63 protein-coding genes, 1 tRNA gene and 1 other RNA gene (1 of these 65 running past the window's edge) are annotated in these 57671 nt (G+C 38.4%); 3 read left to right on the plus strand and 62 right to left on the minus strand.

The window, feature by feature from the left end:
• Window positions 1-509 precede the first annotated feature (509 nt).
• From lysS to KGF86_RS00085, 17 genes are all read right to left on the minus strand, one after another.
• On the minus strand, window positions 510-1991 hold the full coding sequence (gene lysS, locus KGF86_RS00005; protein WP_211740757.1) for a lysine--tRNA ligase: 1482 nt from the start codon (window positions 1989-1991) through the stop codon (window positions 510-512).
• Between the two features lie 202 nt (window positions 1992-2193).
• Window positions 2194-3183 carry a tRNA dihydrouridine synthase DusB gene (gene dusB, locus KGF86_RS00010; RefSeq protein ID WP_186871141.1) on the minus strand — a complete coding sequence of 330 codons (990 nt, stop codon included), beginning with the start codon at window positions 3181-3183 and terminating at the stop codon, window positions 2194-2196.
• Between the two features lie 3 nt (window positions 3184-3186).
• Window positions 3187-3399, minus strand: coding sequence for a helix-turn-helix domain-containing protein (locus tag KGF86_RS00015; protein WP_186871140.1), 213 nt, complete (start codon window positions 3397-3399; stop codon window positions 3187-3189).
• Window positions 3381-3881: a 2-amino-4-hydroxy-6-hydroxymethyldihydropteridine diphosphokinase gene (gene folK / locus KGF86_RS00020; RefSeq protein ID WP_211740758.1), complete on the minus strand. Its 501-nt coding sequence runs from the start codon at window positions 3879-3881 to the stop codon at window positions 3381-3383. The genes KGF86_RS00015 and folK overlap by 19 nt, the downstream gene beginning before the upstream one ends.
• A 1-nt stretch (window position 3882) precedes the next feature.
• Window positions 3883-4242, minus strand: a complete 360-nt coding sequence (gene folB / locus KGF86_RS00025) for a dihydroneopterin aldolase (protein ID WP_186871138.1) — start codon at window positions 4240-4242, stop codon at window positions 3883-3885.
• Window positions 4242-5063, minus strand: coding sequence for a dihydropteroate synthase (folP, locus tag KGF86_RS00030; protein ID WP_211740759.1), 822 nt, complete (start codon window positions 5061-5063; stop codon window positions 4242-4244). The genes folB and folP overlap by 1 nt, the downstream gene beginning before the upstream one ends.
• 228 nt (window positions 5064-5291) lie before the next feature.
• Entirely contained in the window at window positions 5292-6218 is a 927-nt protein-coding gene (cysK, locus tag KGF86_RS00035; protein ID WP_186871136.1) for a cysteine synthase A, read from the minus strand.
• 131 nt (window positions 6219-6349) lie between these two features.
• Window positions 6350-7249 carry a peptidylprolyl isomerase gene (locus KGF86_RS00040; protein WP_186871135.1) on the minus strand — a complete coding sequence of 300 codons (900 nt, stop codon included), beginning with the start codon at window positions 7247-7249 and terminating at the stop codon, window positions 6350-6352.
• 28 nt (window positions 7250-7277) lie between these two features.
• Window positions 7278-8153 carry an Hsp33 family molecular chaperone HslO gene (gene hslO / locus KGF86_RS00045; protein ID WP_211740760.1) on the minus strand — a complete coding sequence of 292 codons (876 nt, stop codon included), beginning with the start codon at window positions 8151-8153 and terminating at the stop codon, window positions 7278-7280.
• A gap of 25 nt (window positions 8154-8178) precedes the next feature.
• Window positions 8179-8946, minus strand: a complete 768-nt coding sequence (locus KGF86_RS00050) for a type III pantothenate kinase (RefSeq protein ID WP_211740761.1) — start codon at window positions 8944-8946, stop codon at window positions 8179-8181.
• Window positions 8947-9215: 269 nt separating this feature from the next.
• Window positions 9216-11186 carry an ATP-dependent zinc metalloprotease FtsH gene (ftsH, locus tag KGF86_RS00055; protein ID WP_211740762.1) on the minus strand — a complete coding sequence of 657 codons (1971 nt, stop codon included), beginning with the start codon at window positions 11184-11186 and terminating at the stop codon, window positions 9216-9218.
• Between the two features lie 111 nt (window positions 11187-11297).
• Window positions 11298-11846, minus strand: coding sequence for a hypoxanthine phosphoribosyltransferase (gene hpt, locus KGF86_RS00060; protein WP_211740763.1), 549 nt, complete (start codon window positions 11844-11846; stop codon window positions 11298-11300).
• A gap of 10 nt (window positions 11847-11856) precedes the next feature.
• Window positions 11857-13251: a tRNA lysidine(34) synthetase TilS gene (tilS, locus tag KGF86_RS19535; RefSeq protein ID WP_211740764.1), complete on the minus strand. Its 1395-nt coding sequence runs from the start codon at window positions 13249-13251 to the stop codon at window positions 11857-11859.
• Between the two features lie 48 nt (window positions 13252-13299).
• Entirely contained in the window at window positions 13300-14229 is a 930-nt protein-coding gene (locus KGF86_RS00070; RefSeq protein WP_211740765.1) for a protein kinase domain-containing protein, read from the minus strand.
• Window positions 14204-14938 (minus strand): vWA domain-containing protein, encoded by a 735-nt coding sequence (locus tag KGF86_RS00075; protein WP_186871128.1) that lies wholly within the window; start codon window positions 14936-14938, stop codon window positions 14204-14206. The genes KGF86_RS00070 and KGF86_RS00075 overlap by 26 nt, the downstream gene beginning before the upstream one ends.
• A gap of 89 nt (window positions 14939-15027) precedes the next feature.
• Window positions 15028-17475, minus strand: coding sequence for a stage II sporulation protein E (gene spoIIE, locus KGF86_RS00080; RefSeq protein WP_211740766.1), 2448 nt, complete (start codon window positions 17473-17475; stop codon window positions 15028-15030).
• A gap of 376 nt (window positions 17476-17851) precedes the next feature.
• Window positions 17852-18316, minus strand: coding sequence for a DinB family protein (locus KGF86_RS00085; protein WP_186871126.1), 465 nt, complete (start codon window positions 18314-18316; stop codon window positions 17852-17854).
• Between the two features lie 160 nt (window positions 18317-18476).
• On the opposite strand from KGF86_RS00085, the gene KGF86_RS00090 reads away from it, so the two are divergent.
• Window positions 18477-18550: transfer RNA gene (locus KGF86_RS00090), tRNA-Met, on the plus strand.
• 213 nt (window positions 18551-18763) lie between these two features.
• On the opposite strand, the gene KGF86_RS00095 is transcribed toward KGF86_RS00090, so the two are convergent.
• The 27 genes from KGF86_RS00095 to metG form a co-directional block, all read right to left on the minus strand.
• On the minus strand, window positions 18764-19147 hold the full coding sequence (locus KGF86_RS00095) for a S1 domain-containing RNA-binding protein (protein WP_186871125.1): 384 nt from the start codon (window positions 19145-19147) through the stop codon (window positions 18764-18766).
• 71 nt (window positions 19148-19218) lie between these two features.
• Entirely contained in the window at window positions 19219-19596 is a 378-nt protein-coding gene (locus tag KGF86_RS00100) for an FtsB family cell division protein (protein WP_186871124.1), read from the minus strand.
• Between the two features lie 4 nt (window positions 19597-19600).
• On the minus strand, window positions 19601-20200 hold the full coding sequence (gene yabQ / locus KGF86_RS00105; RefSeq protein WP_186871123.1) for a spore cortex biosynthesis protein YabQ: 600 nt from the start codon (window positions 20198-20200) through the stop codon (window positions 19601-19603).
• Window positions 20197-20499, minus strand: coding sequence for a sporulation protein YabP (gene yabP / locus KGF86_RS00110; RefSeq protein WP_186871122.1), 303 nt, complete (start codon window positions 20497-20499; stop codon window positions 20197-20199). Before yabP ends, yabQ begins: the two co-directional genes overlap by 4 nt.
• 53 nt (window positions 20500-20552) lie before the next feature.
• Window positions 20553-20816, minus strand: a complete 264-nt coding sequence (locus KGF86_RS00115; protein WP_186871121.1) for an RNA-binding S4 domain-containing protein — start codon at window positions 20814-20816, stop codon at window positions 20553-20555.
• A 5-nt stretch (window positions 20817-20821) separates the two neighbouring features.
• On the minus strand, window positions 20822-22270 hold the full coding sequence (gene yabN, locus KGF86_RS00120) for a bifunctional methyltransferase/pyrophosphohydrolase YabN (protein WP_211740767.1): 1449 nt from the start codon (window positions 22268-22270) through the stop codon (window positions 20822-20824).
• A gap of 13 nt (window positions 22271-22283) precedes the next feature.
• Window positions 22284-23819: a putative polysaccharide biosynthesis protein gene (locus KGF86_RS00125; protein ID WP_186871119.1), complete on the minus strand. Its 1536-nt coding sequence runs from the start codon at window positions 23817-23819 to the stop codon at window positions 22284-22286.
• Between the two features lie 152 nt (window positions 23820-23971).
• A complete protein-coding gene (spoVT, locus tag KGF86_RS00130; protein ID WP_186871118.1) occupies window positions 23972-24508 on the minus strand; it encodes a stage V sporulation protein T in 537 nt (178 codons plus the stop codon).
• Window positions 24508-24657 carry a hypothetical protein gene (locus KGF86_RS00135; protein WP_186871117.1) on the minus strand — a complete coding sequence of 50 codons (150 nt, stop codon included), beginning with the start codon at window positions 24655-24657 and terminating at the stop codon, window positions 24508-24510. The genes spoVT and KGF86_RS00135 overlap by 1 nt, the downstream gene beginning before the upstream one ends.
• 75 nt (window positions 24658-24732) lie before the next feature.
• Complete coding sequence (gene mfd, locus KGF86_RS00140) at window positions 24733-28251, minus strand: transcription-repair coupling factor (RefSeq protein WP_211740768.1); 3519 nt, start codon at window positions 28249-28251, stop codon at window positions 24733-24735.
• A gap of 126 nt (window positions 28252-28377) precedes the next feature.
• Window positions 28378-28608: an anti-sigma-F factor Fin gene (gene fin / locus KGF86_RS00145; RefSeq protein WP_211740769.1), complete on the minus strand. Its 231-nt coding sequence runs from the start codon at window positions 28606-28608 to the stop codon at window positions 28378-28380.
• Window positions 28609-28758: 150 nt separating this feature from the next.
• Complete coding sequence (gene pth, locus KGF86_RS00150) at window positions 28759-29322, minus strand: aminoacyl-tRNA hydrolase (RefSeq protein WP_211740770.1); 564 nt, start codon at window positions 29320-29322, stop codon at window positions 28759-28761.
• Between the two features lie 423 nt (window positions 29323-29745).
• Window positions 29746-30369 carry a 50S ribosomal protein L25/general stress protein Ctc gene (locus KGF86_RS00155; RefSeq protein WP_186871113.1) on the minus strand — a complete coding sequence of 208 codons (624 nt, stop codon included), beginning with the start codon at window positions 30367-30369 and terminating at the stop codon, window positions 29746-29748.
• A gap of 129 nt (window positions 30370-30498) precedes the next feature.
• Window positions 30499-31449: a ribose-phosphate diphosphokinase gene (locus KGF86_RS00160; RefSeq protein WP_281413729.1), complete on the minus strand. Its 951-nt coding sequence runs from the start codon at window positions 31447-31449 to the stop codon at window positions 30499-30501.
• A 15-nt stretch (window positions 31450-31464) separates the two neighbouring features.
• Window positions 31465-32850 (minus strand): bifunctional UDP-N-acetylglucosamine diphosphorylase/glucosamine-1-phosphate N-acetyltransferase GlmU, encoded by a 1386-nt coding sequence (glmU, locus tag KGF86_RS00165; RefSeq protein ID WP_211740771.1) that lies wholly within the window; start codon window positions 32848-32850, stop codon window positions 31465-31467.
• Between the two features lie 281 nt (window positions 32851-33131).
• Window positions 33132-33419, minus strand: a complete 288-nt coding sequence (gene spoVG, locus KGF86_RS00170; RefSeq protein ID WP_047986264.1) for a septation regulator SpoVG — start codon at window positions 33417-33419, stop codon at window positions 33132-33134.
• Between the two features lie 221 nt (window positions 33420-33640).
• A complete protein-coding gene (purR, locus tag KGF86_RS00175) occupies window positions 33641-34450 on the minus strand; it encodes a pur operon repressor (RefSeq protein WP_211740772.1) in 810 nt (269 codons plus the stop codon).
• Window positions 34451-34517: 67 nt separating this feature from the next.
• Window positions 34518-35369, minus strand: coding sequence for a 4-(cytidine 5'-diphospho)-2-C-methyl-D-erythritol kinase (gene ispE / locus KGF86_RS00180; protein ID WP_211741187.1), 852 nt, complete (start codon window positions 35367-35369; stop codon window positions 34518-34520).
• Window positions 35370-35475: 106 nt separating this feature from the next.
• The gene (locus tag KGF86_RS00185; protein WP_281413730.1) at window positions 35476-35649 is read right to left on the minus strand and encodes a small, acid-soluble spore protein, alpha/beta type; all 174 of its coding nucleotides are present in this window, start codon (window positions 35647-35649) and stop codon (window positions 35476-35478) included.
• A 105-nt stretch (window positions 35650-35754) separates the two neighbouring features.
• Complete coding sequence (locus tag KGF86_RS00190) at window positions 35755-36105, minus strand: SCP2 sterol-binding domain-containing protein (protein WP_211740773.1); 351 nt, start codon at window positions 36103-36105, stop codon at window positions 35755-35757.
• Between the two features lie 74 nt (window positions 36106-36179).
• Window positions 36180-36446 (minus strand): biofilm formation stimulator Veg, encoded by a 267-nt coding sequence (gene veg / locus KGF86_RS00195; protein ID WP_211740774.1) that lies wholly within the window; start codon window positions 36444-36446, stop codon window positions 36180-36182.
• 421 nt (window positions 36447-36867) lie between these two features.
• Entirely contained in the window at window positions 36868-37758 is an 891-nt protein-coding gene (yabG, locus tag KGF86_RS00200; RefSeq protein WP_186871105.1) for a sporulation peptidase YabG, read from the minus strand.
• A 117-nt stretch (window positions 37759-37875) separates the two neighbouring features.
• Entirely contained in the window at window positions 37876-38760 is an 885-nt protein-coding gene (gene rsmA, locus KGF86_RS00205; protein WP_186871104.1) for a 16S rRNA (adenine(1518)-N(6)/adenine(1519)-N(6))-dimethyltransferase RsmA, read from the minus strand.
• Window positions 38753-39319, minus strand: a complete 567-nt coding sequence (rnmV, locus tag KGF86_RS00210) for a ribonuclease M5 (protein WP_186871103.1) — start codon at window positions 39317-39319, stop codon at window positions 38753-38755. The genes rsmA and rnmV overlap by 8 nt, the downstream gene beginning before the upstream one ends.
• Window positions 39320-39492: 173 nt before the next feature.
• Window positions 39493-40674: a resuscitation-promoting factor gene (locus KGF86_RS00215; protein WP_211740775.1), complete on the minus strand. Its 1182-nt coding sequence runs from the start codon at window positions 40672-40674 to the stop codon at window positions 39493-39495.
• 247 nt (window positions 40675-40921) lie between these two features.
• Window positions 40922-41692, minus strand: a complete 771-nt coding sequence (locus tag KGF86_RS00220; protein WP_211740776.1) for a TatD family hydrolase — start codon at window positions 41690-41692, stop codon at window positions 40922-40924.
• A gap of 157 nt (window positions 41693-41849) precedes the next feature.
• The gene (gene metG / locus KGF86_RS00225) at window positions 41850-43802 is read right to left on the minus strand and encodes a methionine--tRNA ligase (RefSeq protein ID WP_211740777.1); all 1953 of its coding nucleotides are present in this window, start codon (window positions 43800-43802) and stop codon (window positions 41850-41852) included.
• 364 nt (window positions 43803-44166) lie between these two features.
• Between metG and abrB the strand changes: the two genes are divergently transcribed.
• On the plus strand, window positions 44167-44442 hold the full coding sequence (abrB, locus tag KGF86_RS00230) for a transition state genes transcriptional regulator AbrB (RefSeq protein ID WP_186871099.1): 276 nt from the start codon (window positions 44167-44169) through the stop codon (window positions 44440-44442).
• 115 nt (window positions 44443-44557) lie between these two features.
• On the opposite strand, the gene rsmI is transcribed toward abrB, so the two are convergent.
• The 12 genes from rsmI to KGF86_RS00290 all read right to left on the minus strand — a co-directional run bounded on the left by rsmI (window position 44558) and on the right by KGF86_RS00290 (window position 52432).
• Window positions 44558-45427: a 16S rRNA (cytidine(1402)-2'-O)-methyltransferase gene (rsmI, locus tag KGF86_RS00235; protein ID WP_211740778.1), complete on the minus strand. Its 870-nt coding sequence runs from the start codon at window positions 45425-45427 to the stop codon at window positions 44558-44560.
• Window positions 45405-45698, minus strand: a complete 294-nt coding sequence (locus KGF86_RS00240; protein ID WP_186871097.1) for a GIY-YIG nuclease family protein — start codon at window positions 45696-45698, stop codon at window positions 45405-45407. Before KGF86_RS00240 ends, rsmI begins: the two co-directional genes overlap by 23 nt.
• The gene (locus KGF86_RS00245; protein WP_186871096.1) at window positions 45691-46431 is read right to left on the minus strand and encodes a tRNA1(Val) (adenine(37)-N6)-methyltransferase; all 741 of its coding nucleotides are present in this window, start codon (window positions 46429-46431) and stop codon (window positions 45691-45693) included. The genes KGF86_RS00240 and KGF86_RS00245 overlap by 8 nt, the downstream gene beginning before the upstream one ends.
• Before the next feature lie 187 nt (window positions 46432-46618).
• Window positions 46619-46957: a DNA replication initiation control protein YabA gene (gene yabA, locus KGF86_RS00250; protein ID WP_186871095.1), complete on the minus strand. Its 339-nt coding sequence runs from the start codon at window positions 46955-46957 to the stop codon at window positions 46619-46621.
• Between the two features lie 14 nt (window positions 46958-46971).
• Window positions 46972-47799 carry a PSP1 domain-containing protein gene (locus tag KGF86_RS00255; RefSeq protein ID WP_186871094.1) on the minus strand — a complete coding sequence of 276 codons (828 nt, stop codon included), beginning with the start codon at window positions 47797-47799 and terminating at the stop codon, window positions 46972-46974.
• A gap of 6 nt (window positions 47800-47805) precedes the next feature.
• Complete coding sequence (gene holB, locus KGF86_RS00260) at window positions 47806-48792, minus strand: DNA polymerase III subunit delta' (protein WP_211740779.1); 987 nt, start codon at window positions 48790-48792, stop codon at window positions 47806-47808.
• Between the two features lie 119 nt (window positions 48793-48911).
• Window positions 48912-49352 (minus strand): YaaR family protein, encoded by a 441-nt coding sequence (locus KGF86_RS00265; protein ID WP_211740780.1) that lies wholly within the window; start codon window positions 49350-49352, stop codon window positions 48912-48914.
• A gap of 27 nt (window positions 49353-49379) precedes the next feature.
• Window positions 49380-49709: a cyclic-di-AMP receptor gene (locus KGF86_RS00270; RefSeq protein WP_186871091.1), complete on the minus strand. Its 330-nt coding sequence runs from the start codon at window positions 49707-49709 to the stop codon at window positions 49380-49382.
• 17 nt (window positions 49710-49726) lie between these two features.
• Entirely contained in the window at window positions 49727-50362 is a 636-nt protein-coding gene (gene tmk / locus KGF86_RS00275) for a dTMP kinase (RefSeq protein ID WP_211740781.1), read from the minus strand.
• Window positions 50363-50384: 22 nt separating this feature from the next.
• Complete coding sequence (locus KGF86_RS00280; RefSeq protein WP_211740782.1) at window positions 50385-51797, minus strand: aminotransferase class I/II-fold pyridoxal phosphate-dependent enzyme; 1413 nt, start codon at window positions 51795-51797, stop codon at window positions 50385-50387.
• A gap of 88 nt (window positions 51798-51885) precedes the next feature.
• Window positions 51886-52080 carry a sigma factor G inhibitor Gin gene (locus KGF86_RS19445; protein ID WP_211740783.1) on the minus strand — a complete coding sequence of 65 codons (195 nt, stop codon included), beginning with the start codon at window positions 52078-52080 and terminating at the stop codon, window positions 51886-51888.
• Between the two features lie 85 nt (window positions 52081-52165).
• Window positions 52166-52432, minus strand: a complete 267-nt coding sequence (locus KGF86_RS00290; RefSeq protein ID WP_211740784.1) for a pro-sigmaK processing inhibitor BofA family protein — start codon at window positions 52430-52432, stop codon at window positions 52166-52168.
• A gap of 346 nt (window positions 52433-52778) precedes the next feature.
• Here KGF86_RS00290 and KGF86_RS00295 point away from each other — a divergent pair, with 346 nt between their 5' ends.
• Entirely contained in the window at window positions 52779-53630 is an 852-nt protein-coding gene (locus tag KGF86_RS00295) for an MBL fold metallo-hydrolase (protein WP_211740785.1), read from the plus strand.
• Window positions 53631-53761: 131 nt separating this feature from the next.
• Here KGF86_RS00295 and KGF86_RS00300 read toward each other — a convergent pair whose 3' ends face one another.
• The 6 genes from KGF86_RS00300 to tadA all read right to left on the minus strand — a co-directional run.
• Window positions 53762-53989: a YaaL family protein gene (locus KGF86_RS00300; RefSeq protein ID WP_211740786.1), complete on the minus strand. Its 228-nt coding sequence runs from the start codon at window positions 53987-53989 to the stop codon at window positions 53762-53764.
• Window positions 53990-54004: 15 nt separating this feature from the next.
• Window positions 54005-54601: a recombination mediator RecR gene (gene recR / locus KGF86_RS00305; RefSeq protein WP_186871085.1), complete on the minus strand. Its 597-nt coding sequence runs from the start codon at window positions 54599-54601 to the stop codon at window positions 54005-54007.
• A 17-nt stretch (window positions 54602-54618) separates the two neighbouring features.
• The gene (locus tag KGF86_RS00310; protein WP_186871084.1) at window positions 54619-54939 is read right to left on the minus strand and encodes a YbaB/EbfC family nucleoid-associated protein; all 321 of its coding nucleotides are present in this window, start codon (window positions 54937-54939) and stop codon (window positions 54619-54621) included.
• A 97-nt stretch (window positions 54940-55036) separates the two neighbouring features.
• The gene (gene dnaX, locus KGF86_RS00315; protein WP_211740787.1) at window positions 55037-56728 is read right to left on the minus strand and encodes a DNA polymerase III subunit gamma/tau; all 1692 of its coding nucleotides are present in this window, start codon (window positions 56726-56728) and stop codon (window positions 55037-55039) included.
• A 177-nt stretch (window positions 56729-56905) separates the two neighbouring features.
• An RNA gene (gene ffs, locus KGF86_RS00320) (signal recognition particle sRNA large type) lies at window positions 56906-57172 on the minus strand.
• Between the two features lie 65 nt (window positions 57173-57237).
• Window positions 57238-57671, minus strand: the 3' portion of a protein-coding gene (tadA, locus tag KGF86_RS00325) for a tRNA adenosine(34) deaminase TadA (protein WP_186871082.1). The gene runs 28 nt beyond the window's last position; only the last 434 of its 462 coding nucleotides appear in the window; its start codon lies off the right edge, out of view; its stop codon occupies window positions 57238-57240.

The raw sequence follows: 57671 nt of genomic DNA on the forward strand, positions 1-57671 counted from the left end.
TTAGGCACGCCGCCAGCGTTCGTCCTGAGCCAAGATCAAACTCTCCAAAAAAGTTTGTCTATGATTGACACCAATCAATCATAGGTAAATTCTTAGCAAAGAAGCTGCTAGCTTCTGTAATTCTTTACATAGAAAAAACAGGGTATGTTTCTTCTTGACATACTGGTTGTTTTGTTCAGTTTTCAAGGAGCAAAAAGTTTGTTTAGCTTTTCGCGTCAACTCTTATATTATACTATTTCTAAATTCCTTTGTCAACAGTTTTTTATAAAAGTTTATCGCTTTGTTTTATCGCTTTTCAAATTAGCGACTTTATTAATATATCACGCTGTTAATTTAAAGTCAACAACTTTTTTAAATTAATTTGAGTAGCTATATTCTGCAAAAGCAACGTTATTTACTTTACCATGATTGTGGCCATTAATCAAGACTTTATTACTGGAAAATAGTGGATTAAAAAAAGAGACAAGCCACTCTAAATTTAAGTGCTTGTCTCTTCACCTTCTTGCAAATTATCTATTACGCATTTGCGGGAATAATAATACATCACGAATAGATGGTGAGTTCGTTAATAACATAACTAATCTATCAATACCGATACCAAGTCCACCTGTTGGTGCCATACCATACTCCAATGCTTCTAGGAAATCTTCATCCATTAAATGTGCTTCATCATTTCCTTCTGCTCTTTCTTTAACCTGTGCTTCAAAACGTTCACGTTGATCAATTGGATCATTAAGCTCACTGAACGCATTAGCATGCTCACGAGCGACAATGAATAATTCAAAACGATCTGTGAAGCGCTCGTCTTCTTCATTTTTCTTCGCTAAAGGAGAAATCTCCACTGGATGCCCGTATACAAATGTCGGTTGAATTAGTTTTTCTTCTACCTTTTGCTCAAAGAACTCATTTACAACATGTCCAAATGTCATATTGTCTTTAATTTCTACTCCATGTTCTTTCGCTAGCTCTCTCGCCTTTTCGTCACTCATATGCTCCCAGAAATCTACACCAGTATGTTCTTTTACTGCGTCAACCATGTGCACTCGTTTCCACTCAGGCTTTAAGTCTATTTCGTAGTCTCCATAGGTTACAGTTGTCGTACCTAGTACTTCTTCTGCAATATGAGCAACCATATTTTCAGTAAGGCTCATAATATCATGATAATCAGCATATGCTTCATATAACTCTAACATAGTAAATTCCGGGTTATGTCTAGTAGATACCCCTTCATTTCGGAATACTCTTCCTATTTCATATACCTTCTCCAGACCACCAACAATTAGTCGCTTCAGATGCAGCTCAATTGCAATACGCATATATAGTGGAATGTCTAACGCATTATGATGTGTAATGAATGGTCTTGCAGATGCACCACCTGGAATGCTATGCATCATCGGTGTTTCTACTTCTAGGAACCCTTGGCCATCTAAATAGTTTCGCATTGCACGAATAATTTTACTGCGCATTACAAAGGTTTCACGACTTTCCATATTCGTGATTAAGTCTAAATAGCGTTGACGGTATCGTTGTTCCACGTCTTTAAGACCGTGATACTTTTCAGGAAGTGGTCTAAGTGACTTCGTAAGTAGTTGGAATTCAGTTACTTTAATAGATAATTCACCAACATTGGTTTTGAACATTAGTCCAGTAACCCCAACAATATCTCCAAGATCAATGGAGTTGAACACTTCATACGCTTTTTCTCCAATTGCATCTTTACGTACATACAATTGAATTTGTCCACTTAAATCTTGAACATGAGCAAAGCCGGCTTTCCCTTTGCCACGCTTTGTCATAATTCTACCTGCAATCGTAACTTGATATTTTGCTTCTTCTAATTCCTCTTTAGAGAATTGTTCATATTTTTCATGTAGTTCCTTCGCTAAATCTGTTCGGACAAATTTACCTCCAAAAGGATCAAGGCCTTGATTACGGTATGTATCGAGCTTTTCGCGCCGAACGCGCATATGATCATTTAATTCTTCTGACATTAGTATCAACTCCATTAATCAATTTTTTAAGATAAAGGTATAATTGATTCGACCTTATAAATTCATTAAACAGTATCTCAACATAACCTTCATTTTACACCCGAAATGGCTTTATAATCAACTTATCACACTATATCGTGAACTAAAAGAAAAAACTGCTGGTTTTACGCCAGCAGATTTCTTCCAATATACATTTATACATTTAGGAAACTTTCATTTCCGCTTCTACTTCTCTTACAAATTCAAGTAATATATTCACTAGCTCATCACGAGTCTCCGCTTTGTTAATTTGCTTACGCGCCTTACCATTGCCTTCAATATCTTTTAAATACCAAGCTGCATGTTTACGCATTTCCATAATCGCTACTTTTTCACCTTTTAACTTAATTAAACGATCCATATGAAGCAAACATATATCTACCTTTTCTTGTGGGGTTGGATTATCGATTAAGACACCGGTTTCTAGGTATTGAACAATTTGGTAGATAATCCATGGATTTCCTAGTGCTGCACGTCCTACCATCACAGCATCTACTCCTGTTTCCTCTAGTCGCTTCTTCGCAATTTCAGGACTATCAATATCACCATTTCCGATTACGGGAATATTAACAGCTGCTTTTACCTCTTTAATGATATCCCAGTTCGCATAACCTTCATACATTTGCTTTCTAGTACGTCCATGGAGACCGATGGCACTTCCGCCTGCTGCTTCGATAGCTTTTGCGTTATCAATAGCGTATATATGATCTTCATCCCATCCGGTACGCATTTTTACCGTTACTGGTTTATCAACATTCTCTACAACGGCCTTCACCATGTTATAAATTTTATCTGGGTCTAATAGCCAGCGAGATCCAGCATCTATCTTGGTGATCTTCGGTGCTGGGCATCCCATATTAATATCAATAATAGACGCATTTGTGTTTTGGTCAACATATTGTGCTGCTTGAACAAGGGAATCTTTATCTCCGCCAAAAATTTGGAGACTCATTGGCATCTCTTGTTCATCGATATATAGCATTTTCATTGTTTTTTGGTTTCGATTTAAGATTCCTTTATCACTAACCATTTCAGCTGTAATTAGTCCTGCACCGAATTCCTTCACGGTTAAACGAAATGCCCAGTTACTTACTCCAGCCATTGGGGCAAGTGTTACGCGGTTTGGGATCGTGATGTTCCCTATATTCCACATATCTTATTCCTCCTTCCTACCTGTTAATTCTTCTATATCTATGTTTAGCGTTTCCGCTATCTGTTGGATTAATTTTTCAGATACCTCACGTGTACCTCTTTCAATTTTACCAAGCGTATTAAGGGATATATTCAGTTCCTTAGCTAGACGGACCTGTGTATAACCTTTTAGCTTCCGGAATGCCTTTATTCTTCTTCCTATTCGGCCTTTTTCCATATACGAATCTCCTCTTTATCTTGTTCTGGAAGATTGCGTAATAACTCAGCTACTGTTTTGCTTAATACTGGTACATTCAGACCCGGTGCAATCTCGTGAAGTGGGATTAATACAAATCCTCGCTCTCCCATTCTCGGATGTGGAATGGTTAATCGATCTGTTTCCCTATTTTCGTTATTATAGACCAAAATGTCAAGGTCGATTGTTCTCGGTCCAAACCGAATCGTTCGCTCTCGTCCAAGTTCGGCTTCAATTCCTTGGCATACATCTAATAATTTTTCTGAAGGTAAATCGGTTTTTACTTCTACTACCATATTTAAAAAATCGGCTTGATCGGTATATCCAACTGGCGCAGTCTCATAAATAGATGAGGCTTTGAGTAGCTGGATATGTTCATTCTGCTCTAATAGATTAATCGCTTTATCTAAATACTCTGCTCTTGGTTCTATGTTTGTTCCTAATGCGATATATGCTTTATTCATTTCATTTCTCCCGATAGATTTCAACAGCTACAGATTGGTAATGCCCTGGTATTGGTGGATCTGGCTTTATTACTTTCACTCGACATGCTTCTAGTAGGGAGAATGAACCTAATAAATCAGACGCCACTTCCTCTGCAATTGCTTCTATTAAATTTTTTGAACTGCCTTCGACGATTTTTTTTACATGCGCATAGGCTTGGCTATAATCAATCGAATCGTACATGTCATCACTTTTACCTGCTTTTTTCGTATCTAAATAGAGCTCTGCATCTACTAAAAAACGTTGTCCTAACTTTTTTTCCTCTGGTAACAGCCCGTGGTACCCATAAAATTGCATATTGGTTAAAATAATTTTATCCATTACTTATCCTCCACCCTTATCATCGCATCCATCATTTTAGCTAGCTCCACATTAACTTTCACATTATGTACTCGTACCATATGTGCGCCTTTAGCAATTCCAAGACATGTCGTTGCTCCTGTACCTGTATCTCTTTCGGCAGGTGGTACATCTAATACACTACCTATAAATCGTTTGCGTGAAGTTGCTAGTAAAAGCGGGAATCCCATTGCGGTTAATTTTTCTAGATTCTTCATAACAACGAGATTGTCTTTAGGACTTTTCGCAAAGCCAATCCCCGGGTCAAGGATGATATTTTCCTTTGGGACACCTGCTCTAAGAGCAATATCAATACTTTCCTCTAAATCCTGTTTCATATCATCGATAAGAGAAGTATAATTCTCATTCGTACGATTATGCATTAAAATAATCGGAACGTTATAATTTGCAGCAACAGAAGCAATCTCCGGATCTCGCTTTGCTCCCCAAACATCATTAATGATTTCTGCACCGGCTTCTACAGCCTGTCTTGCGGTTTCTGCTTTATAGGTATCAATAGAAATTGGTATATGGATAGACTCCTTGACCGCGTTAATCATAGGTAGTACTCGGCTGAGCTCTTCTTTAATAGAGATTGGATCATGATCCGGTCGGGTTGACTCTCCGCCAATGTCGATAATATCTGCACCTTGTTGTTCCATCACAACTGCTTGTTCAACAGCCTTTTCAACAGTAGTATAATTTCCCCCATCAGAGAAGGAATCCGGTGTGACATTTAATATACCCATGATATGTGTTCTATCGAATAAGTTATATACTTTTGATTTTGTCTTTAATATCATACCAATCGTTTCCTTTCACCCCGAAATATCTAGTATCATTCTATCATATAACAAATTAAGGTATTAATTTAATGCCGTCTTAAGTTTCCAAAACGGTTAGAGAACTTATGGTAGTCGAATTGAGGGTGTGAGTTAATTCGGATAAATATAGTTCGATATTCTATAAGAGAGAAGTAAAAATGAATAAAGGCTAGCATCAAAGAATGATGCTAGCCTCCATCTCATTGTTTATTCTTCATCAAATTGATAAAGCGCAGTGGATAAATAACGCTCCCCATTATCTGGGAATACCGCAAGTACTTTTTTCCCTTTTCCTAGTTGTTTGGCAATCTTCTTCGCAGCAGCAACCGCAGCACCTGCAGAGATACCACCTAGGATACCATTTGTTTTCGCAACTTCACGGGATGTTGCGAATGCTTCTTCATTTTCGATTTGAATAACGTCATCATAAACCGCTGTATCTAGTACACCCGGAACAAAGCCCGCCCCAATTCCTTGGATTTTATGAGGTCCAGGAGTTCCACCGGATAATACTGGTGAATCAACAGGCTCAACTGCATAAATTTTGATATCTTGGAAATGTTCTTTTAGTACTTTACCAGCACCAGTTACCGTTCCACCTGTTCCGACACCAGAAACAAATGCATCAAGACCGTCCTTCATTTGTTCCACAATTTCGTTACCTGTTGTACGAGCGTGAATTTCTGGATTAGCTTGGTTCTCAAATTGCTGTGGCATGAAGTAACCCTCTTCTTTCACAAGCTCTTCCGCCTTTTTAATCGCACCTTTCATCCCTTCTGCACCAGGAGTAAGTACTAAGTTTGCTCCATATGCACGTAATAAATTTCGGCGCTCCTGACTCATTGTATCAGGCATAACGAGTACTGCCTTATATCCTTTCGCTGCAGCCACCATCGCTAAACCAATACCTGTGTTTCCGCTAGTTGGTTCGACAATAGTGTCTCCTTCTTTTAGCTTTCCTTCTTTTTCTGCAGCTTCAATCATTGCAAGTGCAATACGATCCTTTACCGAGCTACCCGGGTTGAAGAACTCTAATTTCACATAAATGTCCGCACTGTCTCCGTCTGTTATTCTGTTTAATTTAACAATAGGTGTATCGCCGATTAAGCCAGTAATATTATCTGCAACTCTCATTCCAAATTACCTCCTCATAATTCCCACTAAACAGATAGGATTTATATATAATGTAATTCTTAAGCCAAATAATGTCAATCCAAACGCCTAGAAATGGGCTATGGAGAATACAAATAAGTTCCTACTCTAGTTTATTCGTCGTATACCCATTCTATATCAAATTTTTCCCATAACGGGTCTGCAACCAAGTTCTGATTGATTGATTGTAATGCAAGCTCATTTCGAATATATGGTTTCAACTCTTCATAACTAAATGTGATGTCCGGTAATTTTTTATGAAGGAATAAAATCGCTACACCATTGGATGTAACAAATGGTTCACTATAAGTGTATTCTTCCAGTCCCTTTGCAATATCAAAGTAATTACTAGGGATAAATTCTGTGCTCGATGAATTAAATCCTAAATAGCCACCATTTTCTCTCGTATCCTCATCGATGGAATATTCCTTAGCAAGTAAGGAAAATGAAGCCCCTGCTTCTAATTCTTCATATACTTTATTAGCTGTTTCTCTGTTGGCAACTAGAATATGAGATAGCTGAAAGGATTCGGAAAACTGATATTGATTATCATATTTGGTGAAATATGCTTGGACATCTTCTTCAGGCACTTGAACGTCCTGGGCTAGCATTGCTTCTAATTGATAGCGATAGATGATGTCCTCTCTCCAGTTTTCTTCTAACTCTTTTAACTCTTCTTCTGTTGTCAATCCTTGCATCGTCGTTAATAAGGCAATATCACGCTCGATTACTTTTTCACTCACGGTTATATTTTGCTCTTGTGCTAGCTTTTTTACAACCTCTTGATCAATTAAAGTTTTTAGCTCTTTCTTACCATAACTTTCTCGTAACGATTTCATCCAATCTTGAAAAGAAATTTCCGTGCCACCAATAGATGCAACTGGTTTTTGAGTATCAACTTCTTCATCTTCAACTATCGATTCGTCTGACCTGTCGTTCTTCCAAAGCAACATGGTTGCGACATTTGTTATGAGAAGAACAACAATAACACTTAGTAGTAGTTTATTTGACATAGTTTACTCCTTCCAATTACCTGGTAGCTCATAGCTGTTCCATTAACTCATTTAGCTCTTCTTCTGAGAAGTGATAGTTCTCATTACAAAAATGACAAGACGCTTCCGCCCCGTGATCTTCATCAATCATGGCTTGTATTTCTTCTTTCCCTAGTCCCATAATGGCATTTGCTAGCCTTTCCTTTGAACATTTACACTTAAATTGAACGGGCATCTTTTCATGTATTTTCACTTCTTCGCCTTCAAATAATTGGGTTAAAATTTCCTCTGGTGTTTTACCTGCTCGCACGAGAGAAGAAATAGGAGGAAATGATGTAATACGGCTCTCTAATTTATCGACAATTTCATCATCTGCACCAGGCATTACTTGTACAATAAATCCGCCACTTGCAAGAATGGTATGGTCAGGATTTACCAGCACCCCAGCACCTACTGCTGAAGGAACCTGTTCTGATGTAGCAAAATAGTACGTAAAATCTTCACTAATTTCTCCAGATACAATAGGGACTTGGCCGGTGAAGAATTCACGAAGTCCAAGATCCTTCACAACACTTAAGCTTCCTGTCGTACCTACTGCTCTTGCGACATCTAGCTTACCCTTACTATTTAAATCAAAATCCACATGCGGATTCGTTACATAGGCCCTAACCTCACCCAATGCATTAGCATCTGCAATAATAGCACCGATAGGGCCACCACCTTCAACCTTTATCGTTAAAGAATCATCTCCCTTTAGCATGGCACCCATCATAGCAGAGATTGTCATCGTACGCCCCATTGCTGCCGAAGCTGTAGCCCACGTGTCTTGTCGTCTTCTTGCTTCCTCTACCATATTGGTGGAACGAATGGCATAAGCACGAACCATTCCGTTAAATGTTGTTGCTTTTATTAAGTAATCTGACATGTTGTGTTTTGCTCCTTTTCATTTGTTATTGATTAATTTTATAAATTTCATATAAGCCCTTTAATGTTAAATATGGATCAACATAATCTATCGTCTCTGAAGCTTCCCCAATTAATGAGGCTAACCCACCAGTAGCAATTACTTTTGCTTCTTGACCAGCAGTTTGTTTGATTCTGTTCACAATACCATCCACTTGACCAATATATCCATAAAACACGCCAGATTGCATCGCTTCGACGGTTGATTTACCAACGACATTATCTGGTGCTTCTATTTCTATTTTCGGGAGCTTAGAGGCTCGTTGATACAATGCTTCCATGGAAATATTTATTCCTGGAGAAATGATGCCGCCACAATATTCCTTCGATTCATTGATATAGCAATAGGTCGTTGCCGTTCCAAAATCGATAATAATAAGCGGTGTATCGTGCTCCTGGATTGCTCCGACTGCATTTACTATCCGGTCGGCACCAATTTCCTTAGGGTTAGGATATCGCATTTTTAAATTAGTCTTTACGGTATCTTTACCGACGATAATCGGGTTAATCTGAAAGTACGTGTTACACATTCTTTCTAAAGCAAACATGATGGGAGGTACTACAGAGGAGATAACCACGCCATCGATATCGGCAAATTTGATTCCACTAAAATCAAATAATGATTTGATAAGCATGCCAAATTCATCTTCTGTTTTATAGCGGTCGGTTTTGATTCGCCAGTGATATGCTAGTTCTTTATCATTAAAAACGCCTAATACTGTGTTTGTGTTTCCCACATCTAGAACAAAAAGCATGTTATAAGTCCTTCCTACCAATAATATGGTCCTTTAAAAATTAGAACCAGCTGACTTAAGGTAATGTGATATTTTCCGAATAGGTCTACACTCGTACGTAAATATGAGCGAAGTGTGCTTAACCCTGAGAGTAGCAATATTATTACCAGCCAGCGCTAGTGTAAAAAATTTAAGTCCTTAATAATATACCAAAATCAATTACGTAAGTGAAATTTCCTAACCCAAAACAAAAGGTAGCCTCATTAGAAGGCTACCTTGTTTCGATATTGTTAGTCGTTTTTGTTCTTATCTTCTTCTATTTCTTCGCGAAGCTTATCGTCTACTTTTTCTTTTGCCTCTTCAAAAGAGTCAACCGTTTCGTCGTCTTTCTTCGCAGTAATATTTACTTTCACATCATCCACTTCTTCGTATTCTTCTGGATCTGGAAGAACACCTTTATCAAATAGAGATTTAATTTGTCTTGCATCCAATGTCTCTACCTCTAGAAGTGTTTGTGCTATTAATTCTAGCTTATCGCGATTTTCTGTAAGAATTGTTTTCGCACGATCATAGCAATAGTTGATGAAGTTTTGCATTTCTGTATCGATATCATGAGCAACTGCATCACTATAGTTCTGCTCATTATTAATATCTCTACCTAGGAACACTTCTCCACCACCACTACTGTATTGAAGCGGTCCTAGTTTGTCGCTCATACCATATTCCGTAATCATTTTGCGTGCAATGTTGGTTGCACGTTGGAAGTCATTGGATGCCCCAGTACTTACTTCGCCAAAGACGATTTCCTCGGCAACCCGACCACCTAATAATCCGGTAATCTTATCGAATAGCTCTGGCTTCGTCATGAAGTAACGGTCTTCTTTCGGAAGCATTACTGCATATCCACCAGCTTGCCCACGAGGGACAATCGTTACTTTATGAACAACATCAGCCTCATCGAGCACCATGCCAATAATTGTATGGCCACTTTCATGATACGCAACGATATTTCGTTCTTTTTCTGATATAACACGTGTTTTCTTGGCAGGACCTGCTATGACACGGTCAATTGCTTCGTCCACATCGGTCATATCAATTTCCTTCTTATCTTGACGGGCCGCAACAAGTGCAGCTTCGTTTAGAAGGTTTTCTAAGTCCGCACCTGAGAATCCAGGTGTACGCATTGCAATTGTTTTTAGATCAACTGAAGCATCTAATGGTTTATTTTTCGCATGTACTTTAAGTACTTCTTGACGACCTTTTACATCTGGGCGATCAACAGTAATCTGTCTGTCAAAACGTCCTGGACGTAATAATGCAGGGTCTAGAATATCTGGTCTGTTCGTTGCAGCTACGATGATGATTCCTTCGTTTGCTCCGAAACCGTCCATTTCTACTAGTAATTGGTTTAGTGTTTGCTCACGTTCATCATGACCACCACCAAGACCTGCGCCACGTTGACGACCTACCGCGTCAATCTCATCGATAAATATAATACAAGGTGCATTTTTCTTCGCATTTTCGAATAAATCACGAACACGACTTGCACCGACACCAACAAACATCTCAACAAAGTCTGAACCACTAATGGAGAAGAATGGAACTCCCGCTTCCCCAGCAACAGCACGTGCAAGTAATGTTTTACCAGTACCTGGAGGTCCAACTAAAAGAACCCCTTTTGGAATTCTTGCCCCAATTGCTGAGAATTTACGTGGGTCTTTTAAGAATTCAACTACTTCGACTAATTCTTGCTTTTCTTCATCTGCACCAGCAACATCGGTAAAACGAACTTTTTTCTTTTCTTCATTATACATTTTCGCTTTACTCTTACCGAAGTTCATCACTCGGCCGCCACCGCCGCCTTGTGCTTGACTAAGCAAGAAGAAGAATAAAAGACCAATAATTAAGAACGGAATCATTGTAGTTAGGAGTGTAACCCAAATACTAGGCTGATCCATTTGTTCTGTTTTTAAGGCACTTTGTTCTCTTGCCTTTGTTGTAATATCGGTGACGATATCGTTATTATCAGGTACTTGAGCAACAAATTGCTTGTCGTCTTTTAATGTACCAGTGATACGCATAATGCCGTTTACAGGCTTCATCGTCATTTCTTTGACATTACCTGCTTCAAGTGATTGCATGAAATCATTCACATTTAACTCTTCTGCTTGATCATGCTGACCACTTAACATACTAATTACGGCTATAATAACCAGAAATATAATTAAGTAAAAAAACGCACTACGGAAAACTCGGTTCAATGCCCTACCTCCTCCCAAACGGGAAAAACTATTAACAATAGTATCACATGAAATTTAAATTTTACAACTAATTGCTCTTTGCATTTCAAACAATATTCATTAGATCACTTTTTATTCTTCGCCACCATAAATTTCCGGTTTTAATACCCCGATATATGGTAGGTTTCGATATTTTTCATCATAATCTAACCCATATCCGACTACAAATGCATCCGGAACCTCAAACCCAACTAGATCGGCTTCAATTTCTGCCGTTCTTCCTGAAGGCTTATCGAGTAAGGTTACAATTTTTACTGAATTTGCCTTGCGATATTTAAATAAATCCACTAAATAGCGTAATGTATTACCACTATCAATAATATCCTCGATAATTAATATATCGCGACCTTCTACTTTCGTATTTAAGTCTTTTAAGATTTTTACCTCTCCAGAGGAAACCATACTCGTTCCACCATAACTAGATACATCCATGAAGTCCATCTCTAGATGTGTTTGTACTTGTCTTAACACATCAGACATAAATGGTAATGCTCCCTTTAACACACCAACTGCTAATGGAAAACGCCCTTCGTACTCTTTTGTTAATTGTTCTCCTAACTCTTTACACTTCGCCGCTATTTCTTCTTCTGTAATAAGTATTTCCTTAATGTCGTTATGCACGATAATCCTCCTACAATTTACCTTGTTGATAATTTAGTTGTATATATAAGGAATGTTTTTGCTTTGGTATAGAGTCGCGTTTCTTTATACCAATAAGCCATAGTATATCCCCATTATTATCCGTTACTACTGGCCATCTATTCCGATCATGTAAAGGTACTTTTGCATCAATAAAAATATCTTTTAACTTTTTACTTCCATTTAACCCATTCCACGTCATTCGGTCCCCGTCCTGCCGGTTCCTAATATGTAAAGGCAGTACTACTTGGCTTGCCAAACAAATATATGTATGTTCATTCTGTATAGCAACTTCATTTGTATATGTAGCACGTATTGTATCACCATTAGGTAATAGCACCTCACCCGGTACTGCTAACACTTCATGGAAAGGTTCATTTTCTTCTTTCTGTTGAAAATAAAAGATAAGTTTATTATATGCTTTTTCTACCTTTAAATGACGAGGAAAATCAATTTGGACATTTCCCTTTTCTCTACTCATTAACATAAAGAATTGCTCTTCATGGACATAGGATAAATCTTTAGGTACGTCCTCATGATATAGATAGTTTAATATTAGATGAAAGGCTCGCCTTTGTAAAGCAGATGCACGTGATTGAAACTGATCAATACGAAACATGACTTTTATTGGTTTTTCCTCTGTAATAACAACATCCTCAAACAATTTTTTTGCTTCTGATTGTAGGAATGTCTCATCCATTTCTAATGATTCATTTAAATGTTGAATCGTCTTGTGTAAATTAGGGTTCTTTTCCTTTAATAAAGGGAGTACCTTATGCCGAAAATAGTTCCGAGTATAATCGATCGTTTCGTTCGATGGATCAAGTCGTGGTACGATGTTATTCTCCTTACAGTAATCCTCAATTGCTTTCTTTGTTACACATAGGAATGGTCGTATGATAAACCCACCAGCAAATTCACGTTTAACTGGGATACCGGCAAGAGAGCTGGAATCAGCCATACGAACCATTCGCATTACCATCGTTTCTGCTTGATCATCACCATGATGACCAAAAGCCAAATAATCCGCTTGGAAATGCTGCATTTGCTCTGCAAAAAAAGCATAGCGCAACTCTCTAGCTGCTATTTGGGTGCCTAAGTGCATTTTCTTTTTATATTCGTTCACATCAATCGATGTTCCCACAAATTCTATCTTCCACTTTCGGCAAATATCCTCCACATAGTGAAGATCCTCCACACTTTCCTCTCCACGAAGTCCATGGTCTACAGAAAGTGCGACTATCCGTAATCTCCATTGCTTCTGCATCCTGTTGAGAAAATGTAAAAGTGCCAAAGAATCCGGCCCACCTGATACAGCAACTAATACAGTAGACTCCGGGGAAAGTAGTTGATGCTTATGAATAAAGGATTCTACTACTTCATTCACTCATGTCCACCTTCTTATTCTTAAGTACTTCTCATTTTACCACTCTAATTAAGGGATGAACAACGAAGAAAGATAAAACCCTAGCGCCACGATTAAAAACCCTACAGACTCTACTGCTAGTGAAGGATTGTCTTCTTTCCTTCTCGTTGTAGATGCTTTGGATTGCTTCTGCAAATGATAAATTACAGCAGATACTTCTTGTTTCATTTCATCACTGGTATGATATTTCCCGAGCAATGCTTTCTTAAAACATGAAGTATACGGTTGAAGTGCTTTGACGTCATTAATTTTCTTAAATAACGTAGCTTGTGGATTGGACCCCTTAGGAAAATGCCTTGGATAATATACACTAATAAACACCATAACTAACGCAAATAGATCATAGCTTGGCTCAGCCTTTCTCGTTCCTAGTCCCCAATAGCCACGGTCATAGAACTCTGTATATTCTTTTATCGCTCGACCAACTTGTGTGGTACCACCGACATCAATCCATCTAATGCGCGGTGGTGCATGGCTAACCAATAAATTGTCTACCTTTAAATCACCAAATATCCAGCCAGATTGATGTAAATTTCCAAGGTCGTCTAATAGCTGCAGCATAAAGACGCCAATCCATTCGTTGCCATGCTGCTTAATAAATTCTGGTAAGGTTCTCCCTTGGATATATTCCATGACATAAAATGAAAAGGTCGTACCTTGGGGCGTTACCCAATCATCTACATCCAATAAATAAGGTCCAAGACTTTTCGCTTGGACCTTCCCTAGTGATTTTAATACATTGACCTCCATTGTAATGGAAGAACTTTTATCACTAATCTTCAATGCAGCCTTTTTTCCACCTGCATCACATAGATAAACCGACCCAATCGCACCATTTCCAATCTTTCGGATGATAACGTATCGTTTTTGATGCCATTTACCGGTGATTGTCATCCCAAGCTTTAGAAAAGTATCATGCGTTCTCGATGTCTTGTTCATGATTTCCTCTAAAGCTCCTTAACAAGCTTTTCTTACCAAACTGGTACATTGCCTCACGGATAGCTGGCCCTGTTGGCGTAATTCCACCACTTGTAAGCTTCGGAAATACAGATGAAATGGAATCCAACTTCGGAGACCAGTCTAGTACTTTATCAATATCCTTACGTTTTCCTGGGAAGTTATAAATTGCAAAGCGATTTCTTCCAACTCTGGAGTTAAGGCTAATAGATAAATCAATTAATGCTTCCTTAACGGTAGGTAATTTATCATGCATACTTGCACTTGTATCAATAAGTACCAATACCTCTAGGTCACTTGTTTCACCCAAGTCCTCCACTACTTCCATTATTTCTCCTCGTTTTTCAGGGTCTAAATCTTCTATCGTTTGCTCTTTACCTAATATTTGCTTCAGCTCCATATTAACAAATCCCTGGATTGTTTGCGTCATGGCTTGTTTTGTTACCGTTTGTACGGTTTGTGATAATGCCTGCTTATATACTAGCTGGCTTACTCCGCCACCTGATAAGGCAATTTCTTCTACCTCTTGTAGACCCTCAGGATCTTCTGTTTGATCGTCTTCCAATATACCAATGACATTAACTGTTATCCCTTGCTGAAATGCTAATGCAGCTGTTGCCGCTGGGTCTTCCCCTTTATTCGAACACCCATCTGTAATTAATAGAATTTGCTTTAAAGTCCCCTTCTTCATACGAAACACCTCCATATTATTCCTTTACCATCATTGACAAAAATGCTTCGAGATATACCTTTTTCAAAGAAGGAATCTAGCAATTCTATTTAGAGCGCCTCTGTTTGGTAGATTGGAAACGTCGCCCAACGAGGAACATTCTTTTTCACCTTTGCAACTAACACGGTCATATCATCCTCTATTTCACCGGAACGTGTTCGAATCACTTCTTCTAGTAAAAGGTCGGCTATCTCCTGCGGTTGATCTGTCTCCATCTCGCGGATTTTTCGTTTCAGCCAAACATCTGTGTTCTCGACATGCTTAGGACCATCAAAAATACCATCACTCATCATAATCAGGATATCCTCGGACTGTAATTGTTCATTAACAATATCAACATCGAATTCCCTAATGATTCCCATTGGCAGGTTGCTCGCCTCTATTTTTAACAGCTGGTCGCCACGCTTGACAAAGCTTGGTGTCGACCCAATCTTTAGGAAGCGGACAAACGCATTATGTAGGTTAATCACAGCTAAATCTAGGGTTGCAAACATTTCATCCGTTGTCCGTAATGCTAAAATAGAATTGATTGATTTTATCGCAACTTTTTCTGGGATACCGGTTTGGAGTATTTGTTGTAATAACCGTAATGTTTCTTTACTCTCCTCATTAGCCCGTACACCATTGCCCATGCCATCACTGATGGCCATGGCATATTTTCCTTCTCCAAGCTCCATCATCGTATAACTATCTCCAGAAATAATACCTCCACCTTTTGCTGCGTGGGCGACACCAGTTTCTACCGTATATTCCTTTGCCGAGCCAAATGCAAGGAAGGAATAACCATTTGGAAACGGCGAAATATCCTCCTCTTTGACAACAATCGTCTCATTTAAAATATCCGATAAAACTGGGGCAATTAATTTTTCTCCCTCGCCGCGATAATCATAGAATAGGGCTGTTATTTCAATATCAACGTTTCCTTTATCTAATCGATAGACATCTAGTTTCTCTAGTTCAATTCCAATCGATTTTAGTGCATGGACAATTTGTATTTCTTGTTTTTCATGGTGCTCCCGTTCCTTTAAAATTTCTTTAGCAAAGTCCTCCATCACATCGGATACTCCTTGAAGCTGTTCGGCAACAAGCTTCTTACTCTCCACCACTTGCTTTCTTAGCTTGCGATTTGCTTCAAAATAGGACATTTCTTCCTTCATCGTATCGATTACTTTTCGCGATTTAATACAATGGTTTTCAAACTCTCGAAGAACCTTTCTGTTCGGTTCATTTCCAGTTTCAACATTTTGTTTCAGCATATCCATTAACGAATATGTCGTGTCGAATTGCTGTTGCCAACACCTTTCTTTCATAAAGCAGGTTTGACAGGTTTTTTCTGTAACATTACTTAGGAAGTAATCGGTCTCTCGCTGCGATTCCTCTTCCTCAAGGGAGTAATTTTCCGCCGAGCTAAAGCTTTTGGATAACGCCTCAAAGACCTCGGAAAATTGCTCTACACGTTTAGCGGTTACATTGCGGACCTTCTGCAAGTATTGTTGCTGTTCATTGGCATGCTCCTCTGTCCCCGGAATGTATCGTGATAATTGTTTAAACCAGCTACCTGGCGTAAGTAAAAATAATAGGATAGCGACTGATGACTCCATTAAGGAAGGAATTAATGAACTAGAATCGCCATAAATTCCTACCAAACATGTTCCGACTAATAGACCTGCTCCAACACCTATTTTTTTTCCTTCTTTTAATAGACCTCCGAGTAAACCAGAAAAGGCTAGTAAACTCATTTGATATAAGTTCGCTACATTTGCTAGCGATAAAATTAACCCTGCCACAACCCCAACGGTAGATCCAATGGCCGCTCCACCTACAAAGCCAAATAATAAGACAAAATATCGTGATAAAACTTGTTCAATAGATGCGCCATAAAGCTCCCATCCGACTGTTCCGGTTAGAATGGAGGCAATTAAAATTATCATACAGACAATTTCTTCATTTTTTAAGGTTGGCCGATACCTTCTTTTGGAAAGCAATGGGACACTTTGCATAAAGATTAGGACTAATACTGTTCCAAGTACTCCCTCTACTAGTATTAGCATCCATTCATAAGAAGTAAGCTGTCCATAAATAGAATATAAGAAGATTCTTGGTGCAACAGTTGCAAGAAACACAAATATAGGAATTTTAATTTGTTCACTTTTCACGTTTTGAAAGATAGTAGAAATAATGATGAAGAAAAATAGGGAAATACCGACAAATACACCATGCGTTAACGATATAGTAAATGCACCAATCATGGTTGCTAAGAGTGTTTTAGCGGCTTTATCCTTATGCATTAGCCATAAGGTTGCTAAAAAGGCTACTGCGAAGGGGGAGACCACCGATAGAATAACAGCTCGTCCGAGTAAAAAACCTACCAGCACAAATAATAATCCGTGATCCAGTAAGATTTTTTTCCCTTGTGTATATAATTTCATTTTTATGTTTTCCAAGAATGTGCTCTCTACTTCAATTGCTTTTGTCTGGACTCTAGTTACCGATTCCATTCAACCACTCCTCTTTGACGGTTTATTTATTTCATTTTTTTGTTCTAACTTGAGGGATTATATACATATACTCATTATGGACAGGTGTTCTTTCATAACAGTAAACCATAAAAGGTTATTTTTTTTTGTCAAAAGAAGAGGATAGATTTTAAAAATCGTTCGACTGAAATCTAGTGGGTGATGGGTGATTCTACATATTCCTTATATTGCTGTGTCGTTTTTGTCATAGACCGCCAGCGCCTATAACAAGGGATTTCTTGTAGGTTTGTTACTAGAATAGAAGGCGAATGACTAGTGAATAATCCATTCTTAAATTGGCAAATAAAAAAGAATCACGTCAGATACGAGATTCTTTTTTCGCAAATACATGAACTTATTATTGGTTTATAAACCGTTTTAGATATTGTATAGCGGTAGTATGTAGCCCTTCGTGGTAGATGGTTCGGGTTAGGACTTGTTCGATGGTGTACATGCCCATTTCGGTTGGAGGAAATTCTTCTTCTAGTCGCTCTTCATATTTCGCTTTAATATCGGTGATTTGATATGTTAATCGTTCCTTTAATTCTGCTAGATTAGGTGTTTCCTCGGTAAAGTTATTAGGACTAGTCCCAAAACTAAACCATTGATTTAATTGTTTCGTCTCTTCAGATGTTTCTTTGGTTAAAACATGAATCCAGAGATATTGATCTAAATAAATATGACCTAAGTTCCATCTAATATTGTTATGAAACCCCTCCGGTATAATGTTTGCTTCTTCCTCTGTCAAATCCTCTACTAGTCGTAATGTTTCTTTTCGGTATGCATGCAGCTGGTTAAATAATACTTCATGACGTGCCTTCACCTGTTTTCACCTCGTTTTATAACGTTTTGCTAATATATTCGACATTATCTGAAAATATCCTCTTTATTTAAAAATATTGACATGAATCGAAACGTATTGTATGATGATTTTTGTTGACTCAAAGAAACCGTCTTTGACATCAACTTAATATAGATTATATGGCGGCGTAGCTCAGCTGGCGAGAGCGTACGGTTCATACCCGTGAGGTCGTGGGTTCGATCCCCTCCGCCGCTATCATTTAAAAAACCTGTTATCTCTTTTGATAACAGGTTTTTTACTTTAAACCTACTAGCCCGCATCCACTCTACACTGTGCTATTACTTCCCACACGATGAATCATTCTTTGCGGTACATACATAAAAAAATAGCTACCTTGATGATAGCTATTTTTTCGTAACTAACCTATATGATAAAAATTCTAGAGCATTATCTGGTAGACAGCATCTACTATCCTCTTTTAGCACCTCGACCTCCACGTCTGGATTCTGTGTGCTTTTTCAAAGAGGCTAGGCGATCTTCAGAGTCCTTGAGAAAACGGTTCATTTTAGCTTCGAATGTTTCCGTACGTTCTCTAGGATTTTGACGGACTGGCTTCTTTTCCTTTGCTTTCTTTATGGATAAACCAATCTTACCATCTTTTTCAACATTAATTACTTTAACCTCTACTTGATCACCAACAGAAAGGTGTTCATTAATGTCTTTGACATAATTGTCGGCAACCTCACTAATATGAACAAGTCCTGTTGTTCCTTCACCAAGCTCAACAAAAGCCCCAAAATTAGTGATACCGGTTACCTTACCTTGCAGCTTGCTGCCTACTTCAATTGACATAAAAAAAATGCTCCTCCTTAAGAAATTAAAATACTTTACTTATATATTATAGCGAAGCCAGTAAAAGTGTGTCAATAAGACGAGTCCTCATCCGGAGTTTTAAAAATTAGCTCTCCTTCTTTTGATAGGAAGTATTTCGTACGTGCTATCTCTAGAATATAATCCTCATCATTAAGTAATTGTATCTCTTCTTTGAACTTCTTCTCTTTTTGTTCTAAATCTGCTAGTTCTTCTTGCAACTGCTTATATTCTTCCATTTTTTCCGTATGTAAGGCTCGTTGTTGAAAGTGATAGACCGCCATGCTGCCAGCAATTAATACGATAAGCGTCATAAAAAGAACCAGCCTGCGAACAAGTCTTTTCTTTTTCCGCTTCTGTCTTTCTACATGCGCATCGTATTGCTCCATATATTGAGAGTTCAGTTTCGTCACTGTTTTCTTCTTTTGCATAGCGTCACCTCCTCTTTGATGTGATATATCTTAAGCCTTTTCTACATATATTCTGTATTTTACTATAAAATCCTGCTAAATGGTGTAAAAATAATTTGAACTTTTTAGGTAGTAGCTGATATATCTTCATCAAAACCCATTTTATCGGTATAAAGAGGCATTTCATGATAAAACCAAAAACTAGCATAATCATATTAAAGAGGAAGAGTACGCTAGCTATGATTATCTTCACGATATATTTAATTGGCGTAATAAGTAGCCCATTTACTAGACTACGAACAACTTGATAAATTTTATTAACCAGGATAATTAGACTTTCCAGTACACGTTTATAGAGCTTTGCGGCAAATACTTGATATGCCGCAAACCCTAAAAAACATGCAGCGAAGACATACAATCGTAGCTCCCCAGCGTTCACTTGAAATAAAATAAAATATAAAATAAACATCTGGGTGAGCCAAAAGCTTACTTCCATCACATACACTAAAAACACATTCTGTTTCCAGTGCTTATGGAATCGGCGAAAGGTATCTAATGCCATACCAAGATAAAAGCCTCCACCTATCATGGAAACCATGGTTAAAAATTGGACACTAAGTGTCATCGGAATAGCTTGCTAAAGAACCCTTTAGCCTTCTCCTGGTGATGTTCATCTACATAGGACATCTCATAAATCTTCCCTTTAATGGAGACAACACCTTCGCCAACATCTAGATTTTTTAACTGGAGGTTTTGACCACGAATGATAAGATATCCCATCACAGTTTCTAGCAGAAATTCTTCATTATCAAAACTATCCACTTCTTTTACACCAGTAATTTCTAATAGTCTACGATTATTCAGTTTTAATTGATGATCTTGCTGTTGTACTCTTGTACTATTTTCTTTTTCATAATAGTTCATATCCGCTTCCTCCTTATCACTAATAACTTATGAAAGGAGGGACAAGTATAGAACTACTCTGATTCGATTTTTTCTTCTTTTACAATTCTATAAAGCATACTAGCTTCATCTTTTCGTACGGTTTCTTTTAATGATGTAACCTCAACCGTTACTAGTTTTTGACCGAATCGTATTTGTAACGTATCCCCTACTGCTACAGTTGAAGAAGCTTTTGCCTGATTACCGTTAATCGTGATTCTACCTTGGTCGGCTACTTCCTTTGCTAATGTTCTTCTTTTAATTAAACGAGATACCTTTAAAAATTTATCTAAACGCAATGATCTCACTCTCTTTCCTTTGCTTGATTCCAATAGTAATCCATTTCTTCTAAACTAGTTTCCATTATATCTAAGCCTCTTTCTTGTAATTGTTGCTCTATATAGGAAAAGCGTTCGATGAACTTCTGGTTCGTCAGGCTTAGGGCATTCTCTGGATTTACTCTATAATATCTTGTTAAGTTGGCTAGTACAAATAGTACGTCACCAAATTCTTTTTCTATTTCCACTTTATCATCCGCTTCAATGGCCTTTTGTACTTCTTTTATTTCCTCCTCAAGCTTGTCCCAAATATCCGCTGCTTGATCCCAGTCAAACCCTACCTTTGCTGCCTTCTTTTGCAATTTATAGGCCTTTAGTAGAGCTGGTAGAGCTTTTGGTATACCATCTAATATCGACTTCCGTGTTTCTCCTTTTTCCACTCGCTTTAATGCCTCCCAATTGGACAAGACATCATCAACAGAATCGACCGTTTCATTGGAAAAAACATGGGGATGGCGGTGAATCATTTTATCGGTAATGGATTGAATGACATCATCGATCGTGAAATACCCGTCATCTTCACCGATCTGGCTATGAAGCATGATTTGCAAGAGTACATCTCCTAGTTCCTCGACAATTCCTTCGTCATCTTCCTCATTGATTGCATCGATTAGCTCATACACTTCTTCTATCGCATATTCTCTTAATGATTCATGGGTCTGCTCTTTGTCCCATGGACATCCATTTGGTCCTCTTAACGTAGCAATCACTTCTCTAAGTCGATTGAAGGTGTGATTTAATAACTGCTTCGGTGCCGGTGGAACATATACACTCGTTAAATTACTAACTTCTACAGAATGATCTAATTCCTCTAATGGAATGGTTATCTTCTTCTCCTGATCACTTCCTGCTGCATCAATAATGGTAATCTCATAGTCCGGTGGTAAATCCTCTAATAACGCTAGCTTCACCTCAGAGGCGGTAAAGCGATCGTATACCTGACAAAATACAAGATGGTGCTGGTAAACGAGCTGGCTTCGTTCAAATCCAGTTGCATCTACAAATTGGAACCCATCGATTGGATCTATTTGTAAGGAGGTAAATAATGCATCTAAATAGCTTTGTCCCCCAATAATGTCCACTTCTACTTCATCTTGCTCTAACAAAAGCTGAACGGTCTTTTCTGCTAACATAGGATGGCCTGGTACGGTATAAATTAATGAATTTTCTTTTGCCTTTTCTAAAAGAACACGAACAATCTCTTGGTAAACCGATGCAAACTCCTGATTCTGCTCATATAAAGAATCAAATGAAATAAACTGGACACCCTCTTTTTGTAACGATTCTATTACTGGGTGATCTAGTGTTCTTGCATAAAGAACCGTATTCTCCTTTGTTAGCTTACGATAAATGCCAAGCGGTAGCTGATTTATATCCCCTGCCCCAAGACCGATTACTTGAATTTTTTTACTCATAGGTAGACCTCCTTTAACGTCCTGTCAATCTCTTTCCAAACGGTATAAGCTCTATTTCCTTATCAGTAAACGCCTTAAATCGCACTAATAAAACTAAATAGATTACTGCTCCAACTCCCGATAGCATTAAAACGGTGAAAAGCAACGCCAATCTAGAGAATGATTCTGTCGGAAGAAGCCAATCAGCAATGACTAAAAAGGCGACCATGCTACTATTCGCTATCATAAAGGCCTTCCAATTGATAGAAAATACATGATGGCTATTTTTCTTCAGTTTTCTAATGGTACAGATGGCTAGAAACAACAGGCTAGCCACTGTACCAATTGCACTTCCTATAATGCCCCAATACGGAACGAGTAAGGTATTCATAACCCACTTTACGATAAATGCCATTGCAATATATAATGCTGTCCATTTAATAAAACCTAGTCCTTGTAAAATAGAGCTAGCGGTAATCACCATCGCACTTAAAAGCACCGCCACCATCAGAATCATTAACGCTACTTCCCCTTGATTGTCCTGATATAATAAGCGGTTTGTTTCCGGAAATAGGAAGATTAATCCTATACTTGCACCCCAAGCTAAATAAAAGCTAATCTTTAATGAGCTGGTAATATGGGCACGTATTGGTGCTTGATCCAATGACTGCATGCCTATTGTAATACTTGGGATTAAGGCTAAGCCAAATGATGAGCCCAATACAGCACCAATTTGTATCAGTGGCTGTCCTCGATCAAATACACCTTTTGCTTCCATTGCCTCCTGATCCGATAACCCACTTTCGATTAACCCAGGTACAACGGTAAATGAATCCGCAAATTGAATAATTAACAAAATCATATGACTTAATGCTGCAATAAACCCATATACAATAATTGTTTTACTATAGTATCTCCAAGGAACCGGACCGATTACCTTCTTCACTGGCTTATTCTTTACAAAGAAAAAAATTAATATCAAAAAAGCAATCACAGATCCAACGATAGCAGCAACCCCAGCAAAGATTCCCACCCAGTAGACATCCAGTCCATATATAGCGATTAAGCAGGCAATCCCGATAATTATCGAAACACGAGAAATTTGCTCACCAAGCTGGGAATAAGCAGTTGATTTCATTTCGGACTTCCCTTGAAATATTCCACGTAACAATGCGGTAAAAGGAATAACAATCCATAATAGACTTGCAACTTGATATCCCGTAGTAAGCTGTTCATCCCCTACGAATAGTGCCATTTCATCCGCATTTATGTATAAGAGTAGCGCAAACATCCCACATATCCCGAACAGGATCGTCAAAATAGGAAGCATAAAATACTTCATGGAAATGTCTTCTGTTTCTGCTGTTAGCTTCGAAATAGCTGTTGGAAACCCATATAAAGCTAGTATCAAAATGATACCAATAATCGGATAGATTTGTTGATAAATATAAAAACCTATATCGCCTGTAAGGTTTTGCAATGGAATTCGATACCCTGCACTTAATACCTTACTAATCACTCCTGCTAATGTAAGGATTAAAGCACCCTTAACAAATTTATTCGATTCCATTATCCATAACTTCCTTTATCACAATTCTCATGCTGGTAAAATTCCACTACATTATACCATACGTATTACAAAACACAGGGAACCGACTTGTTGACATGAAAAAAGAGTAAAAATTAGTTGCTTCATAACTAATTCTTACTCTTTTAAAAAATTTACTCCATTTGCTTCGCCAAAAAGCTAGATGCGGTTTCTAATGCCTTTTGCTCCACTTCACTTAATTTACCCCCGTCACGTGAAAACATGACGACACAGCCAATCGGGTCTCCATTCGCTATAATCGTACTGATACAGTAAGAGTTTACTTCTTCCTCTTTCCCCGGAAGTAATTCTAATGTACTTGCATCGGTTTCCAGTGTTTGCAATCTACTCTCAATTGCCTTTTCGATTTTAGGTCCAATGTTTTTGTTTAAGTAATCTTTTTTCGATTCTCCTGCTACCGCAATGATTTCATCACGATCACAAATAAATACTGGGTGATGAAGAGAATCGAATAGCGCTTGGGCATATTCTGTGGCAAAATTGCCTAATTCATTGATTGGTGAGTATTTCTTTAGAATAACCTCGCCTTCACGATCAATGAATATTTCTAATGGATCTCCTTCACGAATTCGTAAAGTTCTTCTGATTTCTTTCGGGATGACTACTCTACCTAAATCATCAATCCGTCGTACAATTCCTGTTGCTTTCATTAAAGAAGCCTCGCTTTCTTATGATGATTTCTCGTGCCAAATATAGAAGCTAAGCCTATTATGTCACTCGTACGGTAATAAATGTTGGTTAGGATGCAAAGGTTGCTCATAACCGGTACGTACACAACTTCATGCTTATTATCTGTCATGAGAAATTCTCCAGTTGTGTTTTAGTAGTATGAATCATCTTGGAAGAACTATACATGAAATACCATTTATTGTACTTAGCGATTAATTTTATCCATTTTACCAATAAAATCTTTTATTGTATCGTATCGAGTGAAGGAGGAATCTCTTGAGAAACGATAAATAACCTTTAGTTTCGTTTGCTCGGTTCCTAATAAAATTTCTCTCCCATATTCATTCGCCAGTTCAAATACTTTCGCACCATCTACTAGCTTGCTTCTCTCGTCCGATACAAGTAATTCAATTTTATTGCTTTTCTCCGTAATGGATTCGATTCGCTCTCTTTTAGCTAACCATCTAAGCTCTGAAACGATGAATAGATTTTCCACCTCGGTAGGAAAATCACCAAAGCGATCGAGTAACTCGTCCTGTAAATCTTGTATATCTTCTTTCGACGATATCGTCTGGAACTGTTTATACATATCGATTTTCTGTCTTTCATCTTCAATATAGGTATCCGGAATATACGCATCGATTGACAAGTTTAATTCTGGATCAAATGGCTTAACATCCTCAATTTCTTTCCCTTGTTTTCTTGCCTCGATTGCTTCCGTTAACATTTGGTTATACATATCAAATCCGACAGAATCGATAAATCCATGCTGCTGGGATCCAAGTAAATTCCCTGCTCCACGTATCGATAAGTCACGCATGGCAATCTTGAAGCCCGAGCCTAGTTCAGTAAATTCCTTTATAGCTTGTAGTCGCTTCTCCGCCACTTCATTGAGCACTTTGTCTTTCTTATAGGTGAAATATGCATAGGCCACGCGATTAGAGCGTCCTACCCTTCCTCTTAGCTGGTAGAGCTGACTAAGCCCCATGCGATCAGCATCATAGACAATTAACGTATTCACGTTCGGTATGTCAACACCAGTTTCAATAATGGTTGTGCTGACAAGAACATCAAATTCCCCTTCTAAAAATCCAAACATCACGTTCTCTAGCTCGGTCTCATTCATTTGACCATGAGCAAAGGTAACGCGAGCCTCTGGAACTAACATGCCAATATCGCGAGCCATCTTATCAATGTTCTCTACACGATTGTACAAGAAAAATACTTGACCATTACGAGCCATCTCTCTTTCAATCGCTTCTCGAATTAGCACCGGATTATATTCCATGACATAGGTTTGGATTGGAAAGCGGTTTTCTGGTGGTGTTTCGATAACAGACAAATCACGAACCCCTAGCATGGACATATGAAGGGTACGCGGTATTGGGGTTGCGGTTAAGGTTAACACATCAATATTCGTCTTCATCTGTTTTACTTTCTCTTTGTGCTTCACGCCAAAACGTTGCTCTTCATCGACAATTAATAACCCTAGGTCATGATAGACAACATCTTTGGAAAGAAGGCGATGTGTTCCGATTACGACATCCACTACGCCACGTTTTAAGCCCTCAATCGTCTCCTTTTGTTGCTTCGGTGTTCTAAATCTACTTAATAATCCAATGTTAATTGGGTAGTCCTGGAATCTTTCACGAATCGTTTCATAATGCTGTTGTGCTAAGATCGTGGTCGGTACTAGAATCGCTACTTGCTTACCGTCTGAGACCGCTTTAAAGGCAGCACGAATAGCAACCTCGGTTTTCCCATAACCTACATCTCCACAAAGCAGTCGATCCATTGGTCTTTCTTTTTCCATGTCTTGTTTGATTTCTTCAATACAACGTAATTGATCCTCTGTTTCTTGGTATGGGAAGGATGCTTCGAACTCACGTTGCATATCTCCATCTGGTGAAAAAGCATATCCTTTGCGAGATTCTCTTTCTGCATAAAGCTTTATTAGATCATCAGCAATATCTTCTACAGAGGACTGTACTTTTCGTTTTACTTTTGTCCAATCACTGCCACCTAATTTATATAGCTTCGGTTCTTTTCCTTCTGAACCGACATATTTCTTCACTAAATCAATCTGCTCAATTGGAACGAATAGCTTATCATCACCAGAGTATTTAATTAGCATATAATCCTTATGCTTACCTTGTAATTCTAACGTTTCAATCCCTAAATAACGGCCAATTCCGTGGTTCGTATGAACGACATAATCGCCTACCTTAAGTTCTTGGTAGTTCTGGATACGTTCTGCATTAGAGATATTTTGTTTCTTCCTCGAGCGCTTCGTCTGTTTCTTAAAGAGCTCATTCTCTGTAATGACAGCGAGCTTATGCATTGGTAACTCAATACCACTTGTTATATTCCCAACGATGATAGTAGGCATTTCCACCGGTAACTGTATGTGATCTGAAATCGCTGCTTCGGTGTCGTAATCATCCAAAATGGATTGGACCTTTTCAGCCCGATTTTTATTTGGCACAATTACAACAACGGAGTAATCACCCTTTTCCCACCGCTTTAACTCATTTTTAAATAAATGCATTTGCCCGTGAAAATCTTGCATCGCTCTCGATGAAAGATTGACAATGTTTTGCGGATTTGTGTTTGGAATATGCCGTAGGAACACAGACATGTAAATACGTGTTGCATTCATCCTGCCCCAAATGGTATGCCAATCAAACGAAAACTTACTATCCATAACCATCTTATTTGCTTCCAATAAACTACTGTACCATTCTGCTTCCTCATGGTCTAAATTGGTCGCTGTCTCCTGAATTCTACTCATTTCATCGAGTATGATTAAACCATTATGCGGTAAATAATCTAATAAACTAGCAGGACGATCATAGAAGTAACCGATATACTTATGCATTTCAGGATAATGCTCGAGATTTTTTAATCGTTCAATATCCCCTTCAATTGCATCTACTAATGCTTCCTTTCCTTCTTTAGTCGTGATCTTTTTTAGCGTTTTCGAAAAGGCATCCTCTAATCGCTCCGCACCTCGAAGAATATCTTCATTTGTTACAAGTAATTCGGTTGCTGGTCCTACGGTTACCTCCTGTAAACGGTCCATAGAACGCTGTGAATCTGCATCAAAATATCGAATCGAATCCACTTCTTCATCAAATAGTTCGATTCGGATTGGGTGTGGCTCTGTTACTGGATACACATCAATAATTCCGCCACGTCTACTGAACTCACCAGGAGCTGTTACCATGGAGGCATGTTCATATCCCATATCGACTAAAGAGCTAAGATAGGAGTCGATTGTAATTTCTTCTCCTTCTCTAAATAATAATTGATACTTACTCCAATATTCTATTGGGGGTAATATCCGTTTTAAGGCAGCTACAGGCGCAATTAATACACCTGATTTTTGGTTAGACCACTTCGTCAATGCTTCAATTCTGCTGCTGCGTAGCTCTGGACTTGCGATTGCAATTTCCGTTGCTATTAGTTCATTTACTGGATATAAATGTACCTGGTCCTCATCTAAAAATGCAGTTAAGTCATCATATAATTGTTGTGCCTGTACCAATTGATAGGTAATAAGCAGTATTGGGCGATGAAGCGATGCCTCAACAGCTGAAACTAGCATACTTCTAGCAGAACCAGATAAACCAGCAACTAACTGTTCCTTCAAGCCGCCTTCTACGCCATCTATAATAGATTGTACATCCTTTTGTGATTGTAAATATTGATTAAAAGCCTTCACATCAAAACCCCCATTATGACTTCCCCTTCAAGCACGATATCTTACTAAATTAATAGCATTTAAAAATCTACTAAATAAAAGCGCAAAAATGCCTTGGTTAAGAACCAAAGCTTTGCACTCCATATGCTATTGGATAAAATAATCTAATTCATGATATTCTGGATGATGTCCTAACGATTCTTGGCAATTCTCACAAATTGCATGAATTTGAACATCTCCGTTCTCTTTGTACTGGATCATTTCTCTTTTTTCCTCATCTGTTAGCTTATTCCAACCTAACACGGTAGTATCGACAACTTGTTCTGTTAATTCACCGAGTTTTAGCCCGCAATGTCTACAAGTATAGACAATAGCCATAGAAGTACCTCCTCGAATAAACACATGATTAGTTAATAGGTTTATCCGAAAAGAGATATTTTATACGAGTAGAATCAAATTATCCCTTATGTGTTACACGTTCTAGAAGCTAACTTTTCCTTGAACATGATTTCACTTTATTTATCTTACTCAGAGAGCATTAAATTCATTCATAACTTCTTCAAACGATTGCTCCAACCATTTTTCACATGCATTAGCTGCATTGGTAATGCTTTCTTTTACTAGTGCCTCTTCCTCTTTTGGAAATGCACCTAGTACATAATCAACTACTGGTATAGGTGATATCGGGCGACCTACGCCTAATCTGATTCGTTTAAAATCTTTCGTGCCCAGTTGATCAATAATGGAGCGGATGCCATTATGACCGCCGTGACCACCTTTTTGTCGTAATCGGATTTTTCCAGTTGGTAAGTCTAAATCATCATAGATTACGAGGACGTCTTCTAACTCAATATCATAGTATTCCATTAACGGCCGAAGTGATTCTCCTGAAAGGTTCATATAGGTTTGTGGCTCTAGCAGTAATACCTTTTCCCCTTTCAAGGTTGTAATCGTGTAAAGCCCTTTAAATTTCGTTTTGTTAAGATCTAGGTTGTGACGTGCTACTAATTCATCTATCACCATAAAACCGATGTTATGCCGAGTATTTTGATATTTCTTCCCCGGGTTTCCTAAACCGACAATACATTTCATATTATTTCTTCCTTTTTTAGTATTTAATCTATCTATATAGGGTCGTAGTGTCTTTTGAACACCTACTGTACTATACAATCATTTACTGTTAGGATGCGCTAACGTAAAACCTTCATCCCATGATAGGCTCTCTTTCATAACAAATACAACAACCGAGGCTGGGACAAAACTATTTCTAACATAGGATAAACGAACATGAAAGTTAGCGCATTAGACCCGCCCCGGAATTATACTTCGTCCGCGTGCGGCTGGTGAGCCTCCTCAGAGCTAAAGCTCTTCCGGGGTCTCAGGCAGTGCCCTTTCCTCCCACAGGAGTCTCCGTATATTTCCGGGGCTAATGTGGTGATAGTTCGTTTTTTATTACCTTTGTTTTAGTTTTGTCCCAGCCTCGTTGTTTTGTATAGTTTTCATATGAATTGGATGTTATTCTTCGTTAGCTTCTGATTGTGCTTCTCCAGTGAATTCTGGTTCTTCACCTGTTTCCTCTTGACCTTCCATATCGGCATTTGTCGTAGGGGCAAGTACACTTGCAACTACTGTCTCTGGATCATCCGTTACTTGATAGGTCGATGATTCTCCAATCTCCGCTACTGTGACAATATCGCCGATACTTTTATTCGAGATGTCTACTGTAATTTCGTTCGGAATATGGTTTGGAGTTGCTCGTACATTTACTTCGTATAGCGGTTGTTGTACGACACCGTTCTCTGGTTCTCCAACCACACGAACTGGTACAGTTGTCTCCAATTCCTGTGACATATTCACCACATAAAAGTCTGCATGTAAGAGATCATCCGTTATTTTATCTGTTTGATAATCATGTAGCATAACATCCAAAGGTGATTCCCCTTGGATTTGCAGTGATATGACAGCATTTTTCCCTTCATCTCGAACGGTTTTAAGTAAGGTTATACTATCTACAGAAATTGATTTAGAGCCATTCTCTTTCCCATAAACAACTGCAGGAACTTGTCCATTTTCTCTCAGTTGTTTTGTTGTCGACTTTGTATGATCTTCTCGTTTCATAGCATTTAAGGTTACTGACATCCATATCATCCTTCCACTCGAAAAACTAGTATATCATCTAGTACTGACAACTTTCTCGTATATGCAGGTTGTAGAGCTAAATCATTTATCTAATATAGTATATTCCCCTTAAAACTATTCGCTTAAACATTAATCAAACAAAATACTAACGGATTGTTCCTCATGTACACGGATAATTGCTTCCCCGATAAGAGGTGCAACAGACAATTGGGTAATGTTCTCTATATTCTTCTCTTCCGGTAATGGAATGGAATTTGTAATAACCAATTCTTTAATTTGTGAGTTTTGAATACGTTCAATTGCTGGACCAGATAATACCGGATGTGTACAGCATGCATACACTTCTTTTGCCCCTTGTTCAATTAAGGCATTAGCAGCTAATGTAATGGTACCAGCCGTATCAATGATATCATCAATTAAAATAGCTGTTTTTCCTTCAATATTTCCGATAATGTTCATAACCTCGGCAACATTTGGACGTGGTCTTCTTTTATCAATAATACCGATTGGTGCTTTAAGACGGTCAGCCATTTTTCTTGCTCTTGTTACACCACCATGATCTGGTGAAACGACAATAATATCATCAATGTCTTTTGCTTCAAAATAATCGGATAGTAATGGTACACCTTGTAAGTGGTCAATTGGGCTATCAAAGAAGCCTTGAATTTGAGGTGCGTGTAAATCAAGTGTAATAACACGATCAGCTCCTGCAGTTTCGATTAAATCCGCAATTAGCTTAGCCGTGATTGGCTCTCTTGCACGTGCTTTACGATCTTGTCTTGCGTAACCATAGTAAGGCATTACCACATTAACCGTTTTAGCAGAAGCACGTTTTAGTGCATCTAGCATAATAAGTAATTCCATTAGATGTTGGTTTACTGGTGAACTTGTTGATTGCACAACATAAACATCACATCCACGAACACTTTCCTCGATGTTAATTTGAATTTCGCCATCACTAAACGATGTTACCGTACATTTTCCTAAAGAAATGCCGATATGCTCTGCAATTTCCTCTGCAAGCTTCCGGTTTGAATTAAGTGAAAAAACTTTCATATTTGAGTTCTGGTATTGAGACATGAAGATACCCCTCCGTTATTTATTTTCTTTCAATCTGTTCTTTAATCGTGATGCATATCCTTCTTTATTTGATTGTCTTGCTCGAGCAACAGACAATGCATCTGAAGGAACATCCTTTGTGATGGTCGAGCCTGCAGCAACATAAGATCCTTTGCCAATGGTTACTGGGGCAATTAGATTCGAATTACAGCCAATAAATGCATCATCTTCGATAGTCGTTAAATACTTATTTTTGCCATCATAGTTTACTGTAATTGTACCACAACCAATATTAACATTACTTCCGACTTTTGCATCACCAATATAGCTCAAATGGGATACTTTGCTTCCTTCACCTAATTCGGCTTTTTTAATTTCGACAAAGTTACCAATTTTTGCTCCATCACCTATATTAGCATCCGGTCTAATATGAGCAAAAGGACCAATATTTACCCGTGCGCCAATTTTACTGTCTGTTGCCACACTTTGCTTAATTACTGTACCTTCACCTACTTCACAGTTGTGAATTTCACTATTAGGACCAATAATAGCATTCTCCCGTATGATGGATTTACCACCTATCATGGTTCCTGGGTAAATCACAACATCGGATTCAATCACAACATCCGACTGAATATATGTATTCTCCGGATCAATGATAGACACGCCATTGCGCATATGATATTCATTAATACGACGTTTCATCGTTTTTTCAGCTTGTGCTAACGCAACACGATCATTGACACCTAGTGTTTCATCAAAGTTAGGCATCATATAAGCACTTACTTTTTCCGACTTTTTCTTAAGGATTTCAATTACATCTGTTAAATAATATTCACCTTGGGAATTATCATTTGAGACGTCTTTTAATGCGTCAAATAATGCTTTATTATCAAAGCAAAACGTTCCTGTATTAATTTCATCGACCTGTAGTTCCTCTGGACTTGCATCCTTATGCTCTACAATTCGTTCCACTTCATTTTGGTCATTACGGATTACTCTCCCATATCCAAATGGGTTAGGGGCTTTAGCGGTTAGAATCGTAGCCTTCGAGCCTTCTTTTTCATGATGTTCAAATAACTGCTCAAAGGTTTCCTTCGTAATTAATGGGGTATCTCCACATACAACGATGGTAGTACCTTCTTTATCCTTCAATAATTCTTCCGCTTGCATCACAGCATGTCCAGTACCTAGCTGCTCTTCTTGTAAAGCAAACTTTGAATCATTGCCGAGATGTTCTTTCACTTTATCTGAACCAAATCCAACAACGGTTACAACTTCCTCTAATCCTACTGCCTTTACTTGTTCCAGCACATGCTGTACCATAGGCTTACCTAATACGGGATGAAGTACTTTATATAGCTTGGATTTCATTCTCGTACCTTGTCCTGCTGCAAGTATAATTGCATAACGCTTCTTCATGAGGGTAGCCTCCAATATCTATAATCGATGTTTTCATCAATGCTTCTAATAAATATCCATTTTGACTATATCCTAAAAAAAGGCTAATTTCAACCAATTGAAAGCGAACCAGAGGGACTATTTTGACTCGTTGTAAATCAAAAAAGAGATGTATTCGATGGATAACCCTTACACAGGAGGATGAGCCTGACTAGTACGTCCTGAGGAATTATTCGTTGGGGAACAAAAAAAGAAGGCTAATCCTTTGGAGATTAGACCTCTTGTTGAAAAGGGTTTCATTTCTAGGAAGCTCCTGCTTCCTCAAATTCCACTTCTTCACCTGCACGGCGATATTCTTCTAATACGGCATCTTGGATCTTTGCTCTCGTATTAGAGTTAATCGGATGTGCGATATCTCTGAATTCACCATCAGGAGTGCGTTTAGATGGCATTGCTACAAATAGTCCATTATTCCCATCAATTACTCGGATATCATGAACTACAAATTCCTGATCTAACGTAATAGATGCGATAGCACGCATTCTACCTTCCGTATTGACACGGCGTAATCTTACGTCAGTTACTTCCATGCTGATTCACCACCTTTTCGTCTTTGAGTTAGTTATTAAATTCTACAAAAAATTAAAAATTCCTGCTTATATTTGAAAAAAGTTTAATAATTTACACAAAAAGTAAAAAATTAGGGGTTTTACTAGGTCTCGTAGAAAAGAAGCCTATACTCGAAAGCTACATTTAGCTGATTCACACCATTAAAAAAAGACCTCCCTAACTAGGAAAAGTCTTCTTTACCCTATATAAAATTACCACGCTGTACAGAAATGAAGTTTTCTTTAATATCAACATTCGATATTTTTACTAGTGACATATAATCATTCACAACTCGTTCTTCCTCTTCATCATCCGCTTCAGCCAGAACTCCAATTGCCTTCACATTCGTGTTAAACTCTTTTAATAGACTTACCATACCGTTAATCGTTCCGCCTGCTTTCATAAAGTCATCAATAATGCATACATTAGACCCTTCTTCCAAGCTACGCTTCGGTAAGACCATTGTTTGAATTTTTCTAGAAGAGCCAGAAACATAGTTAATGCTTACGGAAGAGCCTTCTGTTACCTTAGGATCTCTTCGCACAATAACAACAGGAACGTTCAGGAATGAAGCTACCGCATATGCAAGTGGGATACCTTTGGTCGCGACCGTTACGACAACATCGATATCTAGCTTGGAGAAGTTAGAAGCAAAAATTCTTCCTATTTCACGAACTGTATGAGGTTCTCCTAATATATCACTCATATAAAGATAGCCACCAGGTAATATTCGATCTGGATCTTTCAATCGTTCACATAACTGATCAACAAATTCCATTCCCTTTTCCATTGGGGATTCAGGAATATACATGACGCCTCCAGCTGATCCTGCTATGCGCTTTAAATGTCCTAATCCTTCCGCTCGAAACATTTGATCAATGATGTCTAAGTCTTCACTGATGGATGCTTTTGCGGCTTTAAACTTTTCTGCAAATGATGGCAGATTTTTATGAACTCTCGGGTTTTCTAGAAAATAGTTTGTTATTGCAACTAATCGCCCGCTTCTTTTCATGCTTTCACCTCTAAAACCGAATTATTTCATATAAATATACCACCATTATACGCATTTAGCAAGCTCCTCAGCCGATTAATCGAACTAAATACACCTCCTGGCAAAAACCCTTCATCCCATTATAAATTCGTTGTGCTTTACTTTGTTGTTCGACTAAGCCATATACTGTAGGACCACTACCGCTCATTAATACACCGGACGCACCCGCATGGAGCATCTTTTCTTTAATACGTAGCACCTCAGGATGTAATGCGGTGGTGATGGCTTCTAGTGAGTTACCGATATTCTGACATAGCTTGTTAAAGTCCTTTTCATATAATGCTTCCACTACCTGATTCGTATTCGGGTGAATAATCTCGTCCATTTTTACACGTTGAAAAATCGTTCGTGTTGAGACACCAATATCTGGCTTAGCTAATACCACCCAAAACGGGGGTGGTGATGGCAGTGGTTCAATGATTTCCCCGAAGCCTTTAGCAATACCCGTTGAACCATAGACACAAAAAGGTATATCTGATCCCAAGGTTGATCCAAGCTCTGCTAGTTGCTCAATAGGAATGTCCATATTCCATAAACGGTTCAAGCCTCTTAATACAGCCGCAGCATCCGTACTGCCTCCGCCAAGCCCTGCAGAAACTGGGATAACCTTTTCAATTTTAATATGTACCCCTTTGTTTATATTATATTTTTGTTTAAATGCCTTAGCTGCCTTATAGGCTAAATTCCGTTCATCGTTTGGAACATATCTACTCCATAAAGAAACTTCGATTCGATCTTCCTCCAAGGTATTTAACTCAATTCGATCTGCTAAATCAACCGTCGTCATAACCATTTCCACATCATGATAACCATCCTCACGTTTTCGCAAAACATCAAGAGATAGATTGATTTTGGCAGGCGCTTTCTCAAAGTGAGTCATCTCCGTCACCTACTTTTTTCATGTATGGAAATTGTAACATATATTAAAATCGGTTGCGACTTGTTCTATTTACGGATTCTATGTCCATATATAAAGAGCAGATCGATTATGATCTGCCCTGTAAATTTTGCTCGGCTATTTCAATTGCTCGCTTTACCATGTTCCCGGCATCCCTTGCCTTAATACCGCCCCAGCCTTCTTTTTGAACCGTGTCGTAAAAGCCTAACTCTTTTGCAATTTCTTCTTTTAGTTGGTCTGACATAATCCCACGTCTACCCAAAGAAGAACAACCCCTTTCGTGTTATAACCTGTTACGACATGTTTATTATTTGTAGCAATCATTAGATTAGACAAGTTATATCTAGGAAACCAAGGGAAAATCTTGCTAAAATTGATATTCCTTTAACAAACTCTCTAGCTTAAGAGCTAACCCAATATTCCCATCCACTTTTAACTTTCCTGTCATAAAAGCAGTCATACTATTTAAGTTACCCGCCAGAAATTTTCTAAAAATAGCGTTTTTCATTTTTAGTGTACAATCTGGGTTCGAGGCAGTCGTTGGCAAAATAGAGAATTCCCCATTCTCAAATTTCAATTGATAACTAACTGCCTCATCGGTAATGTGAATTTCGTATGTAGCCTTTATTGTAGCGTACGGATCTGGGTTCTCCTGTAATTTCATCTCAATCTCTTCCCAAATCTCCTGCACCGTACCATTCTCGATTAAGCTCACCATTCATCCCCTCCCGAAAACTTTTTCAAATTGTCTAATAATTATATACAAAAAATAAAGATCAGTAAACCATTGGGCTACTGATCTAAAAACATTGCTTTAGTATGTTCATCATTGAAGTTTAATTCTACTGTTTCTGTAAGTACGTCTGCATAGCTGTATGAAACACGTTCGAAAGCATTCTCATCTTGATCAAGTTCAACGATAAATACAGAAGGGTACGTTTCTGCTAAAATTCCCGTTCTTTCAATTGTCTTCCTTCTGCCACCATTAGCTTTTAACGTTAATCGCTTTCCAATTTGACACTCGAGACCTTGCTTAATTTCGGTTAATGTTTTAGCCAATACACTCCACCTCACTGTAAGTTAACTATACCATATGCTTGTTTAAAAGTCAAAGAAAATCTTATATTATAACAAGATACGTTTTTTCCTGTCAACAAGTAAATTCCACTTATTGATATTATTATGACAAAATGTTGACATATTATGTATATTTTTTGCATATAACGTAAAGATGCTGGGACAAAACTATCTCTAACGTCGGATAAACCGAACATGAAAGTTAGCGCATCAAATCCGCCCCGAAAAAATATACTTGCGGTTAGTGGGCGGCTGGTGAGCCTCCTCAGAGCTAGAGCTCTTCCGGGGTCTCAGCCGTGCCCTTTCCTCCCACAGGAGTCTCCGTATATTTCCGGGGCTAATGTAGTGATTGTTTGTTTTTTATTACCTTTGTTTTCGTTTTGTCCCAACCTCGATTCTATCTTTATTCCATTGGTATCGATTCGCTTGATTCCTCATCATCTGTTAAATAGGGTAACCCCGTACGAAGCAATCCTTTTGTCTCTACTCCGCCCATCCCCTTTTCACCTGTCATCGTATTACGTAGCGCATCCCATACACTCACCTTTTCCATAAAAGGTGTATAGGCTATCTTAGCCGCGATATAAACTGGATCTAATGCATGGATATTAATACGGTGAGGAGAACTTGCAAAATTCGCTCCGGCCCGAATTAAGGATTCGAAATGGGACTGACATGCCCCTGCAAAGATAACTAATTGATCAAGGTGTGGAACAACCTTTCTTGCTTCTCTAACGGTTTCTGCAAAATATTTTGAATGGCGATAGGCTCGTATATCCTGTTTAGCCCCTTTGCTTTTTGAAAAGGAATCATGACCGGTAATGACAATGATATCTGGTTGGATCTTTTCAATTAGGGTCTGAATATGAAAAGACATTTCCTTTTCGTTCAAATGAACCCCATGTACTTGTAACCCTAACCGTTGATAGAGACTAATACATTTTCGCAGGTAGTTTTGATCTCCATCTAGATGTAATACTTTCGCTGGCAATTGAAAGTAATCTGCATATTGATAACCGTCTGTTGATTGATAATCACGCTTTTCCTTCATCAACTGATAATCCTGACGAAACAACCGATAGGAAAACTCTTCCTGTTCTTTTCCCTTTTGTCTTCTTTTTTCTAAATCTCGTTCTTCAACTTTAGTTAAATCCTCTAGTGGTGCATCTGCTTCTAAACGTATATCTTCCCCATGTAAGATTGCTTTATCCTGCTTGATGGATGAAACCCGAAATAACAAATCATGATGATATGATTTCCTTGTAACTAGTTCACCTACTACTCTACGCTCCATATATACACCTCACAGCCTCCATGTACCATGAAAGCATTCTCCTATATAGACTATGAGTAAGATGCCTTATACGTGCTTTAAAGCAATATAAAAAGGTGCCCTCGTAAGGACACCTAGCTAATTATGATGCTGTAGCTTATAAAAAGCGTTTGCTAAAATACTAAATTCTTGCATATCCAGTGATTCGCCACGTCTTGTTCCATCAATTCCAATTGCTTCAAGCTGCTCGTTAATCGTGTCTTTATCCAATATTCCTTTGAAATGGCTGGTGAGATTATTTCGTAATGTTTTTCTTCGTTGTGCGAATGAGGCCTGGACAAGTGTGAAAAAGTAATCCTCATCCTCCACCTCTACCGGTGGCTTGCTTCGCGTGACAAGCTGTAAGATGCTAGAATCGACATTTGGCTGTGGCATGAATACGGTTTTCGGCACATTCATTACAACCTTAGCCTCTGTATAGTACTGTATCGCTATGGTTAAGGAGCCATAGCTTTTCGTATTTGGCTGTGCAGCCATTCGATCCGCTACTTCCTTTTGGATCATAACGGTGATACTTTCAACAGGTAAACGTTCCCGGAGTAACTTCATTAAGATTGGCGTCGTAATGTAGTACGGTAAATTAGCCACGATATGGATAGGCTGATTCTCCTGGAAGTTTTCTTTAATCACGTCATGAACATCCGCTTTAAGAATATCTTGATGTACAATTCGAATATTATCATAGTCGGATAGCGTATCATCCAAAATCGGTAAGAGACGGCCATCAATTTCAAAAGCTACGACCTTATCTGAGTGGATAGCCAGTTGTTCTGTTAATGCGCCAATACCCGGGCCAATTTCCATTGTTCCTGTCGTCTTATCGATTCCTGCATGGCCAATAATATTTTTGAGCACATTCACATCTATTAAGAAATTCTGCCCGAGGCTCTTTTTAAAGGTGAAGTGATATTTTTGTAAAATCTCTTTTGTCTTTATAGGTGTTGCAATATATTTCTTATCCATGAATGTCCTCCTGCTCTATCTTTTCCATCGCTTCTTCTAACTGTGCTTTAGAAATTTGAAACATCGTGAGGCGTTTGAGTAATTGTTTTCCATTCGTATGGCCAACTTGTAGTATTTCTCCAAGTCGTTCCCGTCGCTTACTTGATCCAGGCCCTCCAATTAACCGATAGTTCATTAAATCTTCTTTCGTGATATCCGTTTGTTCGATGTCGGCTAGTTCATATACATCCTCTAATGCCTTTCTAATGACTTCTACGGATGCATGCTCAATTCCTAAGCTCTTGTTATTAGGATGCTTCGCACGGGCGTTATCTTGTGTTAGGAATGCGTGCTTACACCCTGGAACAGCTTGGTCAATAATATGTCGGATACGTTCGCCTGGATAATCTGGATCGGTAAAAATAATCACACCGCGTTTTTCTTTTGCGTGCTTAATTTGTTGAATCGTTTTTTGGTTAATAGCCGATCCGTTTGTTTCGATCGTATCCGCATCGACTGCTAGTTTTATTTTCGTCGTGTCGTCTTTTCCTTCAACGATTATTATTTCTTTTATTTTCAATGAATGTTCCTCGCTTTATTCAAAATATCCCATACGCATAGCAGAATCATGTATTCTCGTCCGTTAGCGAATGTGTTTTTTCTTATGCTTACGGAATATATTTTTATACTTTCCTGACTGTAAATAAAAAACCATGCTCTTACCACTATAACATGGTGGGAGCATGGTTTACATTAATCTAATATTTTTACTTTTACTTTTTTCACGCCCCAATTATAGGCATCTGCTTTAGTTGGGACATGGATGTCAATACGGTTTCCTTTGATATGACCGCCTGTATCTCCTGCAATTGCTTCTCCGTAGCCTTCTACCCATACTCTAGTACCGAGTGGGATGACATTTGGATCAACCGCGATGACTCTCGTATTAGGATTATCCTTTAGGTTAATCCCAGTAGCGGTATATCCTGAGCATCCATTACACTCTGCTGTAAATGCACTTGCAGTCATCGTAATTTCTTTGCCACCGCCATCTGATAATGTAACAAGATTTTGTGGCTCTTTCGTTCCAATTGCGACTATACGGTTTTGACTTTCTTTTGTCACTTCTTCACTTACTAGATCCCGGCTTACTTCTTTGCCGTTTTCATATGTCACTTCATATGTTTTAACAACGGCACCCTCTTCACCAGGCGAAATGACTTTTTCTTGCCCTTTGTCCAATGAACTATCCTGACGTGTTTCGGTTTGGAAAGCAACGATATCTGTTACTTCTTCCACTTTCTTTTCAACTCGAACGATGGAGATTGTCGTATCCTTCGTAATCGTTTTATCTAGAGCTGGCTTTACTTGATCAAGCTCTGATAAGGTGACCTTACTTTCGTTTAGCAACTCCTGAACAGAACTACCTGTCGTCCAAATCTTCTTTTCTTTCCCACCATCATCAATCGTCACTTGAAAAGCTCTCTTGACAGAAAGATCCAAGTTATCTTTAATCACTTCGTCTAATGGATGGGATAATTCGTCATGCTTAGCAATAGAAAGATTATTTTCATTTAAGAATTCTTCTACTGTGTCGGCTACTGTATAATACATTTGTTCTTCGCCGTCTACTGTAACCATAACTTTATTTGCTTTTTTATATTCTATTTTCATTCCGTTTGCAATCTCTGCACTTAAATCATGTGATAGTGCATCATGCTCTCCGAATTCAATCCCTACTTCTTCTAGTAGCTCTTCTACTGTATTGGCATGGGTTGCTATTGTTCTATCTTTTCCATTCTCAGCGAATACTACTTCTTTCTGTGTTGCGTAAAATAGTATCATACTTCCAAATGCAAAAAGTGCAATTACACCAATACTTGAAATAACCAGCATCCGTTTCGAGGCCGGCAATAGCTTTGAAACAATTCGCATGCTTCTTGCCTCCTTATTCGAATTGATTATATAGACACTGTTATGTAAAAGTAAATGATTATAGGATTACGGTTGTTTTACAGTTTTATTACAACACCCATATCCGCTCGTTGTCCAAATAGCATTGACCCCAGCTAAACCCTTGCTATTTCTAACTTTGTCAAAAATAAAAAAGACTAGATTTTCCCTAGTCTTTTTTATCTAAAAAAATGAAAAAAATATGTTTTTTCTAGTTACATTTAACTATTTACCTCTTGATTTTGAAAATGGAGCATGCATTTTCGGTTGTTTTTTCACTTAATTCTTCTAGCGAAATTTGTCTTATTTCCGCTATCTTTTCTGCTACTAATTTTACATAGGCAGGTTCATTTCGTTTTCCCCGATTGGGATGTGGAGCAAGAAATGGTGCATCTGTTTCGATAAGTAAACGATCGATTGGTACCATCGCTGCAACTTCTTTTGGCATTGGTGCGTTTTTGAATGTTACGGGACCGCCTAGTGATATATAGAAGTTCATGTCCAAGCATGTTTGAACATATTCGGCAGAGTCATTATAACAGTGCATAATTCCGCCAATTTCTTTCGCATTCTCCTCTTGAAGGATCGTAATAATATCTTCGGTTGCTTCACGGTTATGAATAATGATTGGCATCTTCACTTTTTTGGCTAATTGAATTTGTTTACGAAATACTTCTTTTTGAACGTCCTTTGGTGACTTGTCCCAATGATAGTCTAAGCCCATTTCGCCAATCGCGACTACTTTCGGATGTTGTGATAATTCCTCAATCCATGTCAAATCTTCGTCGGTCATGTCGATAGCATCTACTGGATGCCAGCCTACTGCTGCATAAATAGTGTCATATTGCTCCGCTATTTCTATTGCTAGTGGAATCGTTTCGCGATCAAAACCTACTACAACCATGTATGTTACGCCAGTATCGAATGCACGTTTTATTACCTCGTCACGGTCTTCTAAAAATTGCCTAGCGTTCAAATGTACATGTGTGTCAAATAACATGTTATCGTCCTTTCTATGAAAAAAGGTCAGGCTGCTACACGTTCGGGGCGTGTAGTTTGCTGACCTTTATTTGATTCATTATCAGTCCGAATACCATTGATTAGTGTCCAGACTCCTTATTGTTCACTAGAATCACGGTCTACAGACCATTTTTTTCTTACTTTACAATCGAACCGTTTGGTAGGGATTGTTCTACAGTTGCTAGTGATAGGTTACCTTGTTCATCTTCTCCTGATAGAATCATACCTTCTGACATTTCACCGCGTAGTTTAACCGGTTTTAGGTTGGTTACACAGATTACTTTCTTTCCTACCATTTCTTCTGGTGAATAATATTTTGCAATACCAGAAATAACCTGACGTTTTTCGCTACCTAAATCGAGTTGCAGCTTTAATAGTTTGTCGGCTTTTTTCATTTTTTCGGCATGGATAACCTCTGCTACGCGCATATCAAGCTTCATGAAATCATCATAGACAATTTCCGCTTTTTTATCTGCCTCTTGCTCTGCTTCTTCTTCCTCCACTGCTGGGCCTTTCATCATTGCTTTAATGGCTGCTACTTCTTCTTCCACCTCAAGACGTGGGAATAATGGTGCACCCTTGACAACCTTTGTACCAGGCGTAATTTGCCCTAGCTCATATACACTATCCCATTCTTTTAATGCATCATCTTGAACGCCTAGCTGTCTAAATATTTCTTCTGGCGATTTGGTTAAGAAAGGCTGAAGCATAACCGCAACTATGCGTAAGGAATCCGCTAAATGCGCCATCACATTGCCAAGTCTTGCTTTATTTGATTCATCCTTTGCTAGAACCCATGGTGTTGTCTCATCAATATATTTATTCGTTCTACTAATTAATTGCCAGATAGAGGATAGTGCAACAGAGAACTGCATATCTTCTAATGCTTCTTCTACTTGTTGAATCGTGTCTTTTATCGTCGCTTCTAGCGATTGATCGACCTCTGTTTCCGTCAGGCGATATTCTGGAAGCTCCCCATCAAAGTACTTTTCAATCATAGCTACGGTACGATTCAATAGATTACCTAAATCATTTGCTAAATCAAAGTTCGTACGCTCGACAAAGCCTTCTGGTGTAAATACCCCATCTGAACCAAATGGCACTTCACGAAGTAAATAATAACGTAATGCATCCAGACCATAACGGTCAATCAAGCTTACAGGGTCAACGACATTCCCTTTTGATTTAGACATCTTACCGTCCTTCATCAGAATCCAACCATGTGCGAATACTTTCTTCGGAAGTGGTAAATCAAGTGCCATTAACATAATTGGCCAATAAATGGTGTGGAATCGTACAATTTCCTTACTCATTAAATGGACATCTGCTGGCCAGTATTTCTTAAATTTCGCTTCATCTTCTGAACCATAGCCAATAGCAGTAATATAGTTGCTTAGTGCATCAATCCAAACGTAAATGACATGCTTCGGATCCCCTGGAACTTTAATTCCCCAATCAAAGGTCGTTCTCGAAACTGCCAGATCTTCAAGTCCTGGCTTAATAAAATTATTTAACATTTCATTCTTACGGCTCTCTGGTTGGATAAACTCAGGATGTTCATCATAGTACTGCACTAGACGATCAACATATTTACTCATTTTGAAGAAATAGGATTCTTCTTTAACCATCTCTACCTTACCACCACAATCTGGACAGTGCCCATCAACTAATTGGCGTTCTGTAAAGAAGGATTCATCGGAAGTACAATACCAACCTTCATATTGGTCTAAATAAATATCGCCTTGTTTAACTAATTGATCGAAAATCTTGGCAACTACCTTTTTATGACGCTCTTCTGTCGTACGAATAAAATCATCGTTTGTAATTTCAAGCTTTTTCCATAGGTCTTGGATTCCACTTACAATTTCATCCACATATTGTTGTGGGGTAACCCCTTTTTCCTCGGCTTTACGTTGTATTTTTTGTCCGTGCTCATCTGTACCTGTTAAATACATAACATCATAGCCACGCATACGTTTGTAACGAGAAATAGCATCGCCAGCAACTGTGGAATAAGCATGTCCTATATGTAGTTTACCGCTTGGGTAATAAATTGGTGTGGTAATATAAAATGTTTTTTGTTCACTCATCAAATAGCCTCCTCGTAACCTGTTAAGATTCTTCTATTGTATCGATTTTATCAATAGATTTCCATATTTTCTTACTTGTTATCATCACCTATACCTTGAATTATTAGCGTTAAGAGCAAATTTTAGACAAATAGGCTGTAGATGGCTTACAATTACTCTCAAAATGGAATATTTATAAATTTTTTTGTATGTTCTGGTTTAGGTTTATGCTAGACTGGGTATGAAAAAAAAGAATGTTAATTCATAAAATTTTCCTATAATTAGGTCAACATATTTGACAGAAACAGGAAAGGTTTGATAATATAGGCAAAGAAATATGTCGAAAAGTGACGAAATGGCTTTTATTTCGAGGAGGGGAATATTAATGAAATCTACTGGTATTGTGAGAAAGGTAGATGAGCTTGGAAGGGTTGTCATTCCTATTGAGCTACGTAGAACATTAGACATTAACATCAAGGATCCACTTGAAATTTACGTTGATAATGACAAAGTAATTTTAAAGAAATACCAACCTAATATGGCGTGCCAAATTACGGGAGAATCTTCAGATGAAAATATTTCATTGGCTAACGGTAAAATCGTTCTTAGCCCTGAGGGAGCAAAGCTTCTAATTGAAGAGATTCAATCCCGATTTAAATAGGTCAACTTATGAAAAGAGCTACAACAGGAGATTCTGTTCTAGCTCTTTTTTCAAAAGATATAGTATAAAATCCAAGCGAGAGCACGGTGCTTTTTCATTGTGCTTACGATTATGCTTATTCAATATGATAGGCTTGATAGACCTCTCGCTTTGGAAGATTTCTATCCTTTGCTACTTGTTTAATAGCTTCTTTACTAGAGAGACCCTGCTGAATATAATGTTCGACATGATCATTTACTTCCATGCCCTCCCACCAGACTTCTGCTTCCGGTTCAAGTTCTTCAGTGCTTCCTTCCACAACGATACAAAATTCACCCTTTGGCTCATTTTCATTAGCCCATGCAACGATTTCCTCTGCTGTTCCACGTACATATTCTTCAAAGCGCTTCGTCAGCTCACGAGCGATCGCCATTTGACGATTACCAAGCTGCTTTTGTATCGCTTTTAAGGTCTCTTTTATTCTATATGGCGATTCATAGAAGATAATGGTTGCTTGGAGTCGTCCTAAGCGTGCTAACTCCGCTTCTTTATCCTTTTGCTTTCTAGGCAGGAAGCCATAAAATAAAAACTCCTTATTCGGCAACCCAGAGCCTACTAAAGCACATAATGCCGCATTGGCACCAGGTAAGACGACTACAGGGTATTCTTGTTCCGCACAAGCCTTCACTATCTCATAACCAGGATCCGAAATGGCCGGCATACCAGCATCACTTACTAATGCAATCGACTCACCACCTGCTAACTTTTCTAGTAGCTGGTTCTCTCGTCCGATTTTATTATGCTCATGGTAGCTGATTAACGAGGTAGAAATCTCAAAGTGATTTAATAGTCTTTTCGTATTCCGCGTATCCTCTGCAGCAATTACCGATACCGATTTTAATACAGAAAGTGCCCGGTAGGTAATATCCTCTAAATTACCAATAGGGGTCGGAACAACATATAACGTTCCTACATCACGGGGTTCAAAGCTCTTTTGAACGATCATACTGCATAACCTCTTTCAATTTATCTCGGATTAACTGGAATTTCCCTTTTCTCGTTAATTGCTTAATTTCATATTCTCGCTTCATCGCTTCTTCTTTCGTAGGGAATTTCTCCACAAACATTACTTGAAAAGGTCCACGTCCTCGTGTGTATTTTGCACCCTTACCAGCTTCATGCGCCTTTAGCCGATTCTCTAAATCATTCGTGTAGCCAGTATATAGTGTATTATCACTGCATTTCAGGATGTATACCGTATGTTCTTGATCACTCATAGATAATCTCCTTTGCTTCCTCTGTGTAAGTACCATCTTCATTATAAATAACTAATGGCGGCAAAATATGTAAATCTGCTTTCCCATCACGAACGCCCTCAATTAGTAGCATATTCGCCTCACGACCCTTTTTCGGATAGACGAGACGGATTCGTTTCGGTTCCAACCGATAGGCGCGGAAAGTAGTTAAAATATCAACAAGCCTTCCTGGTCTATGTACCATCGCTACTTTTCCACCTGGCCGAACATGTAGCTTACATGCTTTCACGGCATCTTCTAATGTGCAGAGCACTTCATGTCTCGCAATTGTTAAATGCTCATTCTGATTATGCTCTGTACGAGATGGCGTTTTAAAATACGGTGGATTACACGTTACCACGTCAAAGCTAGAATGTCCTAATTCTTCCTTTAGGTTGCGAATATCTCCATGAATCATTGTAATCTGCTCGGTTAATTCATTTAGCTCAATACTGCGCTTTGCCATATGAATAATCCTATCCTGTATTTCAACACCTACAATTTGTGCCTGACTCTTTCTAGACAATAAAAGCGGGATCACACCATTGCCACTACATAAATCAAGAATGGACCCTCTCTTAATCGGTATTTGAGCAAAATTCGCCAACAGCACCGCATCTAACGAAAAGGAAAAAGCAGTAGGACTTTGAATAATCTGCATCCCCTCATCTGCCACTAAATAATCCAGCCTCTCATCATCAAATAATTTAACCATGCCTCTAAATCCTTTCCTACTACCTGAAACATTATGATTATTTTTCTTGTTGTTTTATAACAGTAACTCCAATTATACTTAAGCCAAGATACTCTGAAGTGTTTAACGAGTCTCTATCACGGCATAAGAACAAAAAATAAAGAAAAGCTGTCTGGATTTAATCTTCACCAGACAGCTATATTATATGTTATTTCTTTTTACTAAGAAAATCTAAACAAAACATACAGTCTTCATTCCGTCTTGGACTCCCAAATTCCAAATTACAAATATGAAAACCCTCTTCATATAATCTTGCTAAATTATCATAGCCCTCACTTGGCATCTTCGTTAACTCTTCACCCGAGGTTTCCGGATCAGACTCCAATCCATCCAATCGATTACGTAAATGATGGTTTTCCATAGCTAAGCGATGATTTTCTTCTAGTAAATCACGAAGTTTACCCTTCAAATCACCTAGCTGTTCATATAATTCACCAATTTGCTTTTCCATATCGGTTACTTGGTCAAATATTTGTCTTTTTTGCAATTCGACTCACTCCATTATTCTTGGCCCTGAGCTGTCACAATTCCTTCTTCGATGAGTTCATCCAAGGTATATTCAATAACACGTTCTTTTGATGGAATTTCTATTTGAATAACGCGATCAAGAATATTAAGACCAACCACATGCCCTCTTCCGTGTGGCGTTTTTACATGCTCGCCTAAATCCGGAAGCTCACGTTTTGCTTCTTCATATTCATCATTCTCATATTTTAGACAACACATAAGTCTTCCACATAAGCCAGATATTTTAGCTGGGTTGAGAGACAAGTTTTGATCTTTGGCCATCTTAATTGATACTGGTTCAAAATCCCCTAAAAAAGTAGAGCAACATAGCATTCTACCACAAGGTCCAATCCCACCTAGCATTTTTGCCTCATCACGAACACCAATTTGTCTTAGCTCGATTCGTGTTTTAAACATTGCAGCTAAATCTTTTACTAGTTCACGGAAATCAACACGTCCGTCAGCAGTAAAGTAAAAAATAATTTTATTACGGTCAAATGTATATTCTACATCGACTAAATTCATATCTAACACATGCTCTTCAATCTTCTTAGAGCAGGCGGCAAATGCTTGATCCGCATATTCTTTATTTTCCATTACGGTAAGCTTATCTTTCTCGTTCGCAATGCGAAGTACTTTCTTTAATGGCAGAACGACATCTTCCTCATCTACCATCTTATTCGCAATGACTACTTTACCAAACTCTATCCCTCTTACCGTTTCCACGATGACATAGCTATCCGTCTCTATGTCTAGGCCGGCAGGGTCAAAATAATATATCTTACCCGCTTTTTTAAAACGGACACCAATAACCCCTATCATCCTAGTTCACCTCTCTATTTGAAGTGTTAGCTGTTCCATCACAAGTGTTGGATGGACATTCTGCTTCAACTTTCTCTTTGCATCTAGCAAATCATGGAGGATCGTCGTTAATTTCTCCTGTGAAAAGTACATCCCCAAACGCTCTAATCGCTCCCCCTGCTGGAAAAAGGTTAGCGATTCAACATGATCCAGATGGTAATATAGAATATCTTTAAACGCTAAAAGCAATAAATCAATTCCTTGCTCTAGCTGTTTTCTTTCTTTAAAGGTAGAAAGCCAATGATTATGTATAAATAAATACACATCATTTGAATTATCTGTAAATGCTTCTACTAATTGTACCACTACTTTTCTAGCTACGGCAAACCACTCATCTTGACTCCACTCTAATGCCTCATCCAAATTATTCGTTAGTGCACTCATTAACCTGGCTGTTGCCTCATTTAATCCCGAATCTACTAACCTCTGTTGAAAATGCTCTGGATTTAACGGCTGCAGATCAATGATCTGGCAGCGGGAGCGGATGGTCGGTAAAATGGCTTGGCTATTCTCTGTCATCATGATAGCCGTTGTTTGTTTACTTGGTTCCTCTAAGAACTTTAAAATCCGATTTGCTGCGTTTGCTGTTAGGGTATCGGCACCCTTTATCATATAAACTTTCTGATCCGACTCAAGACCAGAATAGGTAAATTCCTTTTGTAAGTTTTTAATCTGCTCGATTTTAATCGATTGACCCTCTGGTTCAATCCAATGGACATCGGGATGATTGCGCGAATCAATCCGCTTACAATCCGTACACGTTAAACAAGGATCAGCTCCTGTCTTATTCCTACAGAATAGGACCTTCGCAATTAATACCGCAATATCTTCCTTACCAGTCCCACGTGCACCTTGGAGTAAATAAGCATGTGAAATCCGATTTTTCTTTATACTATTGGTAATAACCTTACAAACCATCGGCTGAATCTCAGCCACATCAGACCACGTCTCCATAAAAACCTTCCCTTACAACTAGTCCATTTCATTCGTATGTTTGTTTATTGGTAATGACGCAGTAAAAGGCTAAGCCTTTACGGATCGATACGTGCTTACCATTACTTCACCATACCAATTTACGTATATATGTTAACCAGTAGACCCTTAATCTCACCTATAAGTCCTAATAGATCTACTGTCTTTTTTTCCTGATTCATAATCTCTTCTGTAAGCTCTATTAACTTTTCATCAATCTCTTTCACTAACGTCAAATTCCGACTACTGCCTGTATAACTAAAGCTAAGCGACTTCTGTAAATCCAATCCATTCGAAACTGCTTCCTCTAAAAAACGTTTAATTAGCCGCTTAAACTTGACCAAATCCTTAAAAGAACGAAATCGTGCTAATCGGTCTCCTTGAACCGTAATATCACTCATTAATCTCTGAAGTTCTGCAGCTTGCATCTTTTGGGCTTGGGACTGAACAATGGACCCAAAAGATGGTTGATCTTGTTTCGCCGTACGAACACTTTTTTGAGAAGTATCAATCTGTTTTAGCATTTCTTGACTTATCTTCATCTGCTCAGCCCCCTTCCAAGTTCTAGTTTAGAATTGAAAAAATGATTCAATCGGCAATACAAATACTGTAGCTCCGCCAACCTCTACTTTAACAGGACGTGGAATATACGAATCTGCATTTCCACCCATTGGTGAAATAGGTGCTACCATCTGTTCGCGTTGAGAACAGTTTTCTTTGATGATTTGTAATACATCATCGACACGCTCATCCTCACAACCGATAATTAAAGTGGTATTCCCCTCTTTTAAAAATCCACCGGTCGTTGCAAGCTTGGTAGACTGATAATTATTTTTTCCAAGGGCATCTGTTAAGCGGTTGGAATCCTTATCTTGAATAACGGCCATAACTAATTTCATACGCTAACCTCCTTTCTTTACTCCATAGTATTTAAATATTGGGTTATTAATGATAGGCTGTCTTCCTCTACCTTTTCTATCGACTGATCGGCATTAATAACTTGAATTCTTTCTGGGAATCGCTTTACTAATAGCTGATAAGCCTCATAAACCTTTTCATGGAATTCTATTTCTTCTAGATCCAATCGATTTCTTTCTCTATCTTTATTAAGCGAGATTCTCTCCAAGCCTTTTCTCGGCTCAATATCAAAGAATAAGGTTAAATTAGGCATTGCATTCTGAATAGCGAATTGATTAATAGTAAACACTTCATCCATTCCTAATTCTCTCGCATAGCCCTGGTAAGCTAAGCTGCTATCAATAAAACGATCACATAGTACAATTTTTCCCTGTTCTAATGCTGGGAAAACCTTTTCTACTAAATGCTGTCTTCTTGCTGCTGCATATAATAATGCTTCTGTTCTTCCATCCATTGCTGTATGTGATGGATTAAGAATAATATTACGGATTTTTTCCGCTATATCAATACCACCGGGTTCACGTGTTTGAACCACGTCATACCCTAATTGTTGTAGCTTATCTGCTATAGAGTGAAGAATAGACGTTTTACCTGCTCCTTCGCCACCTTCAAACGTAATAAAATAACCGCTCACGTAATTTCTTCTCCTTTAGTTTTCAGCCAAAAACCTGGATGCCTTGCTCCATATCTTGATGCTGAATTGTTGCCCCTTGCTTTATTAAATGATGAATTAGTCTAATTTGTTCTTCCGTTATCCTTTCTCCTTTTAAAATAACAGGAATACCTGGTGGATACGGAATAATCGCTTCTGCCGCAATCAAGCCGATTGCCTGCTCTATTGGAACCTTTTTCTTGGGCAGACTATACATATCAAGATAGCTTACTGCTAGTTCTTTCATCGGTTCATGAAATAATGTACTTACCTCTATTGTAGCATGATTTGTCCTATATTTATATTGTTCGTTCATCGAATTTACTATTTTCTCAACCCGTGTAAACTGGTCAAATCCTTTTATTCCGTGAATGAGTAGTACCTGTGTATCTGTCGCTAACTCGGGATATACATGGTAATCTTCTAACACACTTGCTAAATCAAATCCAGACAGTCCTTTTCTTACTTGTAGCGTAATTTTCAATGGGTCATCACTTTCCACTATGTGCCAGTGCTTCCCTTTCTTCCATATATTCCGAAGTGTCTGAACCGACTCTAGTACACGTTGGATTTCATCACCTGATAAATTAGCTAGATAATGTCTCGCCATATCTAAAGAGGCCATTAATGGATAAGACGGACTACTCGATTGGATCATTTGTAAATAATGAGCAATTTGCTCCTTTGAAATATAAGATGATTGGACATGTAGGAACGAGGCCATCGTCATTGCAGGCGCCATCTTATGTGCCGATTGGACAACAACATCCGCTCCTAAAGCAAGTGCTGACGTTGGAAAAGGCTCCCCAAGTGAAAAATGGACCCCATGGGCTTCATCTACTAAGACCGGCAGCTCGTGCTCATGTGCGAAGTCAATCATTTCTTTTAAATCATAGGTTTTCCCAAAGTAATCCGGATAGGTTAATACGATCGCTTTAGCATCTGGGTGGGCCAGTATTGCTTCTTTCACTGTTCGAAAGCTTGGTGCTGTAAAACGTTCCACCGCTTCATTAAATACAGGACTAATCAATATCGGCTTCGCACCAGACAGCTCAAGGCCATTCATAATCGATTTATGGCTATTCCGCTGCACAATTATTTTATCGCCCGGTGCACAGGTAGCAAGTATCATAGCTAAATTACCGGCCGTACTCCCGCCGACTAAGAAAAAGGTATGATCAGCGCCAAAGTATTCTGCTGCAAGTCGTTGTGCCTCGTTAATAACCCCTTGTGGAGCATGTAAATCATCCAGCCCCGATAATTCGGTTAAATCGATTGGTAAAATCGATTTAAAATAAGGCTCTGCTGCTTTAGATAGAATGTCACCATGCTTATGTCCCGGAACATGAAAGGATAGCGGATTTTGTTTATTAAATGTAATTAATTGCTCTAGTAAAGGCATTGCTTGTTGATTCATCGGTCATTTCCCTTTCAAAAACTGATACCAATATCATAACAACTAAAAAAGCCTTTGCAAGAAATAATGCAAAGACCGATTTCACAATCTATGAAAAGAGTGAAGGTTGATTAATATTTTTTAGTTTTTGCAAATAATAATGGTATTTTTCCTCTCGAGGCTCTGTATGAATCATATTGTATTCACACTCCGTGCATATAAACATGTTGTATACATGTATCCCAAGTTCCTTCTTTTCCTCGCATATACCACAATGTTTTAATTCTACTATTCTTTGTTCCATGTTCCCCACCTCCGTTAAACTAGTAGCTAGTTTAACCAGAATAAACGGAAGCTATACTATAATTCTTTGAAACTTTTATCTTCAATTAGGGAAGAATAATCATATGAATTGCCGCAAGCGAAGCAAGTCCAAATAATCCCAGGAATCCAGATACAATCGCTGTGAATAAATTGATTGGAATATGCAATCCAAACGAGCCACCAATCACATTGAAGAAGAATAAAATTAAAATCCCGATTCCTAATTTAACCGTACCATGCGCAAGAAATCGCATCGGCTTAAATGAAGTACCAAAGAGAAGTAATAACACAATAACCCCAACCATGATAGAAATGACGATTGTCGGATTCACTTACATCAACTCCTTTAACTTGTCCCTTATATAAGTAAATATGATTGGAACGGTAAAAAAAGAACTAACTTAGTGGATATTGTAGAAAATACATAATTTCTCATCGTAGAAGGCTTTACTCCACTTGCAAAAATAATCAATTAATAAGGAATTATTGGAAAAATATTGATATAATAAATGGAATCAGGCCGCATCGTTTGATTTTTAAATGATGTGGCACTCATAAAAGCGGAGGTAACGTCCAATGGTGAAAAAATAATATGAGAAAATCTATATAATCTAACTTGATAATAAGCATGTAGATTTTCTCTTTTCGCAGATGATTAAAATGTAGAGGAGAAGGAACATGCTAAATAAATTAAATCAATCTATCTATTATTTAGATAACGACGATAATAAAGAAAGACCAACTTTAGGGCTGGTCTGTGGAGATAAATATAGTTTAGTAATAGATGCCGGAAATTCTGTTCAACATGCACAAGAATTTTTAAATGAAATTAAACGTCTACCTGTACCACCAGTAAAATATTTGGTCATTACCCATGGACATTGGGACCATTTTCTAGGGTTAAATGAGTTTGATTCTTCCATCATCATCGTAAATAACCGGACAAATGAATTTTTAACTACATGGCAAAACTATTCATTTGATGATGAATCGCTTCAAACATATGTAGACTCTAAATGGATGTCATCTAAATGTATGGAAATGATAAAAAGTGAAATACCAGCGAGAGAATCATTTAGATTACATGCTCCAGATATTATGTTTGAAAAGTCGCTTACTATTGACTTAGGGAACAAAGTTTGTGTACTTGAAAAAATTAGGAGTACTCATAGCAATGATTCAACGATTATTTATGTTCCTGATGATAAAGTGCTTTTCTTAGGAGATAGTGCTTATGGTACAACTACAAATGGTTTATTCCATATCAAACAATCACTTTTATTGCCTATGATCGAGGATATTCAAAAATATGATGCTAATTACTACTTACTCGGACATGAATCAATTTGTGATTTGGAGGAGATGAATCGCTATTGGAAAGAACTGATTTCCACCAGCAACGTAACCAATTCCACATCATTAGAAAAGGCCGTTGCGAATTTTGAGCTGGTGTATAGTAGGACTCCAAATTCTAATGAGCACTTCTTTTTAAAAGCATTTGTAAATGACCAACGAATTCATTCACAATAAAAATGAAACGTATCGGTATTTTATTTTAGCCAACTAAAAATCAGCTATCCGAACGACATCTAGTCGTACAGACAACATGCAAACAGAGCGCTCAAATTTTCTAAGCGCTCTGTTTTCGTTACTACTATATCTCATTTACTATATCGTATCGCACTAATATTTCGGTGCTTTGCCTCTTTTAATAAAAATAAATACTTCGACCGAGCTAGCTTTTCTGTGCTATTTCCCTCGAATGTCGGCTCTATGGAACGATCAATAAGAGATTTTATTTGTTTCCATTCCTTTTCGACGGAGAAAATAGCATCCAATAAAAGCTCATCGACCTCTCGCTTTTGCTTTTGCTTTCTCTTTTTTCCCACAAGTGTCACCTAACTTTACAGTTCTCTCCTACCCTCTAAAGCTTTTGACAATGTGACTTCATCTGCATATTCTAAATCGCCGCCAACCGGTAATCCGTGTGCAATTCTTGTTGTACGGATTCCAGAAGGTTTTACTAAACGCGAAATGTACATTGCAGTGGCTTCTCCCTCGATATTAGGATTGGTTGCCAAAATAATTTCATTCACTTGTTCATCCTTTAAACGATTTAACAAATCTGGAACATTTATGTCTTCAGGACCAATTCCATCCATTGGTGAAATGGCACCGTGAAGGACATGATATTTCCCATGGAATTCCTTCATCTTTTCCATTGCTATTACGTCCTTTGGATCCTGAACCACACAAATAACCGAATTATCCCGGGTTGTGTCCGAACATATAGCACATGGATCTTGATCCGTGATATGACCACAGATGGAGCAATGTGTTAGTTCGCGCTTAGCATTGACGAGTGAATTAGCAAACTCTAGTACATCATCATCTTTCATGTTTAATACAAAAAAAGCCAGACGAACAGCCGTCTTCGGCCCAATACCTGGCAATTTTGTAAAGCTGTCAATCAGCTTTGAAATTGGTTCTGGATAATACATGAAGTTTCCTCCTAGAATTAGAACATGCCTGGCATGTTTAATCCTTTGGTAAATTGTCCCATGGTTTCATTTGTTTTGTCATCCACTTGTTTAATCACATCATTTGTTGCTGCAAGAATTAAGTCTTGTAGCATTTCGATGTCGTCTGGATCTACTACTTCTTCTTTAATTTGAACATCGATAATTTCTTTTTTTCCGTTTGCTTTAACGGTAACCATGCCACCGCCAGCTGATGCTTCAAATTCCATTTCGAATAATTCTTCCTGTGCCTGCATCATTTTCTTTTGCATTTTTTGCATTTGTTTCATCATATTGCCCATATTTCCCATACCTTTCATGGAAAACGCCTCCTTTGATAGTTTAATTTTCAGCTCTTGGCCTGATCGTTGTCGTTAATCAACCTACGCAACAATCTAATCTAAAAAAGCCTCATGTTCAATCATGTATCTCAATCAAGTCATCCCCAAATAGCTTTCTTGCTTCATCGACGATTGGGTCGGTGTTCGTTTGTTCTGGGTTAGATGGTTCTTGATTATTAATATATTCACTTCGTAATTCTTGCCATGCATTATTCGGGATTGGAATAATGGTTAGTTGTTTATTTAATACACTTGTTAGTACAGATTCAACTAGCTCACGGTTATCTAAAAATAATGAACAGTGTATTTCGTATTTAAATGCAACAACAAGAGATGTCTCGGATGCTGCTGCCGGTTTCGAATCCTGAATGGTCGCATGTGCTGGTGCACTAGTTGTTTTTAATTTACTTAAGAAGTTTGCCCACACAGACTGAACTTCCTTTAGTGCCGGCTTTTCTGCTTCCTTCAGGACATTACGAATTCGCTCATATGGAATCTTATAGCTATTCTTAGATTTACCTGTTTGTGTTCTTCGTCTTTCAGGCTGCTGAGCTTTTGTTCCTGTATTTACTTGTGGTGGTGCTTGCTTCAAGTTGGTGATTTCTTTTTCCAGATTAGCGAGCTTTTGTGTTAATTGCATAACCGCTTCAGAGGAAACAGAATCCGTTGACTCTAGTTTATCCTGATAACGATTAGAAATGGTAATAATGGCAATCTCAATAAATACTTTCGGATTATTAGACCATTTCATTTCTTGCTGGGTTTGATTTAATTGCATAATAGCATGCTGAATCCAAGGCTCTGGTACACGTTCTGATAACTGCTTAAAGTCGTCATCGATAATAGCTCTTTCTAGTATCCCTTCAAGCGACGGGGCACTTTTGTACAGTAGTAGGTCCCGTAAGAAATAAATGATATCATAGACAAATCGAGCCGGGTCTTTTCCATTTTGAATAAGCTGATCTAACATTTTCAATGCTAATTGTACATTTTTCTCATGCATTGCCGCTACGATATCGGTTAGAATTTTTTGTGAAACACCACCGGTAACTGCTAGTACGTCCTCTAATTCGACCTGTTCATCACTATAGGAAATCGCTTGGTCAAGTATACTTAACGCATCACGCATTCCGCCTTCAGCAGCTAGAGCGACAGCATCTAATGCTTCCTTTGTCACCTTGACATCTTCTGCATCTATAATCGTTTGCATCCGCTCCACAATAGCTTGGTTGGAAATCGGCTTGAAGTCAAAACGCTGACATCTTGAAATAATCGTCAGTGGTATTTTATGTGGCTCTGTGGTTGCTAGTATAAACACGACATGCTTTGGTGGTTCCTCTAAGGTTTTCAGTAATGCATTAAATGCATTAACAGAAATCATGTGTACCTCATCAATGATATACACTTTATATGGGACAACACTAGAAGCATATTTCACGTTATCACGTATTTCCCTAATATCATCTACACTTGTATTAGAAGCTGCATCGATTTCAATGACATCAGAAATAGAACCGTCCTGAATGCCACGGCAGGCCGCACATTCATTACAAGGCTCTTTTACTGGGGCTTTTTCACAGTTAATGGTTTTGGCAAAAATCTTAGCTGCACTAGTCTTACCAGTTCCACGAGGGCCTGTAAATAAATAAGCATGTGAAAACTTCTGTTGCTCAATTGCATTTTGCAATGTTCTAGTTATGTGGCTTTGGCCTACAACGTCTCCAAAAGTCCTTGGGCGCCATACGCGATACAATGCTTGATAGCTCATAATTGATTCCCCTCTATGATTTCTACCTAATTATACCGATTTTAAGTTGGAATGTGAATGATAATGAAAAAGAAATCTAGTACTTAAGTAATTGGAAGTATTTTACTTGAGGATTGTAAAATGAGGTACGACAAAGCCCCTTGTACAAGACAAGAGGCTTTAAACTCATTATGTATGCCGTGCACCCAACGTCGATGAAGCGACCCCATGCGTTACTCAAGTTCATGGCTCAGTTTAGGTAACCCCACGGCACACAAGAATGACCACTTACTGCTGCTTCCTTCCGGACCTGACAGGGTTCGTGGGTTCCTGTTGCGCAGGACCTAAACGTCAACACCAATCCCTTGAGGCAGACCACACGGTCACTCACCTCGTGATGGGAATTCAGCCTCGCTACAGCGGATTGCGAGTTACAGGGCACCGCTACCTCCCCGCCTAGCACGGTAATATCCATTATAACATGTTAACCAAAAAAATCAATGGACTACTCTATAAGAATATTTTCCAGCTTATTGTTTTTTCCGCTCTCGTAAGGTTTTAAAAAAACTAGTCAGTAATTGACCACATTCCTCTTGCAGAATACCAGAACAAACCTCCACCTGATGGTTGAACCGGTTATCATCTAGCAAATTCATCAAGCTACCAGCACATCCTGCCTTGGGATCCTTAGCACCGTAAACCACCCGTTTGATTCTAGATTGAACAATAGCCCCTGCACACATTGGACAAGGTTCTAATGTCACATACAATGTGCAATCCTCCAAACGCCAGCTTCCGATTTTTTTATTGGCTTCTTGTATGGCAATCAACTCTGCGTGAGATAGCGTCTCCTGGGACAGTTCTCTCACATTGTATCCCGATGCAATGACCTCATCCTGATACACAATAATTGCTCCTATCGGTACCTCGTTTTTCTCTCTAGCCGTTTCCGCTTCTTTTATCG

Origin of the sequence: Ornithinibacillus massiliensis, assembly GCF_018310345.1 — a bacterium.
In the GTDB taxonomy this organism is placed as follows: domain Bacteria; phylum Bacillota; class Bacilli; order Bacillales; family Amphibacillaceae; genus Ornithinibacillus; species Ornithinibacillus massiliensis.

Bases quoted from the DNA above. Each gene is read 5' to 3' on its own strand.
- yabG (WP_186871105.1), bottom strand. From the start codon at position 37,758: ATGGAGCGTAGAGTAGTAGGTGAACTAGTTACAAGGAAATCATATCAT.
- KGF86_RS00240 (WP_186871097.1), bottom strand. From the start codon at position 45,698: ATGAGTGATCAAGAACATACGGTATACATCCTGAAATGCAGTGATAAT.
- glmU (WP_211740771.1), bottom strand. From the start codon at position 32,850: ATGAAGAAGCGTTATGCAATTATACTTGCAGCAGGACAAGGTACGAGA.
- spoVT (WP_186871118.1), bottom strand. From the start codon at position 24,508: ATGAAAGCAACAGGAATTGTACGACGGATTGATGATTTAGGTAGAGTA.
- metG (WP_211740777.1), bottom strand. From the start codon at position 43,802: ATGAGTGAACAAAAAACATTTTATATTACCACACCAATTTATTACCCA.
- yabP (WP_186871122.1), bottom strand. From the start codon at position 20,499: ATGAACTATTATGAAAAAGAAAATAGTACAAGAGTACAACAGCAAGAT.
- recR (WP_186871085.1), bottom strand. From the start codon at position 54,601: ATGTATTATCCAGAACCAATTTCAAAGCTGATTGACAGCTTTACAAAA.
- yabN (WP_211740767.1), bottom strand. From the start codon at position 22,270: ATGAGTAAAAAAATTCAAGTAATCGGTCTTGGGGCAGGGGATATAAAT.
- purR (WP_211740772.1), bottom strand. From the start codon at position 34,450: ATGAAAAGAAGCGGGCGATTAGTTGCAATAACAAACTATTTTCTAGAA.
- KGF86_RS00100 (WP_186871124.1), bottom strand. From the start codon at position 19,596: ATGCAAAAGAAGAAAACAGTGACGAAACTGAACTCTCAATATATGGAG.
- KGF86_RS00215 (WP_211740775.1), bottom strand. From the start codon at position 40,674: ATGCGAATTGTTTCAAAGCTATTGCCGGCCTCGAAACGGATGCTGGTT.
- folB (WP_186871138.1), bottom strand. From the start codon at position 4,242: ATGGATAAAATTATTTTAACCAATATGCAATTTTATGGGTACCACGGG.
- KGF86_RS19445 (WP_211740783.1), bottom strand. From the start codon at position 52,080: ATGGAACAAAGAATAGTAGAATTAAAACATTGTGGTATATGCGAGGAA.
- KGF86_RS00070 (WP_211740765.1), bottom strand. From the start codon at position 14,229: ATGAACAAGACATCGAGAACGCATGATACTTTTCTAAAGCTTGGGATG.
- pth (WP_211740770.1), bottom strand. From the start codon at position 29,322: ATGAAATGTATTGTCGGTTTAGGAAACCCGGGGAAGAAATATCAAAAT.
- KGF86_RS00310 (WP_186871084.1), bottom strand. From the start codon at position 54,939: ATGAAAGGTATGGGAAATATGGGCAATATGATGAAACAAATGCAAAAA.
- folP (WP_211740759.1), bottom strand. From the start codon at position 5,063: ATGATATTAAAGACAAAATCAAAAGTATATAACTTATTCGATAGAACA.
- KGF86_RS00295 (WP_211740785.1), top strand. From the start codon at position 52,779: ATGCTAAATAAATTAAATCAATCTATCTATTATTTAGATAACGACGAT.
- KGF86_RS00040 (WP_186871135.1), bottom strand. From the start codon at position 7,249: ATGTCAAATAAACTACTACTAAGTGTTATTGTTGTTCTTCTCATAACA.
- dnaX (WP_211740787.1), bottom strand. From the start codon at position 56,728: ATGAGCTATCAAGCATTGTATCGCGTATGGCGCCCAAGGACTTTTGGA.
- KGF86_RS00190 (WP_211740773.1), bottom strand. From the start codon at position 36,105: ATGGTGAGCTTAATCGAGAATGGTACGGTGCAGGAGATTTGGGAAGAG.
- spoVG (WP_047986264.1), bottom strand. From the start codon at position 33,419: ATGGAAGTAACTGACGTAAGATTACGCCGTGTCAATACGGAAGGTAGA.
- KGF86_RS00270 (WP_186871091.1), bottom strand. From the start codon at position 49,709: ATGAAATTAGTTATGGCCGTTATTCAAGATAAGGATTCCAACCGCTTA.
- KGF86_RS00135 (WP_186871117.1), bottom strand. From the start codon at position 24,657: ATGACAGATAATAAGCATGAAGTTGTGTACGTACCGGTTATGAGCAAC.
- KGF86_RS00245 (WP_186871096.1), bottom strand. From the start codon at position 46,431: ATGGTTAAATTATTTGATGATGAGAGGCTGGATTATTTAGTGGCAGAT.
- lysS (WP_211740757.1), bottom strand. From the start codon at position 1,991: ATGTCAGAAGAATTAAATGATCATATGCGCGTTCGGCGCGAAAAGCTC.
- abrB (WP_186871099.1), top strand. From the start codon at position 44,167: ATGAAATCTACTGGTATTGTGAGAAAGGTAGATGAGCTTGGAAGGGTT.
- spoIIE (WP_211740766.1), bottom strand. From the start codon at position 17,475: ATGGAATCGGTAACTAGAGTCCAGACAAAAGCAATTGAAGTAGAGAGC.
- KGF86_RS00050 (WP_211740761.1), bottom strand. From the start codon at position 8,946: ATGCTTTTTGTTCTAGATGTGGGAAACACAAACACAGTATTAGGCGTT.
- fin (WP_211740769.1), bottom strand. From the start codon at position 28,608: ATGGCTATTGTCTATACTTGTAGACATTGCGGGCTAAAACTCGGTGAA.
- KGF86_RS00125 (WP_186871119.1), bottom strand. From the start codon at position 23,819: ATGGAATCGAATAAATTTGTTAAGGGTGCTTTAATCCTTACATTAGCA.
- dusB (WP_186871141.1), bottom strand. From the start codon at position 3,183: ATGTGGAATATAGGGAACATCACGATCCCAAACCGCGTAACACTTGCC.
- rsmI (WP_211740778.1), bottom strand. From the start codon at position 45,427: ATGATCGTTCAAAAGAGCTTTGAACCCCGTGATGTAGGAACGTTATAT.
- rsmA (WP_186871104.1), bottom strand. From the start codon at position 38,760: ATGGATAAGAAATATATTGCAACACCTATAAAGACAAAAGAGATTTTA.
- cysK (WP_186871136.1), bottom strand. From the start codon at position 6,218: ATGAGAGTTGCAGATAATATTACTGGCTTAATCGGCGATACACCTATT.
- yabQ (WP_186871123.1), bottom strand. From the start codon at position 20,200: ATGACACTTAGTGTCCAATTTTTAACCATGGTTTCCATGATAGGTGGA.
- folK (WP_211740758.1), bottom strand. From the start codon at position 3,881: ATGAATAAAGCATATATCGCATTAGGAACAAACATAGAACCAAGAGCA.
- KGF86_RS00155 (WP_186871113.1), bottom strand. From the start codon at position 30,369: ATGTCAGTAACCTTAAATGCTATGAAACGAGAAGATCATACAAAGTCG.
- KGF86_RS00255 (WP_186871094.1), bottom strand. From the start codon at position 47,799: ATGATAGGGGTTATTGGTGTCCGTTTTAAAAAAGCGGGTAAGATATAT.
- holB (WP_211740779.1), bottom strand. From the start codon at position 48,792: ATGGAGACGTGGTCTGATGTGGCTGAGATTCAGCCGATGGTTTGTAAG.
- KGF86_RS00075 (WP_186871128.1), bottom strand. From the start codon at position 14,938: ATGAAGAAGGGGACTTTAAAGCAAATTCTATTAATTACAGATGGGTGT.
- KGF86_RS00015 (WP_186871140.1), bottom strand. From the start codon at position 3,399: ATGGAAAAAGGCCGAATAGGAAGAAGAATAAAGGCATTCCGGAAGCTA.
- ispE (WP_211741187.1), bottom strand. From the start codon at position 35,369: ATGACTCACTTTGAGAAAGCGCCTGCCAAAATCAATCTATCTCTTGAT.
- KGF86_RS00095 (WP_186871125.1), bottom strand. From the start codon at position 19,147: ATGTCAATTGAAGTAGGCAGCAAGCTGCAAGGTAAGGTAACCGGTATC.
- KGF86_RS00160 (WP_281413729.1), bottom strand. From the start codon at position 31,449: ATGTCTCAATACCAGAACTCAAATATGAAAGTTTTTTCACTTAATTCA.
- KGF86_RS00220 (WP_211740776.1), bottom strand. From the start codon at position 41,692: ATGTTATTTGACACACATGTACATTTGAACGCTAGGCAATTTTTAGAA.
- KGF86_RS00280 (WP_211740782.1), bottom strand. From the start codon at position 51,797: ATGAATCAACAAGCAATGCCTTTACTAGAGCAATTAATTACATTTAAT.
- hslO (WP_211740760.1), bottom strand. From the start codon at position 8,153: ATGTCAGATTACTTAATAAAAGCAACAACATTTAACGGAATGGTTCGT.
- KGF86_RS00265 (WP_211740780.1), bottom strand. From the start codon at position 49,352: ATGAAGATAAGTCAAGAAATGCTAAAACAGATTGATACTTCTCAAAAA.